The sequence below is a fragment of the Stenotrophomonas sp. AN71 genome, from assembly GCF_050435725.1.
Lineage (GTDB): Bacteria > Pseudomonadota > Gammaproteobacteria > Xanthomonadales > Xanthomonadaceae > Stenotrophomonas.
This window is the reverse complement of the sequence record NZ_JBNDKU010000001.1, coordinates 56,714-114,384: the sequence shown is the minus strand read 5'-3', so window position 1 is coordinate 114,384 and position 57,671 is coordinate 56,714. Positions and strand designations below refer to the sequence as shown.

The window sequence follows — 57,671 nt, the reverse complement described above, 5'->3', positions numbered from 1 at the left end:
TCGACGAGCAGTACACCGGCAGCTTCGCCGCCGGCTCGGCCTCGATCGGCCTGCGTGGCCTGTCGCCGAAGAACACGCTGGTGCTGGTCAATGGTTACCGCGTCTCCAACTTCGGCTTCGCACTCAATACCCAGGACACCTTCGTCGATCTCAACGCGCTGCCGATCAGCGCGGTCGAACGCATCGAAGTACTGAAGGATGGTGCCTCGGCGGTGTACGGCTCCGACGCCATCGCCGGCGTCATCAACATCATCCTGCGAAAGAACTTCCAGGGCGTGGAGGTCGGTGGCGGCTTCGGTACCGCCACCCAGGGCGGCTTGAACGAACGCAAGGCCAACCTGCTGGCCGGCTTCGGTGATCTTGAACAGCAGGGCTGGAACGTGCTGTTCGGGCTGGACCTGCTCAAGCGTGATCGCCTGGACGCCGATCAGCGCGCCTATACCCGCAGCGGCGATTTCCGCGACAAGCCCGGTGGCCGCCTCGCCGGCTGGTCCACCGCCGGTGGCAACTGGCTGACCAACCCGCGCGCACCGCAGCCGTTCGCCAGCTGCCCCGAGGGCAGCCAACTGCGGCCCTACAGCGACTTCGGCAGCACCCTGCCCGGCCAGGCCTGCGCCTTCAATGCACAGCCCTACAAGACCCTGCAACCCGGCGCCGAGCGCCTGCAGGCATCGCTGAGTGCGACCTACCGTTTCAATGACAGCGTCGAGGCCTTTGCCGATGTGCTTTACAGCCACAACAAGGCCGACCAGATCTTCAGCGCGCCGCTGACCGTCGGCCCGGGCCTGCGTGCCTACAATCCGGCCACCGGCACGCTGATCGACGTTCCGGCGGTGTTGCCGGTCGGCCACCCGAACAACCCGGGCGGCGCACCGCTGCCGTTCGAGTACACCTTCTTCGATCTCGGCCCACGCCTGAAAGACAACACCCAGGTGTTCTATCGCGCCCTCGCTGGCGTGCGCGGCAGCGGCCAGCGCTGGGACTGGGAAGTGGCGGCATTGACCTCGCAGAGCGCGCAACGCGAGTACGTCGACAACTTCGTCAACCGCTATGCGTTCGAGCAGATCCTGCGCGATGGCAGCTACAACTTTCTCAACCCGTCCAACACACCGGGCGCGCTCGATGCGCTGCGCCTGCAGACCAAACGCCCGGGCTGGTACAAGCTGCACTCGCTCAACGTGAAGGCTTCGACGTCGCTGTGGGAGCTGCCAGCCGGTGCGATCGGCTTCGCCTGGGGCGCCGAGTTCCGCAAGGAATCGCTGGATGCGCGCACCAGCGCCCAGGTGCTGTCGGGTACCGAGCTGCGCCCGGCCATCAACGTGGTCAACGGCGAGCGCCAGGTCAGCGCCGCCTACGCCGAGCTGAGCGTGCCGCTGCACCGTACGCTTGAACTGCAGGTGGCCGGACGCGGCGACCACTACGACGATTTCGGCAAGGCGTTCTCGCCGAAGGTTGCGCTGCGCTGGCAACCACTGGACAGCCTGCTGCTGCGCGGTTCGTTCTCGCGTGGCTTCCGCGCACCGTCGCTGCCGGAGATCGCACCGGGCCAGACCGTCAGCTATGGCTCGGTGATCGATCCGTTCGACCCGCTGCAACCGGGCGGCAGCCGTGGCGTCACCAACATCCGTACCGGCAACCCTGACCTGAAGGCCGAGCGATCGCGCAACTTCAACGTGGGTGCAGTGTGGTCGCCCGATGGCGATACCAGCATCGGCCTGGACTGGTACCGCATCGAACAGGACAACCTGGTCAAGCCGGACAGCGCACAGTTCATCGTTGACAACCCGACGCTGTTCCCGGGCCGGGTGCAGCGTGATGCGCAGGGACGCATCCAGTTCATCACCAACCAGTATGCCAACCAGGGCGAACTGACCACCTCAGGCCTGGATCTGGATGCAAGCCGCACGTTCCGCACCGAGAGCTGGGGCAACCTCACCGTGGCCGGCAGCTGGACCCACCTGCTCAGCTTCAAGCAGCCGCTGGTGGCCGGGCAGGCACCGTATGACGGCGCCGGCAACAACCGCCACGGCGCACTGCCGCGCACCCGCGGCACCACGTCGCTGAACTGGGCGCTGGGCGATTGGAGCAGCACGCTGAGCCTGCAGTACGTGAGCGGTTACGACCAGCGCGTGGCGACGGCAACCAGCAACCCGGGCCTGCGCGACCGCGTCAAGCCGTATCACCAGCTGGACCTTTACGTGGCCTACGAAGGTATTCCCAACACCACGCTGTCGCTGTCGGTGCTGAACCTGACCGACAAGGACCCGCCGTTCGACCCGGCCGGTGGCTCCAATGGTTTCGACATCAGCCAGTACAACCTGCGCGGGCAGTTCGTCTCGCTGGGGGCGCGCTACCGGTTCTGACCGCCGCTGTAGAGCCGAGCCCATGCTCGGCTGCTCTCCCGGAACCAAGCAGCCGAGCATGGGCTCGGCTCTACAGAGGTGTGCGGACCAACGGTCCGCACCCACCGCATCAACGGCTCAGGTGCAGGAACTGCAGGTGTCGTTCGTACTGGCTGATGATGTCGTTGATGATCTGCTTGCGGCTGTAACCCACCAGGTCGTAATCCTGGCTGCCTTCGAACAGATGCACTTCGGCGCGGTAGTAGCGCTGGTTGCGCAGCTGCTGCGCGGCGAACGACGGGGTCAGGTAGCCGCTGAGGATCACCCGGTACAGGAAGTCCTGTTGTTCGCCGTGGTTGACCGACAACTCCATGTCACCCGCCTCGAACCGTGTCTGCACGTCCCAGCCCTGCCCGCGCAGCTGCTCGGCCACCGCTTCCATCGCCGGCTTCACCGTGTCGTCCATGAAGCGGTAGACCTGGTCGCGTACCGGGAAGTGCATGGCCTGGCTCAAGCGCTGGCGCCAGCCCTGGTGGTGGCGGTCGTCACCGATCAGCGGCGACGGCCGGTACTGCAGCGCGCGTTTGCGATGCGACTCGTCACTGAAGGCGCGGGTCAGGCCCCACATCATCAACAGCAGGATCGCCGAGAACGGCAGCGACGCCAGCACCACCGCCGATTTCAGCGCATCGATACTCCCGGCCAGCAGCAGGCCGGCAGTCAGCACCGCGATCACCGTGCCCCAGAACACGCGCAGCCAGCGCGGGCCATCGTCCTCCGGCGCACCGCCATGCGAGGACAGCGTGGACAGCACCACCGCGCCGGAATCGGCCGAGGTCACGAAGAAGATGAAGCTGACCAGCACCGTCACCGTGATCACCGCGCGGCTCCAGGGATAGCCGTCGAGCAAGGCGTAGAGCACCGTCGGTGGATCATCCACCGCCAGCTGCGCCAGCTGTTGCTGGCCGTGGTGCAACACCTGGTCCAGCGCGCTGTTGCCGAAGATCGACAGCCACGCCAGGGTGAAGCCGAGCGGGATCAGCAGCACGCCGAACACGAATTCACGGATGGTGCGGCCGCGCGAGATGCGCGCGATGAACAGCCCGACGAACGGCGCCCAGCCGATCCACCAGGCCCAGTAGAACACCGTCCAGCCGCCCAGCCATTCCGGGCGGCCGCCATAGGCATACACGTCGAAGCTCTTGCCGACCACACTGCCCAGATAGTCGCCCAGGTTCTGCATCAGCGTGCTGAGCAGGTACTGGGTGGGACCGGCGCACAGCATGAACAGCACCAGCGCGATCGCCAGCAACATGTTGATGTTGGCCATCCAGCGCACGCCCTTCTCCACGCCGGACACCGCGACCGCCACGGCGGCGCCCATCATCGCCACCACCAGCAGGATCTGCACCAGATTGGAATGTGGCACGTTGAACAGATGCGACAGACCGGCGTTGAGGTGCAGCACGCCAAAGCCCATGTCGGCGCCGATGCCGAACACGGTGGCGACAATGCCCAGTGCATCCACGGTATAGCCGATCGGGCCGTTGATGCGCTTGCCGATCAGCGGATACAGCGCCGACCGCAGCGCCAGCGGCAGGTTGTGGCGGTAGGCGAAGTAGGCCATCGCCATCGCCGCCAGCGCGAACACGCCCCAGCCGTGCAGGCCCCAGTGCAGGAACAGCAGCTGCATGGCCTGGCGTGCACCGGCCTCGCCCGCGGCCGGATCGCCCTGCGGCGGCTGCAGGTAGTGGGTCAGCGGTTCGGAAACACAGAAGAAGAACAGGGTGATGCTGATGCCAGCGGCGAACAGCATGCCGGCCCAGGAGAGATAGCTGAACTCTGGTTCGTCATGGTCGGCGCCGAGCTTGATGCCACCGTACTTGGACAGCGCCACGCCGACCACGAACACCAGGTACAGGGTCATCGCCAGCAGGTAGTACCAGCCGACATTGAGCGCGGCCCAGTCCTGTGCCTTGAGCAGCAGGCGGCCCGCACCGAGCGGGAACAGACTGACGAACAGCGCGAACGCCACGACAATGATCGCCGCGAAGGCGAACACAGGTCGAAGGGTGCGCACCGGGGATTGTTGCGGCTCCAGTACATCCATGGGGCGGCGTTCTCCGGTAGATCAATGGGTTAGCCCATTGATTCTGGCTGAATCGCGGTGGACAGAGCATGAAGTTGCGGCCTGCAGTCACAGCTCGCGCGCGTAGTTTCGTGCTATCACGCGCGCGCCGCCTGCCCGCTGCACGTCACGACATCACATGCACCGCGCAGAGTTTGTTGCCGTCGGGGTCGCGCAGGTAGGCCAGGAACAGCTGGCGACCGGCCATGCTGCGGATGCCGGCGGGATCTTCGATGGCGGTGCCGCCGTGGGCCACGCCGGCATCCTGCCAGCCACGCACGGCCTCGGCACTGTCCAGGGTGAAACCGATGGTGCCGCCGTTGGCATGGCACGCCGCTTGCCCATCGATCGGCGCGGTGACGATGAACATGCGGCCATCCTTGAAGTAGACCAGACGACCTTTTTCATCGAAGACGCCCGGGCGAGCGCCGAGTGCGGTGAACAGGGCATCGTAGAAGCGATGCGCGACGTCCATGTTGTTCGTTCCAACGGTGATGTGGCTGAACATGCGGGCACTCCCTGCAGTAAAGCCGCAGTGTCGGCGAGCGCGGCCTGCATCGCAAACCCGCCCGTTTCGCGTCTGCACCGCGCCCCCGGGGTTTGTCGTGGGCGCCAGGATCACCCTATAATGGGAATCATTCTCATTAGTGATCGATGCCGATGGCCGTGCCCGCCGCCTCCAGCACCGCGTTGGCGGGGTTCTACCGCGAACACCATGGCTGGCTGCTGGGCTGGCTGCGCCGGCGCACCCACAACGCCGAGTGCGCCGCCGACCTGACCCAGGACACCTTCGTGCGCCTCCTCAGCCGCCGCGTCGATCCCTCCGAGCTGCGGCTGCCACGCGCCTATCTCAGCACCATCGCACACGCCCTGCTGGTCAACCACTGGCAGCGCGCAGACCTGGAGCGCGCCTATCTGGCCGCGCTTGCCGCACAGCCGGAGCCACTGCATCCGTCGGCCGAGGAACGCACGCAGGCGCTGCAGCTGCTGCACGCCATCGCTGACATGCTGGCCGGGCTCGCTGAACGCCCTCGCCGTGCCTTCCTGCTGGCGCGGCTGTCCGGGCTGGGCTACGCGGAGATCGGACAACAACTGGGCGTTTCCGAACGCATGGTCAAGAAGTACATGGCGCAGGCGATGCTGCATTGCCTGCGGTTGTCCGGCGATGCCGCAACATGAGCATTGCACTCACCGGCCCCGCCCTGGAACAGGCTGCCGAATGGTTCGCACTGCGCGAGCAAGGCTGGAGTGCTGACGAACAACGCCGCTGGCACACCTGGCTGCAGGCCGACGTGCAGCACGCTGATGCGTGGCGGCGGGTCGAATCAGTCTGGCACGCCTTCGCTCCCCTCTCCGCGCCAGCGGCGGCAAAGGCCCTGGGCGTGCTCGGCCAACGCCGGCGCCAGGCGTTGCGAGGGCTCGGCGGAGCACTGGGTATTGGCGCGCTGTCCATGCTCGGCCTGCGCGGCGTGCAGGTGCAGCGCCAGATGCAGACGCGGCGCACGGCCGCCGATCGCACCGGACACTGGCGACTGGCAGACGGCAGCCAGCTGTGGCTCAACGCCGGCAGTGAAGTGGCCATCGACATCGGCGCTGAACGACGTGCACTGCATCTGCTGCGTGGCGAACTGCTGCTGCAGACCGGCCACATTCCTGCCTTCGCCCACCTGCCCCTGACCGTGCATGTGCCGGGCGCACGCCTGCAGCCGATCGGCACCCGCTTCGCGGTCGGGCGCGAGGCACAGGACACCCGTCTGGATGTGTTCGAGGGCGTGGTGAGCTGCCTGCCGCAGTTCGCCCGCGCGCAGGACGTGGCGGCGGGGAGCGCAGTGCGGATCGGCCCGCTTGGCGGGCTTGCAGTGATTGAAGCGGATCCGCTGCGCGGAGACTGGCAGGACGGCCGCCTGCAGGTGCAGGACACACCGCTGTTGCGGGTCATCGAGGAGCTGGCCCGGCATCATCAAGGCCATCTCGGTTGCGACCCGGCCCTCGCGGACCTGAAGGTCACTGCGGTCCTGCCACGCCTGCACAGCAAGCAGGCGCTGCAGCTGCTGGCCCGTGCGCTGCCGATCCGCATCGAGCAGCGCTGGCCCTGGTGGACCGTCGTACGCCCGCGCTGACATCGCGGTTCCCCTTTTGCGCCCTCACCGGGCCCTACAAGGGAACCCATTGCGGATATCGCCGCCCCCATGAAACTGCCCTGCCCTTCCCCTCGCCCCCTGGCCATCGCCCTGTGCCTGGCCCTGGCCACACCCTGCCTGCTGCCCGCCACAGCCAACGCCCAGCCAACTGCGGTGGCCGGCTGGCGGATTCCGGCTGGCCCGCTTGACCAGGCCCTGACCCGATTCGGCCAGCAGTCCGGCCTTTCGATTGCCGCCGACGCACGCTTGACCCGTGGCCGCCACAGCAACGGCCTACAGGGCACGCTGGACACCGATGCAGCCTTGGCACAGCTGCTGGCCGGCACCGGCCTGACCTTCCAGCGTGATGCCAATGGCGTTGTGCTGCAGGCCGCCCCGGCCGCCGACGCCGGCGTGCGCCAGATCGGCACCCTGCGCGTGGCCGGACAGACCAGCGAAGGCGCTTCGCCGTGGGGTCTGGCCGATGCCGATGCGGTCTACCGTGACAGTGGCTCGCGCGTCCACCTGGACCGCCAGCAGCTGGAGCGATTCCGTGGCCAGTCGATCGGCGACGTGCTGGCCGGTGCGGTCGGCGTGCATACCGGTGATGTGCGCAACGGCGGTGCGCTGGACGTCAACATTCGTGGCCTGCAGGGCCAGAACCGGGTCCCGGTGATCATCGACGGTGGTCAGCAGGCCATCGACGTGTATCGCGGCTATGCCGGCGTGCAGCAGCGCAGCTATCTCGACCCGGACCTGATCAGCGCGATCAGCATCGAGAAGGGACCGAGCCTGGCCGCCAACGCCGCCAGCGCGATCGGCGGTGTGGTCTATATGGAAACGCTGAACGTCGATGACATCCTCGACGACGGCCAGGCCTGGGGCCTGCGCGTGCGTGGTGGCGTGGCCGACAACAGCATCGACCGCACGCGTGTATTCAAGCAGGTGGCGCGTGGTAGCGAGAACCGCAACAGCCTGCGTGACCCGCGTGACTGGAACGGCAGCGTGGCCTTCGCTCAGCGCGGAGAGGACTGGCAGCTGGTGGCCGCCTATGCGCGTCGCCGCCAGGGCAACTACTTCGCCGGCAGCAACGGCGCCCACCGCTACGACGATCAGCACCTGTCCAGCGGCGGCACCGGTATGTCCAGCCAGGCGGTTTCGGATATGTACCACCCGGGTGATGAGGTCCTCAACACGCACACCGACAATGAGTCGGCCCTGCTCAAGTTCACCTGGACGCCCACCCCCGACCAGCGCCTGGAGCTGAGCCACCGCTTCTTCAACTCCAGCTTCGGCGAGATCATGCCGTCGGCGATCGGCCGCGTGGGCGAGTCCAACGAATGGGTGACCTATGTTGACAAGGCCAACACCATGTTCCAGTTCGAGCCTGGAAAAATGCGGGTCAATGCCACCTCGCTACGCCATCGCTATCGCCCTGAGGCGCATTCGTGGCTCGACCTGAGCAGCACGCTGTGGCTCACCACCGCCACCAGCCGCATGTTCAACAGCAACGTCGCCAACACACCGCTGTTCAAGAACTTCCCGGGCGATTCGATGCCCGACACACTGGGTGAGACCTATGGCCCCGGCCTGCAGTCGGACGTGAAGACCCGGCGCTGGGGCGTGGACAGCAGCAACACCACGCGCTTCAGCAATAGCCTGGGCGACTGGACGCTGCGCTACGGCGCCGCCTTCCAGCACGAGGACACCGCGCCGAATTCGCCGGTGCTGCCGGTGGACTTCAACAACAACCGCTACCTGCGTTCGGGGACGCGCCGCGAAACCAGCGCGGTGGCCTCGCTGCAGTGGCAGCCGTGGGACTGGCTGTCGCTGACTGCAGGTGGCCGCTTCATCGACTACCGCAGCCGTGACCGCAACCGCGTGGCCTTTGTCAGCGAATCGCGCGACCTGCGCTACACCTTCGCGCGCCTGAGCAAGGCCGGCCAGTTGCTGCCGGGCTGGTACAAGGAGTGGTACCCGGACGCACAGGGCAACTACACCTACGACTCGCTGCGGGCCACGCCCTACGGCGACAGCACGCTGGGCCAGACCTACGACTTCGATGGTTTCATCCGCGACCCGCGCGGCGCCAACGGTTTCTACACCAAGCAGATTCCCACCGCGTGGGGCTACAAGCCGGCAATCCGCCGTTCCGGCCACGGCTTCGCGCCGTACGCCGAGGCCCGCTTCAACCTCGATGCGGACATGTTCTTCTACGTGAAGTACGCGCAGGGCTGGAAGATGCCCAGCCTGTTCGAATCAACGCTGGGCAACAGCACCTCGGCGCCGGTGGCCGACCTGAAGCCGGAGAAGAACCGGTCGTGGGACATCGGCTTCAGCCTGCTCAAGCAGGACCTGTGGCGCGATGGCGACCGCCTGGCGTTCAAGGTGGCCTGGTTCAAGAACGATATCGACAACGCGATCACCCGCCGCTTCGACTCCAGCAACTGGGCGTTCTATGTCGACAATGTCGACAATTACACGGTGTCCGGCTACGAGCTGCAGTCCGGGTACGACGCCGGCATCGCGTACCTGGACCTGTCGGCCAGCTACTACCAGCGCGCACGCACCTGCGATGCCGCCACGGCCAAGCGCCTGCGCGAGGACCCGTATGCGAAGTGGAGCAAGCTGGACACCACGCCGGACTGCGTGGACGGCGGCTTCGGTACCTCGTTCGTCAACGCGCAGAACCCGCCGAAGTATTCGATCCACAGCACGCTGGGCCTGCGCCTGTTCGACCGCCGACTGGATACCGGCCTCCGCCGCACCTACAACAGCGGGCCCACCCACGAACTGGACAAGCCCTGGAACACCACCGGTTCGACCGGCCTGCAGAACATCTACCTGCCGACCGCGATCTATGACTTCTATGCGCGCTGGCAGTTCACCCCGAAGGCCGACGTGGAACTGGTGGTCAGCAACCTGCGCAACACCTACTACATGGACACGCTGGCGATGAGCCTGATGCCGGGCCCCGGCCGCACCACGCGGCTGAACTTCACCGCCCGCTTCTGAGTGCTGCAGAAACAGCGGCGCCCCGGGGAGATCATCCCCGGGGCGTTTGCTTGCGGCGGCTCACGCGCTGGCAGGTGCCAACCTTGGTTGGCACAGCGACGCGTTACTTCGCGGTACTGAGCAGCAGCACCGCGACAGTGACCAGTGCGATGCCGACCCAACCGATCGGGCGCAGGCGGTTGCCGAACAGCAGGCGACCGCAGGTGGCGGTACCGATCACGCCGATCGCACCCCACATTGCATACGCAGTGGCCAGGTCCATGTAGCGCACCGCCTGGCCCAGCAGGGCAAAGGCGATCCAGACCATGACGATCGCGCCAACGCCCCAGCGCCAGCGACGGAAGCCTTCCGACTTGGCCACCATCATGTTGGCGGCAACGTCGATGAGGGCCGAGCAGATCACGAAAAACAGTGCCAGGGTATTCATCAGTGCGCCTCCCCGAGGGTGACACAGACGATGCCGACCACCGCCAGCACCAGGCCGGCCAGCTGCTGCAATGACAGGCTCTCGCCAAACACGCTGATGCCCACCACCGTCAGCAGGGTCAGGCCGAGGCCTTCCCACACCGCGTAGGCCACACCGACAGCGATGCGGCGCACCGACAGGGCCAGGAAGTAATAGGACAGCGCCAGCGCACCGGCCATGATCAGGTAGCCGGTCCAGCCGCCGTCACGGGCGGCATGGGCCATGAACGAAGTGCCGACCACCTCGGCGACGATCGCCACGGTCAGGCAGGCCCAGGCGACCAGCGCGCCGCGGGCGGGAACAGTACGGGACATGTGAAGCTCCTTGCAGGACGGGGACCGCGCCCCGTCATCAGTAGATCCACGCTGTGCGTGGATGATCCGGAACGCCCCGCAGACAGGGGCGAAGGCGGGCAGTATCATCGCTTTTTACGGTCGAATCAAAATGGATTCCATCGACAGGAGCGATAGATCGATGCCCTACTCCCCCGAATCCCTGCAGGCCTTTGTTGAAGCCGCCGCACTGGGCTCGTTCTCGGCCGCGGCACGCCGCCTGCGCAAGACCCAGTCCACGGTCAGTACCGCCATCGCCCATCTTGAGGCCGACCTGGGCGTGAGCCTGTTCGACCGCAGCGGACGCTACCCGCAGCTGACCGAGGCCGGCCGCCAGGTACTGGGCCACGCGCAGGAGATTCTCGCTGCCGATGCGCGTCTGCAGCTGCTGAGCGTACGCCTGGCCGCGCCGGTCGAGCCACGCCTCACCGTGGTGTTCTCCGATGTCTACCAGTTGGATCCGCAGCAACGGATATTGCAGCGCTTCGCCGAGGCGTTTCCGGAGATCGAACTGGAGTGGCTGGATGCCGAAGGCGAGGACGTGCTGGAGCTGGTCGGCAGCGGCCGCGCAGCGTTGGGCCTGCTGCCCCGCCAGGATGGCTATCCGGACGACCTGGCCGTGCAGCCGTTGGCCCACCACAGCGAACTATCGGTGTACGTGGCACGCGAGCACCCACTGGCCAGCGCCGGCCGCCGTGCTGCCGCGCAGCTGGCGCGGCACCGGCAGGTGCGCTTGAGCGCCGAGGTCGACCACGCCCGGTTGGTCACTGGTCTGGCCTGGACCGCCACCGATTACCTGATGGTGATGGAGATGGCCGAGGACGGCATCGGCTGGGCCGAGCTGCCTCGGGCGCTGGTGCAGCGCTACGACCGCGGGCGGCTGGTGGAACTGATGCTGCCGGGTTGGCCACGGCGCATCCACAGCGACCTGCTGTGGCGACGCGACACGCCACCGGGACCGGCCGCTCTGTGGTGGGCCGACGCGCTGGGGTGACACGAAAAAGGGGACGGAGGGGATTAAGTCGTTTTCGGCACTGTCGGGTCACAAACGAATTAATCCCCTCCGTCCCCTTCCATCGTTGCCGGCCAGCGGCCGGCACTACCGATCAGCGATGGGCGAGTGCGTAATCCAGCGCCGAGCACACCGCCGCCACCTGCGCATCATTGCACTGCTGCGGCGTGGCCCGCGGGCTGTCCGGATAGACCTCGGTGGTGGTGGTGTATTTCGCCCCGGTGATGCCTGCGCACAGGCCCAGCTTCACCAGTGGGTACTCGATCACGCCATGCGCCACCACCGGCGAACCGATGATTTCGCCCGTGTCGTCGGCCGGAGCGATGTGGGTGACCTTCTCCACCGCCGCGATCACCGCCTGCTGGAACGCCGGCTGCGGTTTCTCGCTGTCGTCCACCAGATAGAAGCCATCGGGAATCAGCCCCGGCTCGAACGGCTTGCCATCGCGCGCGGCGAGCGCCGGGCGGAACTCGCTCTCGTCGCTGTCGGTGGTTTCGTGCAGATCGATGTGCAGCACGAACTGGCCCTGGTACGGCGCGATCAGTTCGATGACGGCGGTCGATTCACGCGCCGGGCCATCGATGCGGAAATTGCGGTTCGGGTCGATCGCATCGTAGTTCCAGCGGTTGATGCGTTCGAAGCCCCACGGATTCACGCACGGCACCACCAGCAGGTTGGCCTTGCCGGCATAGTCGGCGGCGTGCTGTTCCAGGAATTCCAGCGCGCCCATCACACCGCTGGTTTCATAGCCGTGCACACCGCCGGTGACCAGCGCGGCCGGCAGTGCCGGGTTCCAGTCGCGGCTGCGCAGGGCAAACAGGGTGTAGGTCTCGCCGGCATACTCGAGCTGGCCATAGGCCACCGTGTCGAAGCGCGGGGCCAGTGCCTGGATGCGCGGCAGCACCTCCTCGTCATAGCGACGCAGGCGCTGCTGGCGGCCACGCCACGCCTCCCGTTCCACCGCCCCCCACGGCTGGCCAGGGGTTCCGACGGGGTAGAAGGCAGCTTGGGACATTGCGGATCTCAGCGGGTCAGTAAGCAATCAACCACTCTACCACCGGGCCAGCGGCATGAACCGGAGACGCATTCCATTGGCGAATGGAATCAGCAATAATTCTCATTTACGACCTTCCACGACCTGCACTGATGTCCATCCACGCCCCGCAACCGGCCCGCCTGCCGCTGGCCGCCGCCCTCGCCCTGTGCCTGCTCCCGGCCGCCAGTGCCTTTGCCCAGGACAGTGCCACTACGCTGGACAGCATCCAGGTCTCCGGCAGCTGGCTGGGCACCGGCCTGCATGACAGCGTCAAGAGCTTTGCCGGCGCCCGCACCGTGGTCGATCGCCAGCGCATCGAGGCCAGTGGCGCGGCCAGCATCGGCGATGCCATGCGCCGCATCCCTGGCGTGCAGGTCACCGACAACTCCGGCACCGCTGGCAGCTCGGTGTCGCTGAACATTGGCGTGCGCGGCCTGACCGGTCGCTACTCGCCGCGCTCGACCGTGCTGCTGGACGGCGTGCCGCTGGCGGTGGCGCCGTATGGCCAGCCGCAGCTGTCGTTCGCGCCGACCAGCCTGTCCAACATCGAGTCGATCGACGTGGTGCGCGGAGGCGGCGCGGTCCGCTACGGGCCGCAGAACGTGGGTGGCATCATCAACTTCAGCACCCGCGCCATTCCCACTGAGGCCGGCCTGCACGGCGAAGCCGGCGTGCGCTACAGCGCCTATGACCATGGCGGCGGTGACAGCACCCAGTACAACGCTTTCATCGGCGGCACCGGTGACAACGGACTGGGCGCCGCCCTGCTCTACTCCGGCCAGGATGGCCGCGGCTGGCGCCAGGGCAGCGATGATCGCTTCAACGATCTCGCCCTGAAGTTCGCCTATGCCATCGACGCACAGCAGGAGCTGCGCGCCAAGCTGTCCTACTACGATGTGCGCTCGTTGACCCCGGGCGGCCTGACCCGCGCGCAATACGAGGCCGATCCGTTCCAGAACACCCGGCCCACCGATTTCTGGAAAGGCCATCGCACCGGCATCGACCTCGGCTATACCAACACGCTGTCGGCCAACAGCGAGTTCGAAGTGCTTGCCTATTACAACGAGAGCAACCGTGCCAGCTCGCTGATCAACGCCGCCAACACCCAGCTGACCGTACAGCCGCGCGACTACCGCGTGCTCGGCATCGAGCCGCGCTACACCCAGCGTCTGCACTGGGGTGCCAGCGTGCACGACATCACGGCTGGCTACCGCTTCCTGCGCGAGCGCGGCAACGATCGCAGCTTTACCGTTACCCGCCGCACCGGTGCAGCCAGTGCCACCACCCGTTTCGACAACGCCACCAACGCGCATGCGTTCTACATCGACGACCGCATCGCGATCGGGCAGTGGCGGATCACCCCGGGCGTGCGCATGGAATGGATCGACATGGACCGCCGCCAGGCCGGTGGCACGGCGACCTTCAGCAGCCGCAACGACAAGGCCCTGCCCTCGCTCAACATCGCCTACCTGCTGACGCCGCAGCTGACCTTGTTCGGCAACTACACCACCTCGTTCGGTCCGGTGCAGAACATCCAACTGAATTCGCAGAGCGCCAGCAATCCGCTGAACCCGGAAGTGGCAAAGACCACCGAGCTGGGCGCACGTTGGCAGGATGGCGCACTGCGCGCGGAAGTGACCGTGTTCAAGATGCGTTTCGACAACCAGATCCTGCAGGTGCCGGGCATCACCCCGCCGACCTTCCAGAACATCGGTGCCACCGATCACAAGGGTGTGGAAAGCGCGCTGGAATACCAATTCGCCGAGGGCAGCGCACTGGCTGGGCTGGAGCTGTACGCCAACTACACCTGGACCAAGGCGATACAGCAGTCCGGTGACAACCGCGGCCTGGACGTGCCGTTCTACTCACGCGACACCGACAGTGTCGGCGCCCGTTACGCCCTGGCCGGCTGGACCTTCAACGTGTCCAGCACCCACCAGAGCGGGCAATTCTCCGATGCTGCCAACACCTGGGACGAGAGCGCCGATGCGCGCGTGGGCCGCGTACCCGGCGTGCGCCTTTGGAACGCGCAGGTAGCCTGGCAGGTGCCGGGTCTGGGCGACAGCGAGATCGCGCTGGGCGTGAACAACCTGGCCGACAAACGCTGGTACACCCGCAATGTCGACGGCAACGCCGGCCGCATGGTCGCCGCGCCGCGCACCTTCTACGTGCAGGGCCGCTACCGCTTCTGAGGCCGTAGCCGCCCGATGCAGTGACGGTGGCGATCACGATGGCGGCGTATCATGCCGCCACCATGTCATCGCCCGTTTCGCCATCGCGCCTGCATCTGGCCTTCCAGGGCCTGCGCCTGCGCCTGCGCGGCAGCGACCTGTGGTTCATCGCGCTGGCGTTGCTGGTCGGCCTGATCGCCGGCTACCTGACGTTGCTGCAGTCCGGCATCGCGCGCTGGCTGCAGGGCGCCGTATACGGGTTGGACGAAGGCATGCGCCTGAGTTCGCTGCCCGCACTGACCTGGACCGCGTTGCTGGTGCTGCCGCTGGGCGGCCTGCTGGTTGGGCTGGTCAGCCTGGCCGCCACCCGGCTCAAGCGCCCCCTGCTCGACGCAGTGGAAGCCAATGCCCTGCATGGCGGCCGCATGTCGATGCGCGACAACCTGATCGTGCTCACCCAGACCCTGCTGTCCAACGGCTGCGGCGCTTCGGTCGGGCTGGAGGCTTCGTATACCCAGATGGGCGCCGGCAGTGGCTCGCAGTTGGGCCGGGTGATGCGCCTGCGCCGCAACGACGTGCGCATCCTGGTCGGCGCCGGTGCCGCCGGCGCCATCGCCGCCGCCTTTGGTGCACCGCTGGCCGGCGCGTTCTACGCCTTCGAAATCGTCATCGGCGCCTACACGCCTGCCGCGCTGGCACCGGTAGCGGTGGCCGCACTGGCCGGTGCGTTCGTCGCCGACCAGGCCGGTATCGAGGCCTACCTGCTGCCAGCTGCCTCGACCATCGACGTGCGCGCTGCCGACTACGCCATCTACGGCCTGTTGGGTTGCTGCTGTGCGATGGTCGGCATTGCCGTGATGCGGCTGATCGCCTCGATCGAAGGCACCGTCAAGCGCAGCCCGCTGCCGCTGTGGGGCCGGCCGGTGGTGGGCGGCCTGCTGTTGATTCCGTTGGCACTGGCCAGCCCGCAGGTATTGTCCTCCGGCCACGGCGCGCTGCATCTGGACCTGACCACGCACCTGCCGCTGATCTGGATCGGCGGCCTGCTGACCTTGAAGTGCCTGGCCTCGGGCATCTCACTGGGATTCGGCTTCCGCGGCGGCCTGTTCTTCGCCTCGTTGTTCATGGGCACCCTGGTCGGCGCGCTGTTCGCCGGCCTGCTGGCGATGGCGACCGGCGTCCCGGTGATCGACGCCACCTCGGCCGCCCTGGCCGGCATGGCCGCGCTGGCCGCCGCCGTGGTGGGCGCGCCGATGACCATGGCCATGCTGGTGCTGGAAGGCACTCACGACTTCCTGCTGACAAGCGTGGTGATGAGCGCGGTACTGGTATCCAGTACGCTGGTGCGGCAATGGTTCGGCTATTCGTTCTCGACCTGGCGCATGCACCTGCGCGGCGAGACCATCAAGAGTGCCCGCGACGTGGGCTGGGTGCAGAACCTCAACGCTGGCCGGCTGATGCGCAAGGGCGTGGCCACCGCCCCTTCCGACCTCGATGCCGATGCCTTCCGCCAGCGTTTCCCGCTGGGCTCGGGCAGCCGCGTGGTGCTGATCAACGGCGAGGGCCACTACGCCGGCATCGTGCAGATTCCGCGCGTGTACGGTGATGGCGTGAAGCCTGATACCGCGATCGGCGAACTGGCCGAGAACCGTGACATCTCACTGTTGCCGGCAGCGGACGTGGTCAGCGTGATGCAGCGCTTCGACCAGGCCCAGGCGGACGAGCTTGCGGTGGTGGCTGCCGACGGCCAGGTGCTGGGCGTGGTCTCCGAGACTTTCGTACGCAAGCGCTACGCCGAGGAACTGGACAAGCGCCAGCGCGAACTGATGGGCGAACGTGTCGAAGACACCGATTGACCCCCAAAAAGGGGACGGAGGGGATTAAGTCGTTTATGGCACCTCCGGATCTCCACGCGTGGCGTGGTTCTACCGTCACGTGGCCGGGTTAGACTCCGGCCATGCGCTTCATTGAAACCTTCCAGGCCGGTCCCTTCGCCGACACCGTGGTCAGCCTGCTGGCCGCCTTCGTGCTGGGCACAATGATCGGCGCCGAGCGCCAGTACCGGCAACGCACCGCCGGCCTGCGCACCAACGTGCTGGTGGCGGTGGGCGCGGCTGCCTTCGTCGACCTCGGCATGCGCATCGCCGGCAGTGCCGAGGCGGTGCGGGTGATCTCCTACGTGGTGTCCGGTGTCGGCTTCCTCGGCGCCGGCGTGATCATGAAGGAAGGCATGAACGTGCGCGGCCTGAACACCGCCGCCACCCTGTGGTGCTCGGCGGCGGTCGGCAGCTGCACCGGTGCCGACATGCTGGCCGAGGGCGTGCTGCTGACCGTGCTGATCATCGCCGGCAACACCCTGCTGCGTCCGCTGGTCAATGCAATCAACCGTATCCCGATCAACGAAGCCGCCTCGGAAGCAACCTACGAAGTGCGCCTGAGCGTGGATGCCGAAGCGGTGCCGCGGGTACGCGAACGGCTGGTCGATGCGCTGGAGGCGGCGCAGTACCCGGTCGGCGACGTGCAGGTGGTCGAGCACGCCGACGCGCCCACCGATGTGATCGCCGTACTGGTCAGCACCGCCGTGAGCGCCGATGAGCTGGATGTGGTGCTGGCCCGGATGGAGCACGTGCCGGGCGTGCTGCACGCCACCTGGGAAGTCAGTACCCGCGATTGATTCATCCACGCATGGCGTGGATCTACCGAGATCGTGGCGCAGATGTGGTGCTGGCCCGGATGGAACACGCGCCGGGCGTGCTGCATGCCACCTGGGAAGTCAGTACCCGCGATTGATTCATCCACGCATGGCGTGGATCTTCCGAGGTCGTGGCGCAGTAGATCCACGCCATGCGTGGATGCTCTTCTCTCACCCACCCATGCGCTGCTGCGCGCGCAACAGCTTCCGGAACGAACCGCACTTCCGCGCATCCTCAGCCTGCGGGCACGCGGCGGCGCGCTGAAGGTGGCGACGTACCCGCTGCAGCTGGGTGATCTGCTGCTGCAGCACCTCGGCCTGCGCCAGCAAGGCGTCCCGATCCAGGGTGAGGCAATCCTGCTGCGGCAACGAGACGCCGATCTGCTGCAACGACAGTCCCGCCGCTTGACCCAGGCCGATCAGGGCCAGGCGCTCCAGCACCTGCTCATCATACTGCCGGCGCAGGCCGCGACGGCCCAGAACCTGCACCAAGCCCAGCTGCTCGTAGTAACGCAGGGTCGAGGCGGGCACGCCGCTGCGCTTCACCACTTCGCCAATATCCAGTTCACGCATGGGCTTGACCTCAAGTCGCCTTCAAGCACCAAGCTATGGGCAACTTCCCCGCAAGGCAAGGCCATGACCAGCATTTCCCCCGTTGACCAGAATGCCCTCTGGAATGGCCCCGGCGGCCAGACCTGGGTCAGTCAGCAGACCATCCTGGATGGCCTGTTCCAGCCGATGGCCGACCTGCTGGCCGTCGAGCTGCCGCAAACCCTCCGCCATCTGCTGGATGTCGGCTGCGGTACCGGCGCCAGCCTGCTGGCCGCAGCCACTGCGCGCCCGTCCGCGCGGTACACCGGCCTGGATATCTCCGCACCGATGCTGGCGCTGGCCCGCCAGCGTGCCGATGCCGCGGGACTGGACGCAGACTTCATCGTTGCCGATGCCCAACGGCATCTGCCGCCCGCTGCACACTTCGACTGGATCCAGTCGCGGCTGGGCGTGATGTTCTTCGACGATACCCGGGTCGCCTTCGCCAATCTGCACCGCGCGGCCCGTCCCGGCGCCGGCCTACGTTTCGTCGCCTGGCGCGGTGCCAACGAGAACCCCTTCATGACCACCGCCGAGCGCGCCGTCGGTGATGAGCTGGAGCTGCCGCCGCGGATACCGGGTGCCCCGGGTCAGTTTGCATTCGCCGATGGCGAACGGGTGCGGCACCTGCTGCAGGCCAGCGGTTGGAGGCAGGTGGAGGTGGTTGCAGTGGACCTGCCGTGCTCGATCGCCCGCGAAGACCTGCCGATCTATGTCGGCCAACTGGGCCCATTGGGACAGGCGCTGCGTTCCATGCCGGAGGCACGCGCCGAACGATTGCTGTCCACGGCACTGGCTGCGTTCGCACCATTCATCGAAGGCGACCGTGTCCGCGTGGATGCCGCCTGCTGGCTGGTACGCGCCCACGCCTGATACGGAAAGGGGACGGAGGGGATCAGGTCGTTCATGCCCCGGCTGTGCCGGAAACGACTTAATCCCCTCCGTCCCCTTTTTCTTCTACAGCGCCTCGCCGGCGTCGGCCAGGCGTGATTCGATCAGTGCGTACCACTGCTGCAGGACGTCGATCAACATGTCCAGCTCGGCATCGGTGCGTTGCGCCCTGCCGCTGCGCAGGCAGGCCTGCGCTTCCTGCAGCTGGGCCAGGAAGCCGGCCACGGTATCGGCCTGCAGGATCAGGCCCGGCAGACGCCGGCCGGGAATGCGCACCACGGCATGGTTGCCGAGCTGGCCGTACACGCTGAGGGTGGTTTCCGTCTTCATCGAGAGAGGCAGGAATTGGGCATTCATCGCGTGCACCGTATGAGAACCTGAACCGCCGGCAGGCGTGGAAGACGGGGGAGACGTTGCCACGTCCTGCCGACGGTCAGGGGGGACTCGGGATACCGGGGCATCCGCCCGGCGTGAAAACTTCAGCGTGGCTGCGCAACCCCTGCGATCTGCACGCGGCGGTTCGGCGCCAGGCAGGCGATCAGCTCCCGGCGGTTGCGCTGCTCGCATTGCACGATCGGGTCGGCGGCACCGCGCCCTTCGGCGCTGATGCTGGCTGCCGGCACCCCGCCCTGCACCAGCGCGCCACGCACGGCCTCGGCGCGACGCTGCGACAGGGTCTGGTTGTAGCTGGCACTGCCGATGCGGTCGGTATAGCCGGTGACCCGGATCGACTGCACCTGCGCGGCTTCGCGCACCTGCGCCAGGATCCCCTGTACCGCGTGCTGGCCCTCGGCGCTGAGCACCGCACTGTCGAAGCCGAACAGCGCGTCGGCCGACAGGCGCAGCGCCTGCTCGGGCAGCGGCGCCGGTGCCGGCGGTGCCGGTGGCCGCGGCGGCTCAAGCACCGCCGCGCACGACTCCGGCTTCCAGTAGCCGCCCTGGGCAACGCCTTTGTTGTCGAAACGCACCTGGAACTGGCAGGTGAAGTACTCCGCGCCCTGCGCGGTGCGGAAGTTGAACAGGTAGTTCCACTCGCGCACGCCCCACATGCCTTCGTTGAAATGCGGCGTACCCAACAACGTGTACAGCTGGCGCTTGGTCATGCCCGGTGCGAAGCGGCGCAGATCGGCGACGTCGGGATAGATGCCTTCCTTCAACGAGGCCTTGGATGCCTCGGGGAAGTGCACGGCGGTGGCTTCGGCGGGACCCTCGGCGGCCGGTGCATGGCTGCGGCAGGCCGCCAGCAGGCCCATCCCCAGGACCAGACCCAGCAGGGCGGCCACCTGGCCGGTGCGGGCGATGCGATGCTGTTTCATGTCATTCCCCCTGTAGACGTTTCCGCGATGCCGGGCCGCGCCTGCGGCCCGGCGGCGGGGATCACCACTGGATGCCGGCACCGACAGCCACGCCGGCCTCGCCACGGCTGTTGGTGGAACCACTGAACTTGTAGATCCAGCGGCCTCCCTCGGAGACACCCGAGATGCCGAGCGCCACACCCGACTCGCCGTTGTAGCTGCCGGCCGCGATCGAGGCCATGCTGCGACCTGCTTCACTCGGTTGCGGCAGTGCCGCGGTGGCCATCGCCGAAGCAATACCGGCCGAGGCGCGGTTGTCGGTCTTGCGCAGGTCGCGCTCGAACCCGCCCATGCGCTCATCGGTGTAGGCCTTGGACCAGTCCAGGGTCTGCGCCATGCCCGACTTCAACTGGTCGACGTTGACCGCGTCGGTGCCTGCGGTACCGGCAGCGACGTTGCGCACGGTGGTCGGGCCGCTGCTGGTGCTGCCCAGGGTGACACTGTTGTAGTTGGTGGCCCCGTTGGTGGTGGTGTCGTAGCGGATCGTGCCCTGCTGCGAGGCCTGCAGCTGGCGCACGTTGACCGCATCGGTCGCCTGCGAGCCGTCGGCCACATTGACGACCTGGCGTTCTGCACCGCTGGCACCGACCGAGACCGTGTTGGCCCGGTTCGCCACCGAGCCCGCACCCAGCGCCACCGAGTTGTCGGCCTGTGCCTGCGACCCATTGCCCAGTGCGGTCGAATTGGCTCCGGCCGCAGTGGAACCTGCGCCACCCGCTGCCGAGTTGGCACCGCTGGCGGACGGATCAGCCAGGTTGTTGGTGTTGTTGGCGCGGAAGCTGCCGGCCACGTTGGTGATGTTCTGGATCTTCTGGTCGGTGTAGGACTTGGACTGATCGATGGCGTAGTTCACGCCGTTCTTCAGCTGGCCGACATTGGTTGCATCGTGGTCGTCAGAGCCATCGGCGACGTGGGTGATCTTGCGCTCGCTGCCAGTGCTGCCCACCGACACCTCACCGGCGGAGTTGCTGGCACCGGTCTGCCCATAGGCGCCGGTGTAGCCGCTCTGCGCCCCGACGCTGGCCACCGACCCTGCGCCCAGTGCCACGCTGTTGCCGGCGCTGCTGCTGGCCCCGTTGCCCACCGCCACGCTGTTGGCGCCGGCCGCGCTGGCCTGCGGACCCACCGCCACCGCTTCGGCACCCGTGGCAGTGGCCGCAGTCGCGGTCGAGTTCACCGCCAGGTAGGGACTGCCCCCGCCGTTGCTGATGCGCTGGTTGAGGACCTTCAGCGAGCCATCCACCGCAGTGAAGGCGGCAGTGACATTGTTGTAGTCGCCCGTGGTGAAGGTGCCATCGGTGGCGATGGTGGAGATGCTGAACTTCGGCGCGGTCCACACGTTGGTGGCGCCGTTGTAGGCAGTATCGCCACCGAAGTAGCTGGCGATGGTGCTGTGGGTGCTGAACAGCTGGTCGCCGGTGATGGCATCGCTGCTGCCAGCCAGGATGCTGCCCGCGGCCACGTTGGTCACCTTCACCGCGCCGGTGCCGGTGCCCTTCAGCGAGACACTGTTGATCACGTTGCCAGCGCCATCGACGTCGTACTTCACTGCCAGCTTGTCGATCTCGCCGGTCTGGTCGGCCACGTTGGCCAGCGAGTTGCTGACCGCGTCGAAGGCGGTGCCGACGTCGTTGTAGCTGCCCTTGGTGATCGTGCCGTTGGCGGCGACGTTGTTGATCGAATAGGTCGGCGCAGTCAGCACGCCGCTGGCGTTGACCGCGGCGCCGCCACCGAGGTGGGTGGCCACGGCCTGGTTGGCGGCGAACAGCTGGGCGCCGTTGATGGCTTCACTGCTGGTGGCGCTGACCTGACCCGGGCCGAGGTTGCGCAGCGTGGTGGCAGTGCCGCTCTGGCCCAGCGTGGCACTGGCATAGTTGACGCTGCCATCGCCATTGAGGTCGTAGCGCAGTGCACCGGCCGCAGTGGCCTGCAACTGGCCCACGTTGACCGCATCGGTGGTGGCGGTACCGGCTGCCAAGTTGGTGACCTGGCGCTCCGCACCGGCCGCGCCGATGGACACGCTGTTGGCACGGTTGGCCACACTGCCGGCACCCACCGCGATGCTGTTGGCTGCCGTGGCCTGTGCGTTGGTGCCGACCGCGATCGAATCGGTGCCACTGGCCACCGCTTCGACTCCGGTCGAGTTCACCCGCAGGTACTTGGTGCCACCATTGCGGATGTCGGTGATCTGCGTGTTGAGGTTGACCAGCGAGCCATCAACCGCCGCGAACGCGTCGGTGGCATTGGTGTACAGGCCCTTGGCGATGGCACCGCCGGTGGAGATGGTGCTGATCTCGAACAGCGGCGCAGTGAAGGCGCCGCTGATCGGATCGAAGGCCGCGCGACCACCGAAGAAGCTGGCGATGGCACTGTTGGTGGTCGCCAGCTGGCCACCGTTGACCGCTTCCAGGCTGCCGGCGCTGATCGCGCCTCCGGCCAGGTTGCCGATGGTGGTGGTGCCGGTGCCGGCGCCGAGAGTGACCCGCCGATAGTTCGGATTGCCCGCACCATCCAGATCGTAGGTCACCGCTGCATCGGCCACACCGTTGATCAGGCTGATGGCGCCTTTCAACTGCGCCACGTTGACCGCATCGGTGTTGACGCTGCCGGCAGCAACATTGGTGATCTGGCGCTCGCCGCCACCGGCCGTGCCCACTGACACTTCGCCTGCGGAAACCTGCGGCGCGGTGAGGCCGTAGGCGCTGTAGCTGGCCTGTGCGCCGCGCAGTGCGGCCGAGCGGTAGCCGAGAGCAACCGAGTTGGCCTGGTTGGAGGTGGATTCGGCACCCAGCAGCGTCTGACCGTTGGCGGTACCGACGGCGCTGTCGCCGACCACCACCGAATGCCCCATGCGCGCGGCATAGTCGGCGGTCGGCACACCGGTCGGGTTGCTGGGATCGTTCACGCCATCGCCAGGGAAGGCGACATTGGCATCGACCTTCGGCAGCTCATGCCGCGCGTTGGCACCGATCACCACTTCCTTCGAACCGTTGGCGAAGGCACCGTCACCCATCAGCACCTGGTAGTCCTGCGCTGCATTGACCGCCCAGCAGGAGATGTCAGCCAGGGCAATGTCCAGGCACTTGGCCGCCCATGCCGGCGAATCCTTCGGCAGCAGCAGGCCCAGCAGGCCGCCCGGGTTGCCGTTGTTGATGTTGTAGATGTAGCTGTCGGAGGTGACGCCACCGATCAACGTGAGATGCGAGCTGCCGCCGGTGGCGGCGCCGCCGAGGCCGTTGAGGGTGCTGCCGACCGGTGACAGGTTGACCACCGGCAGGCCCAGCACGTTGACCGTCGAGTAGGTCTGCATCACGTTGGCGTTGCTGAGCTTGAGGTTGCCGTTGCTCAGGTAGCCGTTGCCACCGAACAGGCTGGTGGTGGTCGGCCCGATCAGCTGGCCGACATTGCCGACCAGGCCGCCGGTGCCGATGATCAGGCCTGCATTCGGATCAGCCGCCGCCGGTGCCTTCGGGCTGGTCGGCGGGATCGCCGAGGGCTTGGTCAGGCCAAGGCCGCTGAGCGTGCCTCCGACCAGGCCACCCACCGCGCTGCCGAGATTGCCGACGGCGCCGTTGAGATTGCCATTGAGCAGGTTGCCGACGGCGTTGCCGACATTGCCCAGCGTATTGCCGAGCAGCCCCCCCAGGCCGGTCGCCGTGGTGCCGTTGAGCACGCCGCCGACGGTATTGCCGACCGTACCGACGGTGTTGTTGAGCGTGCCACCGACTGCGCTACCCACGGCGCCGACCGTGCCGACAGTGCCGTTCACAGCGCCACCGACTGCGCCGACCGTGTTGTTGAGCGTGCCGCCGACTGCGCTACCCGCAGTACCGACCGCACCACCGACGGTACCGACCGCGCCGTTCAAGGCACCACCCACCGCACCGCCGACCGCGCCGACAGTACCGTTCAGAGCACCGCCCACCGCACCGACCGTGTTGTTGAGCACGCCACCGACTGCACCGCCGACCGTGCCGGCGGTACCGTTCAGCGCACCACCCACCGCGCCGACCGTGTTGTTGAGCGTGCCACCGACTGCGCCGCCGACCGTGCCGACGGTGCCGTTCAGCGCACCACCCACCGCGCCAACCGTGTTGTTGAGCGTGCCACCGACTGCGCCGCCCACCGTACCCACGGTGCCGTTCAGCACACCACCCACCGCACCAACCGTGTTGTTGAGCGTGCCACCGACTGCGCCGCCCACCGTACCCACGGTGCCGTTCAGAGCACCACCCACCGCGCCGACTGTGTTGTTGAGCGTGCCACCGACCGCGCTACCCACAGCGCCAACCGTGCCGACAGTGCCGTTCAGAGCACCACCCACCGCGCCGACCGTGTTATTGAGCGTGCCACCGACTGCGCTACCCACTGCGCCAACCGTGCCGGCAGCGCCGTTCAGCGCACCACCCACCGCACCAACCGTGTTGTTGAGCGTGCCACCGACTGCGCTGCCCACGGTACCGACCGTGCCGACAGTGCCGTTCAGCGCACCACCCACCGCGCCAACCGTGTTGTTGAGCGTGCCACCGACTGCGCTACCCACAGCGCCAACCGTGCCGACAGTGCCGTTCAGAGCACCACCCACCGCGCCGACCGTGTTGTTGAGCGTGCCACCGACTGCGCTACCCACTGCGCCAACGGTGCCGGCAGCGCCGTTCAGAGCGCCACCCACCGCGCCGACCGTGTTATTGAGCGTGCCACCGACTGCGCTACCCACTGCGCCAACCGTGCCGGCAGCGCCGTTCAGTGCGCCACCAACAGCACCCACGGCTCCATTCACCAGCCCACCGACGCCCAGCGCACTGCTCTGCGCGGCAAGGTTGGCCTGGCCCGCCAGTTTCAGGTTGCGATCGGCGATCACCTCCTGGCCATCCGGCCCCTGCACCCGCACGTTTCCGGCGACGCCGGTGTCGAAGGCCGCACTGATGGCACGATCATGGGTCTCACCCGGCAATTCTTCCTTGGCCGGCAGCGTAACCGCCGCCGTTGCCCTGGCCTGGCCCTGGCCGCCGATCGAATGGCCGGCCACCGCCAGCTGCGCATCGGCGCTGCCCTCGGCCGTGGCCCTCAGGCCGGAGAGCGAACCGGCAGAGGCACGGCCAATCCCGGCGGCTGCCTTGGCACCGGCATCGACCGAAGCCAGCGGGCTACCGGCGGCACCGACCTTGGCCGCGGCCCGCGCATCGGCGACTACGCCCAGCGGCGCCTGTGCACCCGGCGCGACGTGCGCGGCCAGCGACGCATCAACCTGTGCAGTCGGCGTGGCCGCGTGACCCAGACCAACATTGGCGCGAACCTCCGCAGCCAGCGCCGGCACAGCCACCTGCTTCGGTGCGGTGTTCGCCGCCAGCTTCACCTGTACGCTGGCCGGCAACACATCGCGCGCCACCGGCAGCGATGCGGTGCTCAGCTGCAGACCGACACGCGCATCGGCACTGATCGCCGGGCTGCTCTGCGCTTGGCGTGCCGCGGCCGCCAATGCCACTTCGGCATCGACCTTGACCGGCATCGGCTGCGCGTACTTGGCGGCCAGCGCCTGCAGGTCACGCAGCGATTGATTGGTTTCAGATGCCCCTGCGTGGCCACTGGCCAGCGCGCACAGCAGTGCCAGGGCCAGCGTGGTGGGCATCAACAGGAAAGCGCGCGGATCGCGCGCGGCGCTGCCGCCGCTATCGCCGGTGGCCAGTTCCGAGGCCACAACCAGAGCATTGAGCTGGCGGTTCCATACACGCCGGTAGATGCGGTTCATGAGCATTTCCCCCGTAGGCGAACAACTGGAATGTCAGTGGACTTGCCGTTAGGCAGGTGACTGACATTTCAGCGGTTGCAACGGTGCCTGCGCACTTCAATCCGGCACGGCAATCGCGCATTCCGGCAAATCCACGGCCGGAATCGGCAGCCGGTTATGCAGAAGCGGCAACGCTATCGGCAAGCGGATACGCAATTCCGGCATAAACAACCGGAAAACCCTTATGGCGCTTGATTCAGGCCGGCTGGCCGATCTGTGCCGGGGCACGCATCAGGGTGTCGCGCGGCAGTTCGCCGAATACCTTCCGGTAATTGTCGGCGAAACGCGAAAGGTCCCACAGGCCACAGCTAAGGGCGATGGCCTTCACGGAGCGACGGCTGGAATCGGCCATCGAAAGGCTGCGGCAGGCCGCGCACAGGCGCAGCATCGACAGGTAACGGTTGGGCGAGGTGCCAAACAGATCCTCGAATGCATAGCGCAGGCCACGTTCACTGACGCCGGCGGCGTCGCAGATCTCATTCATGTAGATATTGCGGCGCAGGTTGAGCCGCATGAAGTTCTCCGCACGCTGCGCGATCAGATAATGCGTGCGTCGCGCCCGGCTGCAACCGGGGCGGTCGGCCGCTCCTGCACCCAGCAACGCCTGCACATGCTCGTGCAGCAGGTTCTCGCTTTCTTCCGGCTGCAGGCCCACGCCCTGCCCCAGCTGCAGGTGCAGCTGCTGGTAATGGCGCGCCAGTGGCGTGGCTTCGCTGGCCAGGTTGAACAGCGAAAGTGCCTGCCCCGCAGGTGGCGTGCTGCGCAGGCTCAGTTCGGTCAGCTTGCGCTGCACCCGCGAAACCGGCACCAGCATCAACGTCATATGTGTACCCGGGCTCAGGGTGAACTCACTGATGCCCTCCGGCATGATGGTCAATGCCATGCCCGGGGTGAGCGGCACCCCATGACACCAGCTCAACGTTTCATCGGTGGCGTGCAGATAACCCAGCATCGCCCAGTCCGGCGGCAGCATGAAGCGGCCACGGCAATGGAAACCACAGCTGATGCTGCAGAACAGGGCTTCTTCATGCACGCGCGAGGCGAATGCCGCCCGTGGCCCGTTGCCATCAAGCAGCAGTAGTTCGACATCACATATACGAAGCACGCCGCTCAGCGTCGCCAGGTCAATCGACCGCAGGCCGCCGTCGTCGTCGCCGTCTCCTACCCCACCATCGACCATGACAGTGTTGTCCCCCGTTGATCCACCATGCGATGCGGCCCCCACTGCCTGACAGGGCCTGCACCGATCCACGAACCTCTTGCGTTGCCGTATGGAGCGCAGCGGCCTCGATACGGCCATCCCGGAAAATACGACTACTTGAACGCGAGTATGCCCGATAATACGCAGCGGTAAACCCACGGGCCGAAATGAAGAAAATAGATACACAGGTGAAGAAAATGTCGGAGCGAATGGCACGGTTTTCGCATGCGCCCGAATCCGGAATCACATTATCTACACGACGGTGAATCGTTTTGCCTGGGAATGGATTGCCGTCACAGAATCAGTCTGAAAATTTAAGGGTCAACAGGTTTCTGCCGAATTTGCATATAGGTTCCAGTTGCAGCGAACCGCCATTCAGGCAAAGTCGATATCACGGTGATCCGGCCATTGGAATTGGCCGCACCCAGGGGGACAGCATGACCACGCACGTATCGTCCGATGCTTCGACCAACGGCTCCGCGCCGTGCGGTCGCGGCCGTGCGGCCGGCGTCCCGACGGGAGACGATCACCCTGCTTGAGCACAGCGGGTCCAACCCGCCGTGCCTCCTCCGCCAGGACGCGCGGAGGCCCACGGACGATCCCGGCGGAGCCGGGCCACCGCCCAACGCAGGTGTACTGCATCCGCAGACAGGTAGAGGGAGACATTGGTCATGAACGCATCGATCCGCAAATTCCTGAAGGAAGAAGACGGTGTCACCGCGCTCGAATACGGGCTGCTGGCTGCCGTCATCGCCGGCATCCTGATCGCGGTCGGCAACGACCAGATCAAGGGGTTCTTCGAAACGCTGTTCAAGAACCTCTCGGCACTGGCCACCAAGGCGTCCGGCTCGACGACCTAAGCGGCGACCGCGCGCGGCCGCCAGGGCCGCCACCGCGGAGCGCATGGAACCAGGCGATGACCGTCCAGTGACGGACGACGGAGTGTGCGATGACACTACTGGGATTGTTGGCCATCGGCGTATGCCTGCGGATCGCGATCAGCGATCTGTATGCCCGCCGGGTACCCAACACCTGGCTGGTGGCCGCGTGCGTGATCGCCACCGCCGTGATCGTCGTCGGCCAGTTCAGTGCGCCGCGCCTGCCGTGGATACCCCACGTCGCGGGCGCGGCGCTCGGTCTGCTGGCGCTGCTGCCGTTCTACGCCGTGCGCTGGATGGGCGCTGGTGATGTGAAGTTCTTCGCGGTACTGGGTCTGATGCTGGGCTGGACCGCCCTGCTGCCGGTCTGGGTGATAGCCAGCCTCGCCGCCGGCCTGCATGCCCTGCTGGTAATGGCGGGCCGGCGACTGACCGTGCTGCTGCCCGGCCACCTGCAGATGCAGGTCAACCGCACCAGCCTGCAGTGGCAATCCCATCCGGCCCTGCGTGACATGCAGGCCGCCCGCCAGGGCCGGCGGGGCATTCCCTATGCCGCCTACCTGGCCATGGCCGCCATTGGCTGGGTACTGGCAAGCGTCTACGGAGGTGTGCCATGAACCATCGAGGTCCGCGCAGGCAGCGCGGCGTCGCCAGCATCGAGTTCGCCCTGATGCTGATGTTCGGCCTGCTGCCGCTGCTGCTGTTCACCTTCTCCGGTGTGATGATCATGGCCGCGCAGCAGACCCTGGCCACCGCCTCGGCAGAAGGTGCCCGCGCTTCACTGCGCTACGGCACCGCCGGCGAACGGCGCACCGCCGCCTGCGTCGCCGCCCGCTCCTCGATGCAGTGGCTGCTGCAGTTTTCCAAGCAGAACGTGGACTGCAGCAATGGCGGCACCAACGCCATCGTGGTCTCGGCACAGGCGCCCTGCACCGGCCTGGCCACCGCCCAATGCATGACCGTGACGGTCAGCTATGACTATGCCAGCTATCCCTTCCTGCCCGGCACCGCCACGCTCTACAAGTGGGTGATGCAGGCTCCCATCCGCAGCATCGCGGTCGCCCAGCTCGACCTCGGCAGCGGCACCTGATGATCGGCACTTTGGAGATGGTTCCATGCTCAAGTTGACCCGCATCGCTGCCGTCGCCCTGATCGGCCTGGCCGTGTTGCTGGCCCTGGTCGCCTTCATGATCGGGCGCAAGCCGGCAGCGCCCACCCTGGTTGCGCCGGTCGCACACAACGAGGCACAGGCGATCACGGTGGTGGAGGCCGTGGCACGCCTGCCAGCGGGAGAACCGATCAGCGCCAACGGCCTGCGCCTGGCCCAGCGCACCGCCCCGGTTGCAGGGGCGGTCACCAGCATCTCCGCCGTGGTGGGCAAGGTACCGGTGCAGGATATCGCCGAAGGCAGCCCGATCAGCAGCAGCGCCCTGGCGCAGGGTTTCTCGCTGCAGCTGCGGCCGGGCGAACGCGCACTGGCGGTACCCGTGGATGAACTGGTCGGTGCAGGCAACCGCATCCTGCCGGGTGACTTCGTCGATGTGTTCCTCAACCTGCGCAACACCCAACCCAACGTCAACGGTCCGGCCGAGGCCGCGCAGACCCGTCTGCTGCTGTCGCGCCTGCGCGTGCTCAGCTATGGCCAGCAGGATATCGCCCCGGTGGTCACCGAGACAGCGGCCGGCACGGACACCCGCAACGACCCGCGCGCGGCCGACATCACCGGTGGCAGCAGCAACCACGGCAGCGGCAACGAGACACCACAGCCTGCCCGCAGCGCCGTGCTGGCCGTACCGGTGGCCGACGCCAACCGGCTGCTGCTGGGCGCCCAGCAGGGCAAACTGTTCCTGGCACTGCGCAATCCCGCCGATACCGGCCTGCCGGATCTCGCACTGTTCCCGCAGTCGCGGGGGGTGATCGATCCGCTGCGCGGGCTGGACGCCGAGCAGCAGCTGGCGTTGCAGCGCCCGGAAAACCATGCCTTCGCCGGCATCGACGGCGATGGGCTGGCCGGTCGTGGCAGCGCACCGATCCGCAGCACGGTGGACGCGCCGGCCCGCGCACCCGCGCCGCGCCGCAGTGCACCGCGTGCATCGGGCATCGAGATCATCCGTGGTGACAGCTCCGCCCCCCGTGGTTCCCTTTGACCTGCCTCGAGCGCATCCATGACTGAACCTCGCCGCCGTCCACGCCCCTCCCCCCGCCAGCGCTGGCTGGCCCTGCTGCTGGTGCTGCTGGCGCCGGCAACGAGCGTGGCCGCCGACGATCTGGTGCTGCAGGCACGTGAGCAGCGGCCCTGGAACCTGCCGGCGGACCTGGAACGGGTCGCCATTGCCGACCCCGGCGTGGCTGACATCGTGATGCTGCGCGGACAGCGCCAGGCATTGCTGGTGGGCAAGATGCCGGGCACGACCACACTGCTGCTGTGGCATCGCAAGCAGGCCGAGCCACAACGGGTCCAGGTCCGGGTGCAGAGCGCGGTGCAGGGCGCCGCCAGCACAGGCGGCAACGACCTGGTGTTCACCCAGCAGGACCAGCAGGGGCTGCTGCAGGGAAGCACCGACAGCGTGCTCTCGCACATGCAGGAGCAACGCACCGCGGCGATGGCGCTGGGCAAGGACGGCGCACTGGCCGATGCCTCCACAATCAACAGCGGCGGCGTGGTGCAGGTCGAGGTCAAGGTGGTCGAGTTCAACAAGACCGCGATGAAGCAGATCGGCATCAATTTCCAGAATCGCAACGGTGGCTTTGCCTATGGCTTCGCCCGCCCTGGCACCGCACTGCCCGGCAACACCGGCCTGCTGCCGGGGATGAAGGAAGGCAACAGCAGCAATGAGGCGACCTCGCCGATCTCCTCTGCATTCCGGCTGGTGTTCGGCTCCACCAAGGGCCTGTGGAACGCCGACGTTGAACTGCTGCAGAGCAATGGCATGGCCCGCGTACTGGCCGAGCCGACGCTGGTCGCACTGTCCGGGCAGAGCGCCAGCTTCCTGGCCGGTGGCGAACTGCCGATCCTGGAGCCGCAGGGACTGGGCACCACCACCATCACTTACAAGCCGTTCGGCATCGGCCTGACCGTGACCCCGACCGTGCTGGCCGCCAACCGCATCGCGCTGAAGGTGGCCCCGGAGGCGAGCGATCTGGATTACAGCAATTCGATCATGCTCAACAACGTGCAGATTCCCTCGATCACCACCCGCCGCGCCGACACCACCGTCGAGCTGGGCGACGGCGAGAGCTTCGTCATCGGTGGCCTGGTCAGCTCCAACATCGTCTCCAACGTCAGCAAGATCCCGCTGCTGGGTGACCTGCCGATCATCGGCTCGTTCTTCCGCAATTTCGACTACAAGCGCCAGGACAAGGAGCTGGTGATCATCGTCACCCCACGCCTGGTGCAGCCGCTGGCGCGCAATACCGAACTGCCGCTGCCCGGCGAACGCGAGGCCAAGCCGCACCTGCCCGAATGGGGTTCCTGGCTGCTTGGACCGATCAGCCGTGATCCGGTGCCCGGCTTCTCGCGCTGACTCTCTGATGCCTGCGATACCACGCCCATGCCCTACGCCACCGCCCAACCACTGCACCCGCAAGGACCACCGATGAATCTGGTCCTGTACGGCATGGATCGCGAACTGCTGCCGCGGCTGGCCGCCAAGTTGCCGCCGACCTCCACCCTGCACTGGCAGGACAGCACGGCGCCGACCTCGGCACAGGATCTCCAGCGCGGCCCGCAGAACCTGGTGCTGCTCGACTTCCGGCCTGAGCATGCCGCCGCCTCCAGTGTGCTGGCGCAGCAGTTGCAGCAGACCCAGCCGGAGCTGCCACTGGTGGCAGTCGGTGCCACCAGCGCCGGCCAGGTCGAAGGCGTGGTACTGGCACTGCGCGCCGGCCTGCGCGACGTACTGGACCTGGACAGCGACAACGCCGGCATCGAAGCAGCACTGCGCCGCGCCTTGTCACCGCGGCCGGCCGCTGTGACCCAGCATGCGCACAAGGCGCGTCTGATCGTGCTGCTGGGCGTGCGCGCCGGGGTCGGCACCAGCACCCTGGCCGCGCATCTTTCGGTGCTGGCCCAGCAGACACGCGCATTGGCCCAGGGTGAAGCGTTGTTGCAGGATGGCCTGCTGATGGAGCTGGCGCAGCCCTCCGGTGACCTCGCCCTGTACCTCAATCTCGACAGCCGCTTCCACTACGAAGACGCGCTGCGCAACGCCAGCCGCATCGATGCCACCCTCGCCCGCACCGCCATGGCCCGTCACGACTCCGGGCTGGTGCTGCTGGACCGCGCCAGTGGCAGCGATGCGGTGCCGCCTTCCGACCCGGGCGCCCTGCTGCAGCGCCTGCGCGGGGTGTTTGCCAGTGTGCTGTGCGATGCCGGTGGCTGCCCGCTGCGGCAGCTGCCGCCGTTGCTGCTGGACCAGGCCGATGAGATCTGGCTGGTCACCGACGCCTCGATCGCCACACTGGTCTCGCTGGACCAGGCGCTGAAACACCTCGCCGGCCAGCGTGAGCGGGAGAAGCGACTGCAACTGGTGATCAACCGCCACGACGACAGCAGCGGCATGAGTCCAGAACAGATCGCGCGCCGCTTCGAGGTGCCGCTGCTGGCCACCCTGCCCGAACGCCCGCGCGTGCGCCTGGCCGCCAGCCAGGGCCACCTGCTGTTGCAGGATGCGCCGCGGGACCCCTATCTGCGTGCCCTCGCCCCGCTCGTGTCACGCCTGGATCCGGCGGCCTGCCCGGTCCAGCCGCACGGCCTGCGGGAAAGACTCTCCCTTGCCCTGGGTGGATCGCAATGGAAGACAAGGTAACCCCGTTCCCGCATGCCGTTGCCCGCGCGGCGCTGCCTGACAGTGCCCCCGGTCACCCGCCGTTCGCGCAGACCGAGCAGTACCAGAAGGTGCTGTCGGCCGCGCATGAGCACCTGCTCAACAGCATCGAGGACGAGCGTATCGACATCGATTCCTGGGCCCCGGACACCATCGCCCGCTGGGTGCAGGTGCAGACCGTGGGCTTCATCCAGGAATGGCGCATTCCGATCAACGAAGAAGAAATGCAGGTAGTCGCCGAGGGCCTGGTCAAGGAGCTGACCGGCTTCGGCCCGCTGGACGATCTGCTGCATGACCCGTCCATCGAAGACATCCTGATCAATGGCTTCAAGGACGTGCATGTTTCCCAGAGCGGCCAGCTCAAGCGTGCCACCCAGCGCTTCACCGATGACACCCACCTGCTGCGCATCCTGCGCCGCATCCTCGCCCCGCTTGGCCGCCGCCTGGATGATTCCAACCCGATGGTCGATGCGCGCCTGCCCAATGGCGGCCGCCTCAACGCGATCATCTCGCCGCTGGCGGTGGATGGGCCGATGGTGTCCATCCGCAAATTCCGCAAGGACCCGTTCACCCCCGACGAGCTGTTGGCCAAGGGCACCTTCGACGCACCGATGCAGGCGCTGCTGAAGGCGATGGTGCTGGGCCGCTGCAATATCCTGGTTTCCGGCGGCACCAGCTCGGGCAAGACCTCGCTGCTGAACGCGCTGGCCAGCTACGTGCCACCGAACGAGCGGGTGATCACCGTCGAAGACACCGCCGAGCTCTCGCTCAACCATCCGCACGTAGTGCGCCTGGAGAGCCGCATCGGCGGCGCCGAGGGCCAGGGTGCCGTGAGCATCCGCGACCTGGTGCGCAACAGCCTGCGCATGCGCCCGGACCGCATCGTGGTCGGCGAAGTACGTGGCGCTGAAGTGCTGGAAATGCTGCAGGCGATGAACACCGGCCATGACGGATCGATGGCCACCATCCACGCCAACTCACCGCGCGACTGCCTGTACCGCATCGAGATGCTGGCGGGCTTTGCAGGCTTCCAGGGCAGCGAAGACAGCCTGCGCCGGCAGATCGCCAGTGCCATCGACTTCATCGTGCAGATCTCGCGGCTGGGCAGCGGCCGTCGCGTGCTGGTGTCGATCACGGAAATCACTGGCGTCAGCGACAACCTGATCACCACCCAGGAAATGTTCCGCCACGAAGTGCAGATCGACGGCGCCGGCCGCGAAACCGATCGCTGGATCGGGCTCGGCTTCCATCCGCATTCGCACAAGCTGGAACCGTTCCGCCAGCAGCTGCGCGAATCACTGTACGGAGACTTCTGAGTATGGGCACTGGCCTGCTGCTGGGCGTGTTGAGCATCATCTCGGTGCTGCTGGCGCTTGCGGTCTGGCTGTGGGGCACCGCCAGCAGCCGCGAGCAACGCCAGGCCTCACTGCAGCATGCCGAACAGCAGCTGGCCCGTGGCAGTGGCGGCAGCGTTCCCGCCGCCGGACCGGTAGCGTCTGCTGCCAACGATCCCGCGCGCCCTGCCCCAGTCGGTCGACGTGCACTGCCCTGGGACGGCCTGTTGCAGCGCGCCGGCCTGCAACCCGGCTGGAAACTTCCGCTGATGCTGCTGGTGCCCGGCCTGGTGCTGTCGGTGGTGGCAGCAATGCGCCTGGGCACCGCATGGATGTTCCCGCTGACCCTGCTGCTGTACCTGATGGCGGGCTGGCTGTGGGTAATGCGCCGGATCACCCGACTGCGTGCCCAGCTGCTGCACCAGATGCCCGATTTTCTCGACAACCTGGTCCGCCTGACCGCGCTGGGCAACAGCCTGCAGGCCGCGTTCCAGGTGTCGTCGATGCAGACCAGCGCGCCGCTGCGTGGCCTGCTCGATACCACGGTGCGCTATGCGCGCAGCGGCATGGATCTGGACCGTGCACTGAGCCTGGCCGCGCAGCCCTATCGCATGGATGTGCTGAAGGTGCTGGCCGTGGTGATCGGGGTCAGTGTGCGCATCGGCGGCCGTGCCGATCAGATCCTGCAGCGCATGGGCGACTTCATGCGCGACCTTGAACAGGCCCAGCAGGAGCTGGCCGCCACCACCTCGGAAACGCGCATGTCGGCCTGGGTGCTGGGCCTGCTCCCGCCGGCCAGCGCGGTACTGATGGCGATTTCCAGCCCGGCGTTCTTCCAGCCAGTGCTGCATGACCCGCTCGGCCACAAGATCCTGCTGATCGCGCTGGGGATGGAGCTGACCGGTGCCTTCCTGCTGTACCGCCTGGCCAAATCACTATGAACGCCTGCATGCCCCCGGGAGCTGTCCGATGAGTGCCAGTGCCTGGTTCGCCCTGTCGCTGCTGGTGCTGGCCGCCGGCGTAGCCCTGCTCGGCATCGCCGGCTGGGTGCGCAGCCATCGCGAGCACCGCACCTCGTCCACCTTGAAGACCGCCCTGCAGCCACGTGACGATGCGCGCGACACCAATGCCGCGCGCCGCGATTCGCTGGGCTGGCTGGAGCGTTTCGGCCGCTCACTCAGCGGCGGCCGGCTGGAGGCCGCCCTGCTGGCCAACGAGGACCGACTGCTGCTGGACCTGGCCGGTTGGAACACGCGCCGAGGTACTGCCATCTACCTTGGCCTGCGCCTTCTGCTGGCACTGCTGGTGCTGGCGCTGGCCCTGGCCTTCAGCAGTGCGCATGGCCTGGCCCGGGTAATGGTGGTGATCGGCGCACTCGCCGCCGGCCTGTTGCTGCCCAAGTTCGTGCTGTCCTCGTGGGTCAAGCGCCGCCGCCGCGCGGTCGACAACGAGCTTCCGTTGCTGATCGACCTGCTGCGCCTGCTGCAGGGCGTGGGCTTCAGCATGGATCAGAGCCTGCAGACACTTGGCGACAAGCTGCGTGATGCACTGCCGGTGCTGGGAGGCGAACTGCAGGAAGCCAACGTGGCCTACACCCATGGACGCAGCCGCGCTCAGTCACTGCGTCGGTTGAGCGAGGTCTATGCCGATGATGACCTGACCAGCCTGATGCAGCTGATCCTGCAGGTGCATGCACACGGCGGCGCGGTGCAGGAACCGCTGCGGCAGTTCAGCATCCGGCTGCGCGAACAGCGCCGCAACACGCTGAAGGAGAAGGTCGGCAAGCTGTCGGTGAAGATGACCGTGGTGATGATGCTGACCCTGTTGCCAGCACTGATGCTGGTGCTCGCCGGTCCAGCGCTGGTCGCGCTGGCCACCACCATGTCCAAGATGGGATCCCCCTGATGCCAGCCCTGCGCACTCCCTGCCTGCTGCTCGCCGCCGTCGTCATGGCTGGCGGCTGCGCCTCAACCACGCCGAAGTACATGCGTGCGCCCAGCCTCGCTGCGCCCGAACCCGAGCCGCAGGACAGCCGCAACGCCTATCTGGAACTGATCGAGCGCATGCAGCAGCAAGGCGCCTGGTACGCATCGCTGGCCCATGTCGACGCCTTCCGCCAACGCTACGGCGACCGCCCCGCCCTGCGCCTGCTGCAGGCCGATGCGCTGCGCGAGACCGGTCAGGGCGACGCCGCCGTTGCGCTGTACCGTGAACTCTCCAATGGGCCGCAGGCCGCCGCCGCCGCGCACGGTCTGGGCCTCATCGCAGCACGCCGCGACGACGACGCCGGCAGCGAACAGGCGCTTGCACGCGCCACCCAGCTGCAGCCCCTGAACACCGACTACCTCGGCGACCTGGGCTATGCGCGGTTGCGCGCGGGCCAGTTCGACCAGGCCCGCGAACCGTTGGCGAAGGCGCTGGAGCTCTCCCCCGGCAATGCCAAGGCGACGGCCAACCTGGCGCTGTGGGCCGTACTGCGTGGCGATGAGGCAACTGCCGAACGCCTGGCCACGCAGGCCAACCTCAATGACGAGACCCGCCGCAGCATCCAGCAGCAGGCCCAGCAGATCCGGGCGCGCCTGCAGCAGCGGCAGGCCGCCGCGGCGGCAGTGCCTCCTGCACCTTCCCGCGCGGCGGGCGGCGGAACGGCACCTCGCACAGGCAACACCGCGCAGCTGGCCGTCGAGCCGCGTCGTGACCTGCGTGATGATCGCGACCCACAGCGTCTGCCAGCGTCGATGCTGGAACGCTTCAGCAGCTCCGACCACCCCACCGGAAACACGCCATGACCGCGATGCTCCTGATCCGACGCCTGCTGCCTGTGGTGACGTGCGTTCTCGTTGCCGGTGCCGCGCAGGCGCAACAACAGCCGTTGACCGGACAGATGCTCGGTGGCGCTGCGCCGTCTGCACCTGCTTTGCAACCAATGCAGACCGAGCCTCTGGCCACGGTGGATCTGGTCGCGCCGGCGGCGCCCCCACCGGCCAGCGCGACCACACCGATCGCCGCCTCTGCTCCCGCGTCCGCGCCGCGACCGGCACGGCCGCAGAACGGTGAGACCACGCGCAGCCTGTTCCGGCTCCAGGCGTCCGGTCAACAGGCCGGGCCGCGCCTGCCGATCCTCGGCGACCAGGCCACCCTCAGTTATGCGCGGTACCTGAAAAGTTTCGAACACGAAATCCCGGATTTCTTTGAGACCGATGTTGCCCGGTCCAAGGGACCCTCCTCCTCCGGACGCTGAGGTCGGCCATGAGACGCCCACGCCAGTTCAGCTTCAACCGCCCTCGGGGCGGAATGTCGGTCACCATGATGCTGGTCATGCTGGCGCTGCTGGCGATGCTGGGCCTGATCGAAATCGGCTACCTGTTCTGGGCAAAGCGCGACGCGCAGAAAGTGGCTGACCTGGCCGCGCTGGCCGGTGCGCAGCGGCTGGAGCTGTGCACTTCGAACAACAGCGACAACAGTGCGGCGCGGCAGAGTGCAGTGGCCCAGAACAAGTTCGCCGGGACGCTGCAGATCCGCTGCGGCAACTGGAGTGCCAGCCGCGGCACCACCAACCGGTTCGTCACCACCGTCGACGCCAGCAACCCGCGCAATGCCGTGCAGGTGATCGCCGAACGCAGCGTGCTGCCGTTCTTCGGCCAGAACACCAGCCTGCCCACCGTAAGCGTACAGGCCGTGGCCCGTCGCTCCGAACCCACCGCCGTGTTCGCGGTCGGGTCGCAGCTGCTGCGCACCAAGGGTGACTCGCTGCTGCTGTCGACCCTGCGCATGGTCGGCCTGGATGTCACCAATGCGACCGTGCTGTCCTACGACGGCCTGGCCCAGGCCAATATCACGCCCTCCGGCCTGCTGAAGGCGTTGAACATCCCGGTGACCGCCAACCTCAGCGTGGCCGACTTCAACCGTCTGCTGTCGGTCAACAAGATCTCTCTGGCGCAGCTGGTCGATGCGACTGCAACGGTGGTCGGCCGCGATACAACGGTTGGCGTGCAGCTGCGGGCGTTGTCGGACCTGGTCGCCACGCAGCTGGACATCAGCAAGCTCAACATCGTGCTGGGCAGCCAGTCCGGCGGTGGCGGCCTGTTCGCCGAGGTCGTTTCACCTGACGGTACCGTCGGCAGCGCGCTGGAATCGAAGGTCAACGTACTCAACCTGATCACCACCGCGATTTCCATTGCCAACGACGGCAATGCCGTGACCGTGCAGGGCCTGAACCTGCTTGGCATCAACGTGCAGGCCGGTGTGGTCGAGCCGCCATCGATCGCCATCGGCGGCGTCGGCACGCGGGCCTACAACGCCCAGGTCCGGCTGATGGTGGACGTGGACAGCAACAACCTGTTCGCGCTCGGCCCGCTGCTGAACCTGCTGGGCACGCGCCTGCATCTGCCGCTGCATGTGGATGTCGCCAATGCGATGGGCACGCTGACCGGCATCCAATGCGGCGCCAGCCCTCCCAAAGCCACCATCCAGGTCGACTCGTCCGTGCTGCGCGCCTGCGTCGGCAATGTCGATCCCGCACAACGCTTCTCCAAGAGCAACGTCTGCGATGCCACGCTGCAGAACGAGCAGCTGCTGAAACTACTGGGCCAGCCGTTGATCAACGACAAGATCACCCTGCCGGCACTGACCAGCTCGCAGAGCCTGACCCTGGCCGCCGGCGAAACCGGCTCGACCCAGATCAATCCGCTCGCGCTCGGCAATGCGGTGTCGGATCTGATCAACGAGCTGCTGCGCGTGCTATCGGGCATGCTGAGCTCGCCCAAACAGGGCATGAGCGCCAACGATACGGCCAAAGCCCTGGCCGATCGCTACCTGCAGGCCACCTTCCCGCCCAACACCCGTTACGACGTGGACAAGCTGATTCCTCTGCTGCGCGATGGCGATCCCAGCCGGCAGCTGGCGCCGCTCAGCAGTTGGACCGTGCCCGGTGGGCTGCCCTATGCATGCGGACTGCTGAACCTGGCCACCTGCCACAAGGACGGCCCGGTCTGGGATGCGTTCAAGGTGACGGTGACCGGCCAAGGGCTGGGCGTCCTCGACGGCCTGCTCGGCTCGCTGGTCGGCGGCCTGCTGATCAACCGCTGCGACAGCCTGCTGGGCAACCTGATCGACTACAACGGCTGCGTGCGCAACAACCTGGCGTCCTACATCCAGACCGCGCCGGCCGGCTTCCTCGACGGCACCGGCGGCACCGGCGTCACCGCTCCCGACGGCAGCGTCAGCTGCAGCGGCCTGCTGTGCACGCTGCTCAAGCCGGTGCTGGCCGCGCTCAAGCCCGTGCTCAACAGCGTGGGCACGCTGCTGACCAACCTGCTGGCCAACGTGCTGGGCCTGGAACTGGGCCGAACCGACGTCAACGTGCAGTCGATCCAGTGCAACGCCGCGCAGCTGGTCTATTGACCGGTGACGGGCGCCCTTGGCGGCGCCCGCGCCCATGCTAGACTCCCGGCGGGGAACCACCTTCATCTCAACCCACACTTCATCCGTGGATGGTCTAGACATGCGAGAAACTTCAGGGGGCGCGGTCTTCGCCCGGCACGCGCGCGGCGCGGCAGTGCTGGCCGTGGCCATGATGCTGGTGGCACCGGCGGCGATGGCTGCACGTGGCGACCGCGAAACGGCGGAACAACCCGCTGCGCGCAGCGCACCGGTGGTGCGCAACACCGTGGATGAACTCAAGCAGCTGATGGATGCGCGCCAGCTGACCGAGCTGCGTACTACCTACAACGGCAACTACGGCGCCAGCCTGCTGTTCAACGCCAGTACCCTGACCTACTACGTTGCCCTGTTCCAGGAGAAGAACTTCTGGCGGGTGATCAAGACCGACGCGGTGGACAACGCCGAGCGCGTCTACCGCACCTTCGCGCAGCAGTCCGAGCAGCTGGCCCAGGTCTACATCGACACCACCCGCCTGGAAGCCGGCAAGCGCTACACCGAGCGCCTGGTGGCCTACAACGAAGAACGTCTGCGCAGCCTGCAGCAGGAAATGGAGCAGCAGCAGGCGCAGTCGGCACAGGTCAGCGCCGCGTTGCAGCAGGCGCAGCAGCAGGCGGTCAGCCTGAGCACCGATGTGCAGAGCACCAACAGCCAGCTGGATGCACTGCAGCGCCGCATCCAGATCCTGCAGGCCGAGCAGGGAAATCCTGAGCTGAGCCTGCCCAAGCCGGACAACCTGTCTTCGCCCGCGCCGGCCGCGGCCAGCAACGGCCGCTGAAGCCCGACCTTCCGCATCAACCTGCAACGGCGCCCCAGGGCGCCGTTGTCGTTTCTGGCCTTCATGGCTTGCTTTCAACGGCAGGCCTCATGCACCGCATCGTCCAGTTGCCTGCGTTGCACGAAATCCAGCCGCCTGCGTTTGAGCAACGTCTGCTCGCGTTGACGGCGGACGCGCTGGCACGCCACCGCATCCGTGCTGATCGTGATCACCGCGCCCTGCGCCCGCGCCACGCGGCGGCTGCGACGCGGCGACTTGGGCGTGGCGGCTGCGGGCGGCGCAACACCGCGCGACAGTGACTGCTCCGCCGGCACTTCCCAACGCCATTGCGCACGCCCCGGGCACGGTGTCTGCTGGTAGACCGGATGTGGACCGTCCACACACTTGTAGACATTGGTCTGCGCCGGCAACGTAACCGGCAGCAGCAGATACAACATCAGGGTCCATCTCATCTTCGGCATCCAGCGTCTCCGCAAGCGATGTGTCCATCCTCAGCGCACAGGCCATCACGTGGCCAGAGCGGTACGCGTCACCGCCACCGCAATCCAGCACAGCCATGCAATCCCGGCACCCGCGACGGCGCTGTACTACCCCAGGAACCGGCCTGGTTGCCGGCCCCGTCCCTCCATCCGCCAAGGAACCTGCAATGAGCAACTTCATCACCGTCGCCGATGGCGCCCGCATCTTCTACAAGGATTGGGGCACCGGCCAGCCGATCGTGTTCGCCCACGGTTGGCCGTTGTGCTCCGATGCCTGGGACCCGCAGATGCTGTTCATGGGCCAGAACGGCTACCGAGTGATCGCCCACGACCGCCGCAGCCATGGCCGCTCCAGCCAGACCTGGGACGGCAACGACATGGATACCTATGCCGACGACCTGGCCGCGGTGATCAATGCGCTGGACCTGAAGGACGCGATCCTGGTCGGTCATTCCACCGGCGGTGGCGAAGTGGCGCACTATATCGGCCGCCACGGCAGCGCACGCGTGGCCAAGGTGGTGCTGGTCGGCGCCGTGCCGCCGCTGATGCTGAAGACCGCCAGCAATCCGGCCGGCACCCCGTTGGAGGTGTTCGACGGCATCCGCAAGGGCACCGGCGGCGACCGCTCGCAGTTCTTCAAGGACCTGGCCACCCCGTTCTTCGGTGCCAATCGCGAAGGCAATGCCGTGACCCAGGGCATGCGCGATGCGTTCTGGCTGCAGGGCATGCTGGGAGGCGTCAAGGGCCAGTACGACTGCATCCATGAGTTCTCGGAAGTGGACTACACCGAAGACCTGAAGAAGATCGACGTGCCGGCACTGGTGGTGCATGGCGACGACGATCAGATCGTGCCGTTCGAAGCCTCGGCCAGGCTGTCCTCGCAGATCATCAAGGACGCCGAACTTAAGGTCTACAGCGGCGCGCCGCACGGCCTGACCGCTACCCACGCCGACCAGTTCAACGCCGACCTGCTGGCGTTTGCCCGCAAGTAACCACCCACGGCGGCGCCCCACCACGCCGCCGGAAAAAGGGGACGGAGGGGATTAAGTCGTTTGTGCACAAACGACTTAATCCCCTCCGTCCCCTTTTCTGTCAGATATCGCTGTGGTGATGAGGCACGGCGGCGGGCAGCGGATCGTGGCCGCCGACGAAATGGCGCACCACCGGTGCACGTTCACCACGATGCAGCCCGCGCAGCAGTTCCTGGATCGCCTTGTCATCGGCGGTGATGCGTTCGTGCTGGCGCAGGTGCTCCAGCCACGACGGGGTCACGAAATACTCCAGGTGAATGCCGGGGCTGGCCACATCCTCGACTACACCCCACACCACCGCGCCATCGCGACGGCGAATCGTTCCCAGCGCGCGCATCTGGGCCTGGAACGCGGCACGGTCGCTTGGTTCGATGCGGTACTCGATGGTGATCAGCACCGGGCCACGATCATTCGACACCGGTACCGACAGTTCGGGGGCCGGCCAATGCCCGGCCGGTCGCAGGTTGAGGTCCTCGGTACCGGCGATACGCACCCGCCACACCAGCACCCCGCCGATCACCGCGCCGGCGGCCGCCACCAGCAGCGCCAGCTCCGGCGATGTGCGCTGCGCCAGCGCGCCCCAACTGAGGCCACCGGCGGCCATGCCCGCAGAGAACACCATGATGTACAACGCCAGCGCACGTGCGCGCACCCAGGCCGGCACTGCGGTCTGCGCGGCGATCTGCAACGACGACAACACGGTGATCCAGGCGAAACCGTTGATCAGCATCACCGGCGGCAGCACGTACCAGCTGCGGGTCAGCGCCAGGCCGACCAGGCTCAGTGCCAGCGACAGCGTCGCCAGCAGCACCAGCAGGTCACGGTCCAGCTGTGCGCGCAGTTTCGGCAGCAGCAACGCGCCGCCCACCGCACCGATCCCGATGCAGCCCAGCAGCATGCCGTACTGCCCTGCTCCACCGTGCATCTGCCCGCGCACCACCACCGGCAGCAGTGCGTTCATCGCGGCAGCGAAGAAGAAGAAGCCGACCGACTTGATCAGCACCGCCTGCAATCGCCCCGCGCGGCTGGCGTAGCGCAGGCCGGCCTTCAGCCCAGCGCCGAAGCCTTCCGGCGGCAGGCTGGACTGCGCGGGGTCGCGCTTCCAGCCCCACACCACGAACAGCATCGCGGCGAAGGTAATGGCATTGAAACCGAACGCCCAGACCGCACCCAGCTGCGCCACGATCACGCCACCGATGGCCGGACCGATAGAGCGCGCGATGTTGATCCCGATTGAATTCAGTGCCACCGCCGAAGCCAGCATCGGTTGCGGCACCAGTTCGGAGACGATCGCCGCCTGCGCTGGCATCGCCATCGCGGCCCCGCAGCCCATGCAGAAGGTCAGCAGCACCAGCAGCTGCGGGGTCAGCAGGTCCAACGCGGTCAAGCTCGCCATCACCGCTGCTACCAGCAGCATCCAGCCCTGGGTGGCCAGCAGGTACTTGCGGCGATCAACGATGTCAGCGAGGGTGCCCGCCGCCAGCGCAAGCAGCACGATCGGCACCGTGGTCGCCGATTGCACCAGCGCCACCATCACCGGTGAGCCGGTGCGTTCGGCCATCACCCAGGCGGCGGCGACGTCGTTGACCCAGGTGCCGATGTTGCTGGCCAGGATCGCCAGCCAGATCGAGCGGAACATCTGGATCTTCAACGGGGACCAGGCGCCTGCGGCCTGTACAGGAGGTTGCGACGCGCTTGCATTCACCATTGCCATGCTCCAACGATCGAGGCGAACAGCGTGTCCTGGCCGCCGGACTGCTTCAGTGCAGGACCGGCATCGACCCAGGCCAGCTGCAGCTGCCATTGCCAGTGTTCGCTGGCCTGCCAGCGGGTTTCGGATTTGTACTGGGTGCCGATCCGGCGTGCACCTCCGGCACTGCCGGGCAACGCCACCAGCGGTGCCGGCGTGGTGTAGACCGCGTCGGCGCGACGATGCTTCCAGGCCATCTGTACGCCCAGCTCCGTCGTCACCGCGTCGTGCAGGCGCAGCGACAGGGTCGGCTGCACGTCCATCAGGTTGGCCGGTGCCAGCAGGCTGGCTTCGCTGAAATAGGCCGACTTCGGGAACAGTGCATTGAAGGTGCCCAGTCGCCCATCGCGCAGATTGCCATCGCCACTGGCGATGTCGGCCTTCAGTCCCAATCGTGGCTGCAGCGGCAGCGCCTTCCAGCGCCAGCCGGTATCGGTGGCCAGCGTCCAGGCGCGGATGTCGAGGTCGCCCGTGGCGATGCGCAGTTCACCGCCCTGCACCACCAGCTCGCTGTTCCAGTCCAGCGCGCCCGCTTGGCCGAACCAGCGCGCACCCAGGGTCTGTCGCCGCTCGATGCCGGACCCTGCGGCGAAGCGCGCGTTCTCGCGGCGGTAGTCCAGCAGGTACAGGTCCCACTGCCCGGGCCAGCGGCCGCGCGCCGTGGTGGCATACCCGCCCCACAGGTGCGCACCGGGTTCACCGCGATCATCAAAGGCACCAGGGCGGTTCTGCACCGGTCGCAGCGCCATCAGATCGACCACGCCCAGCCTCCCCGTCCAGCCCACGCGGGCGCCGTCGAAGGCCAGCCGGATGTTCGGCCCATCGCGCACCGACAGCAGGCGCGAGCTGCCGTAGCCCGCTTCCTGCCGTCCCAGCTGCAGGTGGAAGCTGCCGCGCTGCCAGCGCCAGTACGCCTGCTGCACATCCAATGCACTGCGGTCGGTCCGGCCCGGGCCGCCCGCTTTGCCCTCCTCGCCGTGCACGCCCAGCTGCACCTTCGCCTGCCAGGTGTCCTCCACATAACTGGCCGAGGCCAGCGCACGCAGCAGGCCATAGCCATCCTCCGCGCCGCCGATGCCGAACCGTGTCGGGTCGTAGTACAGGCCACGCACGCGCAGCGACGCGTCCCATTGCAGCTGGCCGTCGCCTGCCTCGATGCAACGGTCACTTTCGCAGGCCAGCACCAGTGCCGGTGCGACCAGCAGCACCAGGCTCAGAATGCGAAGCATGAGCATCCCATCGCACCCCAGAACGCGGTCAGGTCATTGGTCGGTGCCGCATGCTGCGCGGCATGCCCGTGCGCGCCATGGGTGCTGCAGGCAGCCCCGTGATGATGGTGGTGGGCTGCCGCCAGGCCGGTGGCCGCGCCGCCGACATGGTAGCCACCGAACCGGTTGACCGGCGACCAGTCCGGCATGGCCGGCGGCAGCTGCGGGGCAAGACCCGCATAGTCGGCGTCGGCATGCACGATGCGGCCACCGACCACGGTCAGCACGCTGGTGATGTCGGCGATCTGCGCGTCATCGACGCGGAAGAAGTCAGCCGAAAGCAGGATGAAGTCGGCCAGCTGGCCCGCTTTCAGGGTGCCCTTCACTGCTTCATCGCCGGAGAACCAGGCGCTGCCCTGGGTCCACAGGCGCAGGGCCTGCTCGCGCTCCAGCAGGTTCTCATCGCCGTACAGGGCCAGGCCGCCGACGGTGCGCCCGGTCACCAGCCATGACAGCGCCACCCACGGGTTGTAGCTGGCCACACGGGTGGCGTCGGTGCCGGCACCGACCGGCACGCCTTCGGCCAGCATCCGCTTCACCGGTGGCGTGTGCCGCGCCGCCTGCACGCCATAGCGCTCGACGAAGGCTTCACCCTGGTAGGCCATGCGATGCTGCACGGCGATGCCACCACCGAGCGCGCGGATGCGCTCGATGTTGCGCGGGGTGATGGTTTCGGCGTGGTCGATGAACCAGTGCAGGCCATCGAACGGCACCTCGCGGTTGACCTGTTCGTAGACATCCAGAATGCGGCTGATGCTCTCGTCGTAGGTGGCGTGGATGCGGAACGGCCAGCGCTTCTCGACCAGCAGCTTGACCACATCGTGCAGCTGCGGCTCCAGCTCCGGCGGCAGTTCCGGACGCGGCTCGTTGAACAGCTCGAAGTCGGCCGCCGAGAACACCAGCATCTCGCCGGCACCGTTGTGACGCAGCAGGTCATCGCCCTGACGCGGCTGCAGGATCTCGCTCCAGCCACGGAAGTCGTCTACCTCCTTGCCCTTGTTCTGGGTGAACAGGTTGTAGGCGATACGCACGGTCAGCTGATCGTCGCGGTGCAGCTGCTCGATGACCTGGTAGTCCTCAGGGTAGTTCTGGAAGCCACCGCCGGCATCGATCACCGAGGTGATACCAAGCCGGTTCAGTTCGCGCATGAAGTGACGTGTCGAATTGGCCTGATACTCGATCGGCAGGCGCGGGCCCTTGGCCAATGTCGCGTACAGGATCAGCGCATTGGGCTTGGCCAGCAGCAGCCCGGTCGGATTGCCCAGCGAATCACGCACGATCTGCCCACCCGGCGGATCCGGGGTGTCCTTGCCGTAGCCGCACGCGCGCAGCGCGGCACGGTTGAGCAGCGCGCGGTCATACAGGTGCAGCAGGAACACCGGTGTGTCCGGCGCGATGTCGTTGAGCTCCTGCAGGGTCGGCAGGCGCTTCTCGTTGAACTGCGCAGCAGTGAATCCACCTACCACGCGCACCCACTGTGGCGCCGGCGTGCGGTCGACCTGCGCCTTCAGCATCGCCATGCCGTCGGCGAGCGAGCGCAGGCCGTCCCAGCGCAACTCCAGGTTGTAGTTCAGGCCGCCGCGGATCAGATGGGTGTGGCTGTCGTTGAGGCCGGGCAGCAGGCGACGACCCTGTGCGTCGATCAGGGTCGCTTCGTTGCCCCAGTCACGCATGATGTCCGCGTCGCTGCCGACCGCGACGATGCGCCCCTCCTGTACGGCCAGCGCCTGCGCGTGTGGCTGTTGCGGATCGAGGGTGGTGATGCGGGCATTGCGGATGACCAGTGTGCTCATGCGACGCTCCTTGGACGTGGAATCGAGTGCGGCAGCGGCGCGGCCGGCCAGGCCGAGCGCCATCGCAGCGCCGCTGGCCAGCACCACATTGCGGCGGCCGTGATCAGGCGGATCGTGGCTCATGCGGGGTCTCCAGGAAGTCGTTGGCCGTCCAGCGCCCAGGCGCCGGGCCCGGCCAGCGCGAGGGCCAGCAGTACCGCGGTCCACATCACCGGGTACTCACTGCCGCCGCGCATCCAGAACCAGCCCTTGGGCAGTGCCAACAGAATGGTGAAGCCGATGAAGGCGGCCGCCGCAAGCGCGGCGATGCGGGTCTGCCAGCCCAGCAGCACGGCCAGTCCGGACAGCACCTGCAGCAGGGCCAACAGCACAGGCAGTGGTGGCGCCGCCGGCAACCCGAAGCCGCGCAGCTCAGCCGCGAAACCGCTCAATCCAGGGCCACCGAACCAGCCGAGCAGCTTGCCCAGCGCATGCGGCAGCAGGAATCCACCTGCCGCCACCCGCAGCATCAGCAGGGCCAGGTCGAGGCCATGGCCGGCCAGCATGTTCAGTGCCCGCCTTCCTGTGCGCCGAACATGCGCTTGGCGTACTGGATGCCGATGCCGTAGCCACCGCCGTGGTCGCGGGCGATACCGGTGGTCAGCTCATAAGTCTCGCCCCGTGCCCAGTCGCGCTGCAGCTCCAGCAGGTACTGCACGCTGGTCATGGGTACCGCGCCGGCCTGCACCATGCGGGTGACAGCGCGTTCATGTGCTTCCTCGCTGACATCACCACAGGCGTCGGTGATCACGAACACGTCGAAACCCTGCGCCAGCGCCGACAGCACCGGGCCGACGATGCAGACGCTGGTCCACAGCCCGGCCATGACCAGGCGTCGCTTGCCGATGCGGTTGATCTCATCGATCACCGGCTGGTCCTCCCAGGTGTTCATCGAGGTCCGGTCGAATACCGGCTGGCCCGGGAAGATCGCCGGCAGCTCCGGGAACATCGGGCCGGAGAACGATGCTTCCGCCACCGTGGTCAGCACCACCGGCACGTTGAAGCCCTTGGCGCCCTTGCCGATCAACGCCACGTTGTTGCGCAGCGCGGAGATGTCGATGGTACGGGTAGCGAATGCCATCTGCGACTGGAAGTCGATCAGCACCAGGGCGTGATCGGTTGGCGACAACAGGGCCGGGGCAGCCGTGGCGGTAGCAGGGTTCATGGTTGGACTCCGTGGGAAGCAGGATCAAGAGGAAGCAACAACGCGGCGTCGCCGGCCAGGAACTGGCTGGGACTGCAGCCGGTTTCCGCGCGGAAGCTGCGGACGAAATGGCTCTGGTCGAAGAAGCCCAGCTGCTGCGCCACGCAAGCCATCGGCAGATGGGCACCCGGCAACAACTGGCGCGCGCGCTCGATGCGGCGGCGGCGCACGTACCGAAGGGGACTGGCGCCGGTACCGCTGCGGAACAGCCGCACCAGATGGAAGCGGCTGACGCAGGCGGCGTTGGCCAGATCGGTCACCCGCAGCGGCTGCGACAGGTGTTCGTCGATGTAGCGCAGGGCGCGCTGCAATGCGACGGCCTGCTGCGGTGCCAGTGATACGACCGGCGAATCAGGCGGAGAAACGGTGGCCATGGAAGACGCCGCGAGGGGGTGGCCCATGGTGCGCGGACCGCACGAGATGCCCTACCCCCGTCGGACGAGGCCAGCACCTACCCGAATGGGGGAGGCCGCCGCCCAAGCACGCGGCGACCGAACACCCGCGCATCCAACGAATAGGCGCCTGGCCCCAGCACCAGCAGCGCCAACGGCATCAGTACCAGTGGCCAGGGCAGGTCCTGCGCGAACAGACCTGCCGCAGCCAAGGCAGCCGCCAACGGCATCAATGCGCCCAGCAGCAACATCGTCACCGCCAGCAGGCACAGCACCGTCAGCCACCCCGCGTGCGCGCCCGGGGTGCACAGGGCAGCGGCGACGCACAGGCGCAGCCACAGCAGACCCAGGCCCGGCCCTCGGTCGGGAAACATCACAAACAGGCGCTGCATCGCCAACCTCCACAGAACATGCCAGCGTGGGGACATGCCGGCGTGATAGCCGACGGCGCCGCCGCGCGCCTACCCCGTTCGGGTCACCCCGGCCTGCCCCGCACCTGCCAGAATGCCCGCCATGCGTGGCCGCCCCTTCCCCTTCCTGCATCGCCTGCCGACGCTGCTGACGTGCCTGCTGCTGTGGACCGCCCTGCCCGCCCTCGCCGTGCAGCGCCCGCCGGTGAGCGGCGGCCTGCCCGGTTACGAGCACACCGCCTGGCGCGTCGGACAGGGCGCGCCCGGTGACATCTGGGACATCGCCCAGGACCGTGATGGCCTGCTGTGGCTGGCCACCGGTTCAGGCCTCTACCGCTTCGATGGCCGCCGCTTCGAACGCCAGGCCGCACCGGCCGGCAGCCACTACCCCTCCACCAACATGGTCACCCTGGCGCGCGACGCCGACGACGCGTTGTGGATCGGCTACTTCCAGGCCGGTATCAGCCAGTTCGCACTCGGCCAGCTGCACAACTACGGCCGCGACCAGGGCGTGCCGGTCGGCGTGGTGCCGCACTTCAGCCAGGACCACGAAGGCCGACTGTGGGCAGCGATCAATGGTGGACTGCGCTGGTTCGATGGCCAACGCTGGCAAGCCCCGCCCGCCTCCGCCGGGCTGCCGGAACACCGCGTGCAATGGGCGCTGCACGACAGCCGGCACACCTTCTGGGTGCTGGCCGACCTGAAGATCTGGATGCGCACTGCAGGCCAGACACGCTTCCAGGACACCGGCATCGAGGTCTCGCAGATGGCCACGCTGGTGGAAAGCCCGCAGGGGGAAGTGTGGTTGGCCGACCGGGTGCGCGGCACCTCGCCGTTGGCCAATGCACAGGGGCTGCTGGCGGAGAATGAACGGGAAGCGCGACGGCTGCCGGATCTGGTCGCAACGCGGTTGCAGTTCACCACGGACGGCGCGCTGTGGGCGACGATGAGCCCGCATGGCGGTGTGGCCCGGATCATTTTCGAAGGCACGCAGGCCGTGCGCATGGAGCGGTTTGATTCGCCGCACGGCCTGACTGCCACCTCGGCGGTGCCGATCATCGCCGATCGCGAGGGCAATCTCTGGGTCGGCACCAACCTGGGCCTCAACCGCTTCCGCGCGCGCAGCGTGCACACGTTGGCGGTCGGCCCCAGTGATCCCTACCGCTCGCTGGTGCGTACCCGGGATGGACGGGTCTATGGCTACGGCGAAGACCTCAAGCCCTACGACCTGCGCCGCACCCTGCTGGACGGCAGCGCCGCGGAGCTGCAGGCCGCGGCACGCCAGGCGCCCACACCGATCTGGCAGTTCGACTGGGTCAACCTGGCGCGCACCGTCGAAGGCCGCACCACATTGATTCCGCTGCCCGCACCGTTCACCGGGCAGCCTCTGCATGCGCTGCTTTTTCCCGACGACACGCAGGCCTGGGTATGCACCGGCGAACGCGGTGTGCTGCACTATCGGGAGGGCCAATGGCAGCGCGAGGTTCGCCTGCCCGAGCAGGCCTGCTCCTCGCTGGCGCTGGACGGCCACGGCCAGTTGCTGCTGGGCTACGCCGATGGTCACCTGCGCCGCATGGGCACGACGGGCGTGGAGACCTTCGGCGCAACGCAGGGGCTGTCGGTAGGGCCGGTGACCGCCGTGCTGCAGCGCCAGGACCTGCTGCTGGTGGCCGGCGAAGCCGGGCTGGCCGCACGCGTTGGCGAGGGGCGGTTCGTTGCCGTGCGCACCGATATGGCCGGTGTGCTCGAAGGCATCACCGGCATGGTGGCCGATGCGGGGGGACATCTGTGGCTCAACGGCAGCCGTGGTCTGGTAAGGCTGGAGAGCAGCCAGCTGCGCCGCGCACTGCGCACGGGATCCCAGGTGACGCCGCGCCTGTTCGATGCCGTGGACGGCATGCCCGGCATCGCCCTGCAGAGCGGACCGATCTCCACCGCCGCGTTGGCCGATGACGGGCTGCTGTGGCTGGCCACCAACCAGGGCCTGGCGTGGCTGGACACCACCCGTTCGCACGTCAACACCACACCGCCCAGCGTGCGCATCGGTGATGTTCTGTACGGCAGCGAACGCCAGCTGTTGCATGACGGCCTGCGCCTGCCGGCGGGTACGAGCCAGCTGCAGATCGACTACGTCGCGCTGTCGCTGGCACGCCCGGAGCGAAACCGTTACCGCTACCGTCTCTCCGGTGTCGACGATGGCTGGCAGGACGCAGGCAGCAGCACGCGTGCGTATTACACCAATCTCGCGCCAGGCAGCTACCGGTTCGACGTCGAAGCCGCCAACGAGGACGGCATCTGGAGTACCACGCCGGCCAGCCGCAGCTTCCGCATCGCGCCCACCTTCATGCAGACGGTGTGGTTCAAGCTGCTGTGCACGGTTGCCGTGCTGGCACTGCTGGTGATGGCGGTGCGCATCCGCAGTGGCCAGCTGGCGGCGCTGTTCCGCGCGCGCCTGCAGGAACGCAATGGCGAGCGCGAACGCATCGCGCGCGACCTGCATGACACGCTGCTGCAGGGCAGCCAGGGCCTGATCCTGCGCCTGCATGCCATCAGCCAGTCTGCGCAGACACCGGAGCCAGTGCGCAGCCAGCTGGAGGCCGCCATGCAGCTGGCCGAGCGCAACCTGGCCGAGGGCCGTGAGCGGGTCAACGCGCTGCGCGATGGTCCGTTCGCTGGCCGCGACCTGGCCTCCGCGCTGGCGGACGTGCATGCCGAGTATGCCGGTCACGGCACCAATCCCCTGCGCCTGACCGTGGAGGGTACAACGCCACCACTGCAGACCGACGCCGCCGAAGAGGTGTTCCTGATCGGCCGCGAGGCGATCCGCAACGCACTGCGCCATGCCGATGCGAGCGCCATCGAAGTGGAACTGTCCTATGGCACGCGCTGTTTCATGCTGCACGTGCGCGACGATGGCGTTGGCATCACAGACGAGGATGCCGGCCATGGGCATTGGGGACTGCAGGGCATGCGCGAGCGAGCGCATCGGCTTGGAGCGGAGCTGCAGCTGTGGACCCGCCCCGGCCTGGGTACCGAAGTGGCGCTGGCGGTTCCCGCACGGCGCCTGTATCACCGCCGCGCCTCCCGTTGGCGCTGGCCCTGGAGCAGACCGAACCATGACTGAGACCCCTACCCCGATCGGCGTGCTCGTGGTCGACGATCATCCGTTGCTGCGCGATGGTCTGGCCGCGCTGCTGGGCGCACAACCCGACCTGCGCCTGCTCGGCGAAGCCGCCGATGGCGAGGAGGCCATCGCGCGCTACCAGCAGCTGCAGCCGGACGTGGTGTTGATGGACCTGCAGATGCCGCGCCTGGATGGCGTGGAGGCGATCATGCGGATCCGTGCACTCGACCCGCGCGCGCGCATCATCGTGCTGACCACCTACCGCGGCGATGTGCGCGCGGTGCGTGCGCTGCAGGCCGGTGCCAGCGCCTATCTGCTGAAGGACATGCTGCGCCACGAACTGGTGGACACCATCCGCATGGTCGCCGGCGGCCGCCGCGCACCGATCCCACCGGCGGTCGCCGCCAGCATCGCCACACACGTGGTGGAAGACCGGCTGTCGCCCCGCGAGACCGAAGTCCTGCGGCATGTGGCCGGCGGGTTGTCGAACAAGCGCATCGGCGAACGCATGCAGATTTCCGAACAGACGGTGAAGGCTCACATGAAGAGCCTGATGGACAAGCTCGGCGTCGGCGACCGCACCCATGCGGTCACCCAGGCGTTGCGACGCGGCATCATCAGCCTGGACGACACCGGGCTGGACTGATGCGTGCCCCCCGCGATCAGTAGATCCACGCCATGCGTGGATGAAACCGGCCACGCATCGTCACAACGTCTCGGCCAGGAATGCCAGCACCGCGGGGCCCACTTCGCGATCGGCGCGTGCGTGTCCTTCAGGCGTCCCACCCACCTGCAGATACGGCCCCACATCGTGGCGATGGGACGTGTGGCCCCCGCGATCAGTAGATCCACGCCATGCGTGGATGAAACCGGCCACGCATCGTCACAACGCCTCGGCCAGGAACGCCAGCACCGCGGGGCCCACTTCGCGATCGGCGCGTGCGTGTCCTTCAGGCGTCCCACCCACCTGCAGATACGGCCCCACATCGTGGCGATGGCTGGTCGGTTGCAGGATCGGCGTGATCAGGTGGCCGGCATCGCCGTAGTACAGGAACCGGTCCCGATCTCCGCGCCCGGCCGCTGCCAGCGTTCGCTGCGCAACCGCCAGCATCACGCCTGAATCACCCAGCCGGTCGTCTCCACCGCCCACCCACAACGTGCGCGCGGTGATCCTTTCAATCGGCAGCATGGCCTGGCGCAGGGCCGGCTCCCATTGCGGGCCGGGCCGTCCCCAATCCACGTCCTCACGGTACGGCAGCCAGGGCAACGGCCTGCCCTGCCAACTCAACGGCGAATGATCCACCGCGCGGAAATCGGCCGGGGCCACATCGCGGGCGATGCCACGGAACGGCGCCGGGGTGCCGACCCAGGAAACCGCAACGCGCAGCTGCGGCAGATGCACGGCGGTGGCCATGGTCACGATGCCGCCCCACGAACCGCCCAGCAGCCCGACCCGCTGCGGATCCACCTGCGGCTGCCGCTGCAGCCACAGCACTGCGTCGCGCACCGTTTCCAGTGGCACCTCGATCAGGTCCTTCGGCACACCTGGACCGCGGTACCACGCGATCGACAGCGCGACATATCCATTGCTGGCCAGCCATGCCGCATAGGCATCGCCGCCTTCGAATCCTCCTTCGGCCCCTCCCAACGCCACCAGCGCGGGACCGCGTGTTCTGGGCGTGTATTCGGGCGGCAGATACAGGTGCGCCTCGCGACCGCCGACCTCCACCCGTCGCACCTGTACGCCAGGCAGCATCAGATGGCGTTGCAGGGTACGCCGTGCCACCACGGTACCGGCCCGTTCCACCTCCAGTTCGAACGAGCGCGGCTGGAAGCCCATGCCATCGGCACTCCGTGGCCACTGCAGGGGCAGTGCTGCGGCTCGCCCGTCCTGCGGTCGCATCGACCAGATCAGACCGCCTGCATCGACGCCGCGATAGGTGCCCTGTTCCGAACCACTGCGGTCGGTGTCGACGACACCCTGCAGGTCGGCACGCAGCAATGCCTGCGACTGCCAGCGCTGTCCACGGCTGTCCTGCAGGGACAACCTCAGCTGCAACGGCTCGGCAGCCGCCAGGCCCTCGATGGTGATCGATGGGACACGGTCGGCGCGCCCCTGGTGGTCCTGCACTTCGACGCGCACCTCGGCCATCGCCGGCAATGCCAATGCCCCCAGCAACCAGCCCCAACAGCTCCGCATGCCCTGCCCCCAACCTGGAAAACCACAGGGTGTCGCCGTGCCGTCCCTCGCGGTGCACATCCTGCTGCCGATGGCATCAACCGTGCCAGCGCTGGCACCGGCCGTGATTCAGGCACGCGCCGCCAGGGCCGCCTCCAAGGTGGATCGATAGCTGCGGCTGACCGGCACGCGTACACCGCCGGCCAGTTCAAGCAACGCATCGCCGTTGTGGCGCTCGATCAACGATTGCACGCGCAGCGGATTGACCATCACCGAACGATGCACGCGCAACAGTCCACCCTCGGCCAGCCGATCGGCCAGTTGCGCCAGCGACTCGCGCAGAAGATGCAGCTGCGTTCCCACATGCACGCATGCATAGTGACCGGCCATGTCGATGTAATCGATCTGCGCCAGCGGCAGATATTGCACGCCTCCCGCCCCTGGTACCGCCAGCGTCCTTGCGCTTTCCACCTCTGGCTCGACCAACCCGGCCAAGCGCCGCGCGCGCTCGATCGCCTCCAGCAGCCGCGGCATCGCCACCGGCTTGAGCAGGTAGTCGGCCACCCCCAGCTCGAAGGCGCGCAGCGCATGCTGCGGCAGTGCGGTCACGAAGATGGTGTGCACAGCCAGCGCCGGCTGCTGTTGCGGCAACTCCCAACCGCGGCCATCGGGCAGTACCAGGTCCAGCAACAGCACGTCGAAGTGGCGCCCGCGCAGCTGTTCGCGCGCCTGCGCAAGGCTGGCCGCCTCGGCATCGACCCTCACCTGTGGAACCCGGGCCAGCAGCTGACGCAGCCGGGCACGCGCCAGTGCCACGTCATCCACCACCAGTACACTCAGCGGGCGGGTCACGTCCGCGCTCCCGGCACGCTCAGATGCACCCGGTAGCCGCTGCCGACGTGCGAGGCCTGCAGCTGGCCTCCCACCATCGCCAGCCGGCGACGCACCGCATCGAGTCCGCTGCCCAGCCCACGGCTGCTGGAGGGTCGCAGGCACGGATTGGAAATCCAAACACCGAGCATGCCGGCCTCCACCGTGGCGCGCAGTTCGATGTGCAACGGTGCATCCCCGGGCTGCCAGCCACTGTGCAGCAGCGCATTCTCGATCAATGGCTGCAGCAGCAGGCCCGGCACCAGCCAGGCCAACGCTTGCGCACTGGCCTGCAGGTGCAGATGCAACGCCTCGTCGCGCAGCAGCGATTGCAGCGCCACATGGTCCTGCGCCGCCCCCAGCTCATCGGCCAAAGGACGTTGCGGCGGGCATTGCAGGGTGTCGCGCAGCAGCGAAGACAACTGCACCAGTGCGGCGTCTGCCGCCTGCGGACGCAGCAGCGCCAAGCCACCGATGGCATTGAGCGCATTGAACAGGAAATGATGCTGGAGATGTTGCCGCAGGGCCACTTCGCGGGCGAGCTGCAGCGCTTCTGTCTGCGTCCTCAGGCGCTGCAGCCAGGCCAGCCCATGACCGACGCCGGCCACCGCGATGACGGTGGGCAATGCAAACAGTGCAGTAATGCCGATCGCGCGCACCACCTGTGCGGGCGATGGCAGCGGCTGCGCCTGCCAGAGCTGCAGCAGAAGATGGCCCAGCCCCCAGCCAAGCGCGGTCAACACCGGAGTCAGCAGCAGCCCCAACAGCAACCAGCCGATCAGGTGACGCCGTCCTGGCAGTGGCCAGCGCCGGCAAGCCGCCCACAACGGTGGCGTCGCCAGCATCCAGGGCAACTCGGCGCCGAGGATGAACAGCGCCGCCGGCAACAGGCCACCCGGCTGCTGGCTCAGGTGCACGGCGGGTATCGCGGTGGCGATCAGCAGCCCCCACAGGGCCAGCATCACCCACCGCGGACGTGGCAGCGACAGCGGCGTTTCAGGTGCGGGCAAGAGAAAAGCAGGGGAAACAGACATGCACGGCATCGAACAGGAACCGGGCACCATGCTAGGCGTCCGCGCTGTTTCCTTCCCGTGCCGGAAGCAAGGGCTTCGATCGATGAAGGGGCCGGATCCCTTTCCCGCGGAAAGGGATCCGGCCCCGGGCCATCAGTCGGCCTTGGCAGCCTCGGCATTCCACGCCGCCACCTTGGCCTTGGTCTCGGCCAACATCTTGTCCAGCGCCGCACGGTCATACACGTTGCCGCGCAGGATCACGCTGTCGATCTTCTCGGTCGCGGCGATGTCCTGCAGCGGGTTGGCGGTCAGCAGTACCAGGTCGGCGGCCTTGCCCTGCGCGACGCCGCCGTAGCGGTCCATCTGGCCGAACCAGGCCGGGCCGGAACGGGTCGCGGCCGACAGCGCCTGCGGTGCGCTCAGGCCCTCCTTCACGAACAGCTGCAGCTCCTGGTGCAGGGCAATGCCCGGGAAGTTGAACGAGTTGAGGAAGCCCGCATCGGTGCCGGCGATGATCGTCACGCCCGCCTCCTGCAGCATCGGCAGCACCGCAGCCACCTGGTGGTACTGCGCATGGCGCGCCTCGATCTGTACCGGCGTGGCCTTCGCTGCACGGTCCACGCGCCACTGGTAGGTGGCACGCAGGCCCGGGCCGATGTAGGCCAGGTAGGGATCGTTGGCGTGGTCATCCTGGTCGAGGAAGTCGAGGATGCGGCCACCGTTGAGAGTCGGGGTCACGAACACGCCGCGCCTGGCGAAATCACGGTAGGCGTGCATCGCGGTATCTCGGTCGAAGCTGGCATCCAGGCGCCGGTTGGCTTCGGCGCGATCAATGCGGCCAGCGCCGAAGTCCGCCGCAATCTTCGCCTCATCCTTGCTGCCGGCCTTGAAGGCATAGTCCAGATGCTCGATCGAGGCCAGGCCCGCATCGACGGCCTGCTCCACGGTGAGTGCCATCGGGATATGGCCGGAAGCCTTGAAGCCGGCCTTGCGCGCGGCGCTGGCCGAATACAGGAACAGCTCCGGCTTCAACGTGCTGTCGGTGATCTTCACGAAATCGACCTTGTCATGCTGCAGGCGGCTGATCGCCTGGTCGACGTCGGCCTCGCTGCCCACCTCGATCGTGCCCTTCCAGACCGGCTTGATGCCTTCGATCTTCGCGCCCGAACTGAGCAGACGCGGGCCGAACAGGGTGCCCTTGGCGATCTCGCCCCGCCACTGCAGCACCTGCTCGGGCAGGTCGCCGGAGCAGTCACGCACGGTGGTGATGCCATGGGCGATGTACAGCGGCAGCAGCGCCTTGTTCTCTTCGATCAGCGCCGGCCCCCCGCCGAAGTGCACGTGCATGTCCCACAGCCCCGGAATCAGGTACTTGCCGTTGGCATCGATCTGGCGGGCGGTCTTCCACTGGCTGCGCAGCTGCGCGTCCGGACCGACCGCGACGATGTCCTCGCCACGGATCACCACGCTCTGCCCCACCAGGCTGCGGGCGTGCTCGACATCGACCACGGTGGCGTTGCGGATCAGCAGATCGGCGCGCTCCGCCGCTGCGGCCGACAGCGGTGCAACGGCAAGAAGAATGGCGAGGGACAGCGGACGGGAACGGAACATGGACAGCATCCTGGTGGGCACGCCCAGCGTGCGGAGTGGAAGGGGTCGGTCTTCAGCGCGCCGCGCCGTGCTGGCGCAGCAGGGTTTCAATCTGTGAGTAGCCACGCTGACGC

Annotated in this window: 48 protein-coding genes (2 of these 48 running past the window's edge); 25 read left to right on the top strand and 23 right to left on the bottom strand. The window is 67.4% G+C overall.

The window, feature by feature from the left end; translation table 11 throughout:
• Positions 1-2,363, top strand: the 3' portion of a protein-coding gene (locus tag ABH900_RS00500) for a TonB-dependent receptor (RefSeq protein ID WP_429620241.1). It extends 265 nt beyond the left edge of the window; the window shows 2,363 of its 2,628 coding nt (coding positions 266-2,628); the start codon falls outside the window, past its left edge; it ends in the stop codon at positions 2,361-2,363.
• 109 nt (positions 2,364-2,472) lie between these two features.
• Here the strand turns inward: ABH900_RS00500 and betT are convergent, their stop codons facing one another.
• Complete coding sequence (gene betT, locus ABH900_RS00495; protein ID WP_429620239.1) at positions 2,473-4,452, bottom strand: choline BCCT transporter BetT; 1,980 nt, start codon at positions 4,450-4,452, stop codon at positions 2,473-2,475.
• A 145-nt stretch (positions 4,453-4,597) separates the two neighbouring features.
• Positions 4,598-4,978, bottom strand: coding sequence for a VOC family protein (locus ABH900_RS00490; RefSeq protein ID WP_429620237.1), 381 nt, complete (start codon positions 4,976-4,978; stop codon positions 4,598-4,600).
• A 152-nt stretch (positions 4,979-5,130) separates the two neighbouring features.
• Here ABH900_RS00490 and ABH900_RS00485 point away from each other — a divergent pair, with 152 nt between their 5' ends.
• From ABH900_RS00485 to ABH900_RS00475, 3 genes are all read left to right on the top strand, one after another.
• Positions 5,131-5,649: a sigma-70 family RNA polymerase sigma factor gene (locus ABH900_RS00485; RefSeq protein WP_429620235.1), complete on the top strand. Its 519-nt coding sequence runs from the start codon at positions 5,131-5,133 to the stop codon at positions 5,647-5,649.
• Positions 5,646-6,590, top strand: a complete 945-nt coding sequence (locus tag ABH900_RS00480) for a FecR family protein (RefSeq protein WP_429620233.1) — start codon at positions 5,646-5,648, stop codon at positions 6,588-6,590. Before ABH900_RS00485 ends, ABH900_RS00480 begins: the two co-directional genes overlap by 4 nt.
• Positions 6,591-6,659: 69 nt before the next feature.
• Positions 6,660-9,605: a TonB-dependent receptor domain-containing protein gene (locus tag ABH900_RS00475; RefSeq protein ID WP_429620231.1), complete on the top strand. Its 2,946-nt coding sequence runs from the start codon at positions 6,660-6,662 to the stop codon at positions 9,603-9,605.
• Between the two features lie 103 nt (positions 9,606-9,708).
• On the opposite strand, the gene ABH900_RS00470 is transcribed toward ABH900_RS00475, so the two are convergent.
• Together ABH900_RS00470 and ABH900_RS00465 are read right to left on the bottom strand one after the other, a co-directional pair.
• Positions 9,709-10,032, bottom strand: coding sequence for a DMT family transporter (locus ABH900_RS00470; protein ID WP_005409978.1), 324 nt, complete (start codon positions 10,030-10,032; stop codon positions 9,709-9,711).
• On the bottom strand, positions 10,032-10,385 hold the full coding sequence (locus tag ABH900_RS00465) for an SMR family transporter (protein WP_429620229.1): 354 nt from the start codon (positions 10,383-10,385) through the stop codon (positions 10,032-10,034). The genes ABH900_RS00470 and ABH900_RS00465 overlap by 1 nt, the downstream gene beginning before the upstream one ends.
• A 160-nt stretch (positions 10,386-10,545) precedes the next feature.
• Between ABH900_RS00465 and ABH900_RS00460 the strand changes: the two genes are divergently transcribed.
• Positions 10,546-11,397, top strand: a complete 852-nt coding sequence (locus tag ABH900_RS00460) for a LysR family transcriptional regulator (protein WP_429620227.1) — start codon at positions 10,546-10,548, stop codon at positions 11,395-11,397.
• Positions 11,398-11,509: 112 nt separating this feature from the next.
• Here ABH900_RS00460 and ABH900_RS00455 read toward each other — a convergent pair whose 3' ends face one another.
• Positions 11,510-12,430: a M14 family metallopeptidase gene (locus ABH900_RS00455; protein ID WP_429620225.1), complete on the bottom strand. Its 921-nt coding sequence runs from the start codon at positions 12,428-12,430 to the stop codon at positions 11,510-11,512.
• 131 nt (positions 12,431-12,561) lie between these two features.
• On the opposite strand from ABH900_RS00455, the gene ABH900_RS00450 reads away from it, so the two are divergent.
• The 3 genes from ABH900_RS00450 (at position 12,562) to ABH900_RS00440 (ending at position 17,296) form a co-directional block, all read left to right on the top strand.
• A complete protein-coding gene (locus ABH900_RS00450; RefSeq protein ID WP_429620223.1) occupies positions 12,562-14,643 on the top strand; it encodes a TonB-dependent receptor family protein in 2,082 nt (693 codons plus the stop codon).
• A 62-nt stretch (positions 14,644-14,705) separates the two neighbouring features.
• Positions 14,706-16,478, top strand: coding sequence for a chloride channel protein (locus ABH900_RS00445; protein ID WP_429620221.1), 1,773 nt, complete (start codon positions 14,706-14,708; stop codon positions 16,476-16,478).
• 101 nt (positions 16,479-16,579) lie between these two features.
• The gene (locus ABH900_RS00440) at positions 16,580-17,296 is read left to right on the top strand and encodes an MgtC/SapB family protein (protein WP_429620218.1); all 717 of its coding nucleotides are present in this window, start codon (positions 16,580-16,582) and stop codon (positions 17,294-17,296) included.
• A gap of 189 nt (positions 17,297-17,485) precedes the next feature.
• On the opposite strand, the gene ABH900_RS00435 is transcribed toward ABH900_RS00440, so the two are convergent.
• Positions 17,486-17,887 (bottom strand): MerR family transcriptional regulator, encoded by a 402-nt coding sequence (locus ABH900_RS00435; protein ID WP_429620216.1) that lies wholly within the window; start codon positions 17,885-17,887, stop codon positions 17,486-17,488.
• Between the two features lie 63 nt (positions 17,888-17,950).
• Between ABH900_RS00435 and ABH900_RS00430 the strand changes: the two genes are divergently transcribed.
• On the top strand, positions 17,951-18,778 hold the full coding sequence (locus ABH900_RS00430; RefSeq protein ID WP_429620214.1) for a class I SAM-dependent methyltransferase: 828 nt from the start codon (positions 17,951-17,953) through the stop codon (positions 18,776-18,778).
• Between the two features lie 84 nt (positions 18,779-18,862).
• On the opposite strand, the gene ABH900_RS00425 is transcribed toward ABH900_RS00430, so the two are convergent.
• The 4 genes from ABH900_RS00425 to ABH900_RS00410 all read right to left on the bottom strand — a co-directional run bounded on the left by ABH900_RS00425 (position 18,863) and on the right by ABH900_RS00410 (position 27,119).
• A complete protein-coding gene (locus tag ABH900_RS00425; protein WP_019659952.1) occupies positions 18,863-19,153 on the bottom strand; it encodes a DUF6959 family protein in 291 nt (96 codons plus the stop codon).
• Between the two features lie 122 nt (positions 19,154-19,275).
• Entirely contained in the window at positions 19,276-20,112 is an 837-nt protein-coding gene (locus tag ABH900_RS00420; protein WP_429620211.1) for an OmpA family protein, read from the bottom strand.
• A 61-nt stretch (positions 20,113-20,173) separates the two neighbouring features.
• Entirely contained in the window at positions 20,174-25,900 is a 5,727-nt protein-coding gene (locus ABH900_RS00415) for an ESPR-type extended signal peptide-containing protein (RefSeq protein WP_429620209.1), read from the bottom strand.
• A gap of 235 nt (positions 25,901-26,135) precedes the next feature.
• Complete coding sequence (locus ABH900_RS00410) at positions 26,136-27,119, bottom strand: helix-turn-helix domain-containing protein (protein WP_429620208.1); 984 nt, start codon at positions 27,117-27,119, stop codon at positions 26,136-26,138.
• 692 nt (positions 27,120-27,811) lie between these two features.
• Here ABH900_RS00410 and ABH900_RS00405 point away from each other — a divergent pair.
• From ABH900_RS00405 to ABH900_RS00345, 13 genes are all read left to right on the top strand, one after another.
• Entirely contained in the window at positions 27,812-28,000 is a 189-nt protein-coding gene (locus ABH900_RS00405) for a Flp family type IVb pilin (protein WP_014037517.1), read from the top strand.
• 89 nt (positions 28,001-28,089) lie between these two features.
• Positions 28,090-28,635, top strand: coding sequence for an A24 family peptidase (locus ABH900_RS00400; RefSeq protein WP_429620206.1), 546 nt, complete (start codon positions 28,090-28,092; stop codon positions 28,633-28,635).
• Positions 28,632-29,108: a TadE/TadG family type IV pilus assembly protein gene (locus ABH900_RS00395; RefSeq protein ID WP_429620204.1), complete on the top strand. Its 477-nt coding sequence runs from the start codon at positions 28,632-28,634 to the stop codon at positions 29,106-29,108. The genes ABH900_RS00400 and ABH900_RS00395 overlap by 4 nt, the downstream gene beginning before the upstream one ends.
• Positions 29,109-29,133: 25 nt before the next feature.
• On the top strand, positions 29,134-30,165 hold the full coding sequence (gene cpaB, locus ABH900_RS00390) for a Flp pilus assembly protein CpaB (RefSeq protein WP_429620202.1): 1,032 nt from the start codon (positions 29,134-29,136) through the stop codon (positions 30,163-30,165).
• Between the two features lie 18 nt (positions 30,166-30,183).
• Positions 30,184-31,542: a type II and III secretion system protein family protein gene (locus tag ABH900_RS00385; RefSeq protein WP_429620200.1), complete on the top strand. Its 1,359-nt coding sequence runs from the start codon at positions 30,184-30,186 to the stop codon at positions 31,540-31,542.
• A 27-nt stretch (positions 31,543-31,569) separates the two neighbouring features.
• The gene (locus tag ABH900_RS00380; RefSeq protein WP_429620198.1) at positions 31,570-32,826 is read left to right on the top strand and encodes an AAA family ATPase; all 1,257 of its coding nucleotides are present in this window, start codon (positions 31,570-31,572) and stop codon (positions 32,824-32,826) included.
• Positions 32,811-34,160 (top strand): CpaF family protein, encoded by a 1,350-nt coding sequence (locus ABH900_RS00375; RefSeq protein WP_429620196.1) that lies wholly within the window; start codon positions 32,811-32,813, stop codon positions 34,158-34,160. The genes ABH900_RS00380 and ABH900_RS00375 overlap by 16 nt, the downstream gene beginning before the upstream one ends.
• A 2-nt stretch (positions 34,161-34,162) precedes the next feature.
• Complete coding sequence (locus tag ABH900_RS00370) at positions 34,163-35,119, top strand: type II secretion system F family protein (protein ID WP_429620194.1); 957 nt, start codon at positions 34,163-34,165, stop codon at positions 35,117-35,119.
• A 28-nt stretch (positions 35,120-35,147) separates the two neighbouring features.
• A complete protein-coding gene (locus ABH900_RS00365) occupies positions 35,148-36,083 on the top strand; it encodes a type II secretion system F family protein (RefSeq protein WP_429620191.1) in 936 nt (311 codons plus the stop codon).
• The gene (locus tag ABH900_RS00360) at positions 36,083-36,967 is read left to right on the top strand and encodes a Flp pilus assembly protein TadD (RefSeq protein ID WP_429620189.1); all 885 of its coding nucleotides are present in this window, start codon (positions 36,083-36,085) and stop codon (positions 36,965-36,967) included. Before ABH900_RS00365 ends, ABH900_RS00360 begins: the two co-directional genes overlap by 1 nt.
• Positions 36,964-37,419 carry a DUF3613 domain-containing protein gene (locus tag ABH900_RS00355; RefSeq protein ID WP_429620187.1) on the top strand — a complete coding sequence of 152 codons (456 nt, stop codon included), beginning with the start codon at positions 36,964-36,966 and terminating at the stop codon, positions 37,417-37,419. The genes ABH900_RS00360 and ABH900_RS00355 overlap by 4 nt, the downstream gene beginning before the upstream one ends.
• Positions 37,420-37,427: 8 nt before the next feature.
• Positions 37,428-39,581: a TadG family pilus assembly protein gene (locus tag ABH900_RS00350; protein WP_429620185.1), complete on the top strand. Its 2,154-nt coding sequence runs from the start codon at positions 37,428-37,430 to the stop codon at positions 39,579-39,581.
• Positions 39,582-39,681: 100 nt separating this feature from the next.
• Positions 39,682-40,395, top strand: a complete 714-nt coding sequence (locus ABH900_RS00345; protein WP_429620182.1) for a DUF2968 domain-containing protein — start codon at positions 39,682-39,684, stop codon at positions 40,393-40,395.
• Between the two features lie 74 nt (positions 40,396-40,469).
• Here the strand turns inward: ABH900_RS00345 and ABH900_RS00340 are convergent, their stop codons facing one another.
• The gene (locus tag ABH900_RS00340; RefSeq protein WP_429620181.1) at positions 40,470-40,856 is read right to left on the bottom strand and encodes a hypothetical protein; all 387 of its coding nucleotides are present in this window, start codon (positions 40,854-40,856) and stop codon (positions 40,470-40,472) included.
• A gap of 185 nt (positions 40,857-41,041) precedes the next feature.
• Here ABH900_RS00340 and ABH900_RS00335 point away from each other — a divergent pair, with 185 nt between their 5' ends.
• Positions 41,042-41,866, top strand: coding sequence for an alpha/beta fold hydrolase (locus tag ABH900_RS00335; protein WP_429620179.1), 825 nt, complete (start codon positions 41,042-41,044; stop codon positions 41,864-41,866).
• 100 nt (positions 41,867-41,966) lie between these two features.
• On the opposite strand, the gene ABH900_RS00330 is transcribed toward ABH900_RS00335, so the two are convergent.
• From ABH900_RS00330 to ABH900_RS00300, 7 genes are all read right to left on the bottom strand, one after another.
• Complete coding sequence (locus ABH900_RS00330; protein WP_429620177.1) at positions 41,967-43,613, bottom strand: MFS transporter; 1,647 nt, start codon at positions 43,611-43,613, stop codon at positions 41,967-41,969.
• Entirely contained in the window at positions 43,607-44,890 is a 1,284-nt protein-coding gene (locus ABH900_RS00325; RefSeq protein ID WP_429620175.1) for an alginate export family protein, read from the bottom strand. The genes ABH900_RS00330 and ABH900_RS00325 overlap by 7 nt, the downstream gene beginning before the upstream one ends.
• Complete coding sequence (locus ABH900_RS00320) at positions 44,869-46,716, bottom strand: amidohydrolase (RefSeq protein WP_429621385.1); 1,848 nt, start codon at positions 46,714-46,716, stop codon at positions 44,869-44,871. The genes ABH900_RS00325 and ABH900_RS00320 overlap by 22 nt, the downstream gene beginning before the upstream one ends.
• Before the next feature lie 119 nt (positions 46,717-46,835).
• Positions 46,836-47,261 (bottom strand): DoxX family protein, encoded by a 426-nt coding sequence (locus ABH900_RS00315; RefSeq protein WP_429620174.1) that lies wholly within the window; start codon positions 47,259-47,261, stop codon positions 46,836-46,838.
• A gap of 2 nt (positions 47,262-47,263) precedes the next feature.
• Positions 47,264-47,920 carry a hydrolase gene (locus ABH900_RS00310; protein ID WP_429620172.1) on the bottom strand — a complete coding sequence of 219 codons (657 nt, stop codon included), beginning with the start codon at positions 47,918-47,920 and terminating at the stop codon, positions 47,264-47,266.
• Positions 47,917-48,333 carry a helix-turn-helix transcriptional regulator gene (locus ABH900_RS00305; RefSeq protein WP_429620170.1) on the bottom strand — a complete coding sequence of 139 codons (417 nt, stop codon included), beginning with the start codon at positions 48,331-48,333 and terminating at the stop codon, positions 47,917-47,919. The genes ABH900_RS00310 and ABH900_RS00305 overlap by 4 nt, the downstream gene beginning before the upstream one ends.
• A 77-nt stretch (positions 48,334-48,410) precedes the next feature.
• Complete coding sequence (locus ABH900_RS00300; RefSeq protein WP_429620168.1) at positions 48,411-48,743, bottom strand: hypothetical protein; 333 nt, start codon at positions 48,741-48,743, stop codon at positions 48,411-48,413.
• A gap of 112 nt (positions 48,744-48,855) precedes the next feature.
• Here ABH900_RS00300 and ABH900_RS00295 point away from each other — a divergent pair, with 112 nt between their 5' ends.
• Complete coding sequence (locus ABH900_RS00295; RefSeq protein ID WP_429620166.1) at positions 48,856-51,885, top strand: two-component regulator propeller domain-containing protein; 3,030 nt, start codon at positions 48,856-48,858, stop codon at positions 51,883-51,885.
• A complete protein-coding gene (locus ABH900_RS00290) occupies positions 51,878-52,531 on the top strand; it encodes a response regulator (protein WP_429620164.1) in 654 nt (217 codons plus the stop codon). Before ABH900_RS00295 ends, ABH900_RS00290 begins: the two co-directional genes overlap by 8 nt.
• Before the next feature lie 237 nt (positions 52,532-52,768).
• On the opposite strand, the gene ABH900_RS00285 is transcribed toward ABH900_RS00290, so the two are convergent.
• The 5 genes from ABH900_RS00285 to ABH900_RS00265 form a co-directional block, all read right to left on the bottom strand.
• Positions 52,769-54,085 (bottom strand): acyl-CoA thioesterase/BAAT N-terminal domain-containing protein, encoded by a 1,317-nt coding sequence (locus tag ABH900_RS00285; RefSeq protein WP_429620162.1) that lies wholly within the window; start codon positions 54,083-54,085, stop codon positions 52,769-52,771.
• Between the two features lie 108 nt (positions 54,086-54,193).
• Positions 54,194-54,916: a LytR/AlgR family response regulator transcription factor gene (locus ABH900_RS00280; RefSeq protein WP_429620160.1), complete on the bottom strand. Its 723-nt coding sequence runs from the start codon at positions 54,914-54,916 to the stop codon at positions 54,194-54,196.
• On the bottom strand, positions 54,913-55,944 hold the full coding sequence (locus ABH900_RS00275) for a sensor histidine kinase (RefSeq protein ID WP_429620158.1): 1,032 nt from the start codon (positions 55,942-55,944) through the stop codon (positions 54,913-54,915). The genes ABH900_RS00280 and ABH900_RS00275 overlap by 4 nt, the downstream gene beginning before the upstream one ends.
• Before the next feature lie 156 nt (positions 55,945-56,100).
• Positions 56,101-57,558: an amidohydrolase family protein gene (locus ABH900_RS00270; RefSeq protein ID WP_429620156.1), complete on the bottom strand. Its 1,458-nt coding sequence runs from the start codon at positions 57,556-57,558 to the stop codon at positions 56,101-56,103.
• A gap of 52 nt (positions 57,559-57,610) precedes the next feature.
• Positions 57,611-57,671, bottom strand: the 3' portion of a protein-coding gene (locus tag ABH900_RS00265) for an ankyrin repeat domain-containing protein (RefSeq protein WP_429620154.1). The gene runs 641 nt beyond the window's last position; the window shows 61 of its 702 coding nt (coding positions 642-702); its start codon lies beyond the right edge, outside the window; it ends in the stop codon at positions 57,611-57,613.

What these genes read in the sequence shown, in the direction of transcription:
- betT (WP_429620239.1), bottom strand. Translation starts at nt 4,452, where the DNA reads ATGGATGTACTGGAGCCGCAACAATCCCCGGTGCGCACCCTTCGACCT.
- ABH900_RS00490 (WP_429620237.1), bottom strand. Translation starts at nt 4,978, where the DNA reads ATGTTCAGCCACATCACCGTTGGAACGAACAACATGGACGTCGCGCAT.
- ABH900_RS00485 (WP_429620235.1), top strand. Translation starts at nt 5,131, where the DNA reads ATGGCCGTGCCCGCCGCCTCCAGCACCGCGTTGGCGGGGTTCTACCGC.
- ABH900_RS00480 (WP_429620233.1), top strand. Translation starts at nt 5,646, where the DNA reads ATGAGCATTGCACTCACCGGCCCCGCCCTGGAACAGGCTGCCGAATGG.
- ABH900_RS00475 (WP_429620231.1), top strand. Translation starts at nt 6,660, where the DNA reads ATGAAACTGCCCTGCCCTTCCCCTCGCCCCCTGGCCATCGCCCTGTGC.
- ABH900_RS00470 (WP_005409978.1), bottom strand. Translation starts at nt 10,032, where the DNA reads ATGAATACCCTGGCACTGTTTTTCGTGATCTGCTCGGCCCTCATCGAC.
- ABH900_RS00465 (WP_429620229.1), bottom strand. Translation starts at nt 10,385, where the DNA reads ATGTCCCGTACTGTTCCCGCCCGCGGCGCGCTGGTCGCCTGGGCCTGC.
- ABH900_RS00460 (WP_429620227.1), top strand. Translation starts at nt 10,546, where the DNA reads ATGCCCTACTCCCCCGAATCCCTGCAGGCCTTTGTTGAAGCCGCCGCA.
- ABH900_RS00455 (WP_429620225.1), bottom strand. Translation starts at nt 12,430, where the DNA reads ATGTCCCAAGCTGCCTTCTACCCCGTCGGAACCCCTGGCCAGCCGTGG.
- ABH900_RS00450 (WP_429620223.1), top strand. Translation starts at nt 12,562, where the DNA reads ATGTCCATCCACGCCCCGCAACCGGCCCGCCTGCCGCTGGCCGCCGCC.
- ABH900_RS00445 (WP_429620221.1), top strand. Translation starts at nt 14,706, where the DNA reads ATGTCATCGCCCGTTTCGCCATCGCGCCTGCATCTGGCCTTCCAGGGC.
- ABH900_RS00440 (WP_429620218.1), top strand. Translation starts at nt 16,580, where the DNA reads ATGCGCTTCATTGAAACCTTCCAGGCCGGTCCCTTCGCCGACACCGTG.
- ABH900_RS00435 (WP_429620216.1), bottom strand. Translation starts at nt 17,887, where the DNA reads ATGCGTGAACTGGATATTGGCGAAGTGGTGAAGCGCAGCGGCGTGCCC.
- ABH900_RS00430 (WP_429620214.1), top strand. Translation starts at nt 17,951, where the DNA reads ATGACCAGCATTTCCCCCGTTGACCAGAATGCCCTCTGGAATGGCCCC.
- ABH900_RS00425 (WP_019659952.1), bottom strand. Translation starts at nt 19,153, where the DNA reads ATGAATGCCCAATTCCTGCCTCTCTCGATGAAGACGGAAACCACCCTC.
- ABH900_RS00420 (WP_429620211.1), bottom strand. Translation starts at nt 20,112, where the DNA reads ATGAAACAGCATCGCATCGCCCGCACCGGCCAGGTGGCCGCCCTGCTG.
- ABH900_RS00415 (WP_429620209.1), bottom strand. Translation starts at nt 25,900, where the DNA reads ATGAACCGCATCTACCGGCGTGTATGGAACCGCCAGCTCAATGCTCTG.
- ABH900_RS00410 (WP_429620208.1), bottom strand. Translation starts at nt 27,119, where the DNA reads ATGGTCGATGGTGGGGTAGGAGACGGCGACGACGACGGCGGCCTGCGG.
- ABH900_RS00405 (WP_014037517.1), top strand. Translation starts at nt 27,812, where the DNA reads ATGAACGCATCGATCCGCAAATTCCTGAAGGAAGAAGACGGTGTCACC.
- ABH900_RS00400 (WP_429620206.1), top strand. Translation starts at nt 28,090, where the DNA reads ATGACACTACTGGGATTGTTGGCCATCGGCGTATGCCTGCGGATCGCG.
- ABH900_RS00395 (WP_429620204.1), top strand. Translation starts at nt 28,632, where the DNA reads ATGAACCATCGAGGTCCGCGCAGGCAGCGCGGCGTCGCCAGCATCGAG.
- cpaB (WP_429620202.1), top strand. Translation starts at nt 29,134, where the DNA reads ATGCTCAAGTTGACCCGCATCGCTGCCGTCGCCCTGATCGGCCTGGCC.
- ABH900_RS00385 (WP_429620200.1), top strand. Translation starts at nt 30,184, where the DNA reads ATGACTGAACCTCGCCGCCGTCCACGCCCCTCCCCCCGCCAGCGCTGG.
- ABH900_RS00380 (WP_429620198.1), top strand. Translation starts at nt 31,570, where the DNA reads ATGCCCTACGCCACCGCCCAACCACTGCACCCGCAAGGACCACCGATG.
- ABH900_RS00375 (WP_429620196.1), top strand. Translation starts at nt 32,811, where the DNA reads ATGGAAGACAAGGTAACCCCGTTCCCGCATGCCGTTGCCCGCGCGGCG.
- ABH900_RS00370 (WP_429620194.1), top strand. Translation starts at nt 34,163, where the DNA reads ATGGGCACTGGCCTGCTGCTGGGCGTGTTGAGCATCATCTCGGTGCTG.
- ABH900_RS00365 (WP_429620191.1), top strand. Translation starts at nt 35,148, where the DNA reads ATGAGTGCCAGTGCCTGGTTCGCCCTGTCGCTGCTGGTGCTGGCCGCC.
- ABH900_RS00360 (WP_429620189.1), top strand. Translation starts at nt 36,083, where the DNA reads ATGCCAGCCCTGCGCACTCCCTGCCTGCTGCTCGCCGCCGTCGTCATG.
- ABH900_RS00355 (WP_429620187.1), top strand. Translation starts at nt 36,964, where the DNA reads ATGACCGCGATGCTCCTGATCCGACGCCTGCTGCCTGTGGTGACGTGC.
- ABH900_RS00350 (WP_429620185.1), top strand. Translation starts at nt 37,428, where the DNA reads ATGAGACGCCCACGCCAGTTCAGCTTCAACCGCCCTCGGGGCGGAATG.
- ABH900_RS00345 (WP_429620182.1), top strand. Translation starts at nt 39,682, where the DNA reads ATGCGAGAAACTTCAGGGGGCGCGGTCTTCGCCCGGCACGCGCGCGGC.
- ABH900_RS00340 (WP_429620181.1), bottom strand. Translation starts at nt 40,856, where the DNA reads ATGCCGAAGATGAGATGGACCCTGATGTTGTATCTGCTGCTGCCGGTT.
- ABH900_RS00335 (WP_429620179.1), top strand. Translation starts at nt 41,042, where the DNA reads ATGAGCAACTTCATCACCGTCGCCGATGGCGCCCGCATCTTCTACAAG.
- ABH900_RS00330 (WP_429620177.1), bottom strand. Translation starts at nt 43,613, where the DNA reads ATGGTGAATGCAAGCGCGTCGCAACCTCCTGTACAGGCCGCAGGCGCC.
- ABH900_RS00325 (WP_429620175.1), bottom strand. Translation starts at nt 44,890, where the DNA reads ATGCTCATGCTTCGCATTCTGAGCCTGGTGCTGCTGGTCGCACCGGCA.
- ABH900_RS00320 (WP_429621385.1), bottom strand. Translation starts at nt 46,716, where the DNA reads ATGAGCACACTGGTCATCCGCAATGCCCGCATCACCACCCTCGATCCG.
- ABH900_RS00315 (WP_429620174.1), bottom strand. Translation starts at nt 47,261, where the DNA reads ATGCTGGCCGGCCATGGCCTCGACCTGGCCCTGCTGATGCTGCGGGTG.
- ABH900_RS00310 (WP_429620172.1), bottom strand. Translation starts at nt 47,920, where the DNA reads ATGAACCCTGCTACCGCCACGGCTGCCCCGGCCCTGTTGTCGCCAACC.
- ABH900_RS00305 (WP_429620170.1), bottom strand. Translation starts at nt 48,333, where the DNA reads ATGGCCACCGTTTCTCCGCCTGATTCGCCGGTCGTATCACTGGCACCG.
- ABH900_RS00300 (WP_429620168.1), bottom strand. Translation starts at nt 48,743, where the DNA reads ATGCAGCGCCTGTTTGTGATGTTTCCCGACCGAGGGCCGGGCCTGGGT.
- ABH900_RS00295 (WP_429620166.1), top strand. Translation starts at nt 48,856, where the DNA reads ATGCCCGCCATGCGTGGCCGCCCCTTCCCCTTCCTGCATCGCCTGCCG.
- ABH900_RS00290 (WP_429620164.1), top strand. Translation starts at nt 51,878, where the DNA reads ATGACTGAGACCCCTACCCCGATCGGCGTGCTCGTGGTCGACGATCAT.
- ABH900_RS00285 (WP_429620162.1), bottom strand. Translation starts at nt 54,085, where the DNA reads ATGCGGAGCTGTTGGGGCTGGTTGCTGGGGGCATTGGCATTGCCGGCG.
- ABH900_RS00270 (WP_429620156.1), bottom strand. Translation starts at nt 57,558, where the DNA reads ATGTTCCGTTCCCGTCCGCTGTCCCTCGCCATTCTTCTTGCCGTTGCA.